The sequence below is a fragment of the Fimbriimonadia bacterium genome (genome assembly GCA_039961735.1).
In the GTDB taxonomy this organism is placed as follows: Bacteria; Armatimonadota; Fimbriimonadia; order Fimbriimonadales; family JABRVX01; genus JABRVX01.
Window position 1 is genome coordinate 1 of record JABRVX010000029.1, and the last position, 54,437, is coordinate 54,437.

The 54,437-nt window shown below is 62.1% G+C and carries 39 protein-coding genes and 1 tRNA gene; 18 read left to right on the top strand and 22 right to left on the bottom strand.

Annotation, left to right across the window (positions count from 1 at the left end; genetic code table 11):
* Positions 1-326 precede the first annotated feature (326 nt).
* The 10 genes from HRF45_08065 to HRF45_08110 form a co-directional block, all read right to left on the bottom strand.
* A complete protein-coding gene (locus HRF45_08065) occupies positions 327-3,083 on the bottom strand; it encodes a valine--tRNA ligase (GenBank protein ID MEP0766477.1) in 2,757 nt (918 codons plus the stop codon).
* 40 nt (positions 3,084-3,123) lie between these two features.
* A complete protein-coding gene (gene atpG, locus HRF45_08070) occupies positions 3,124-3,984 on the bottom strand; it encodes an ATP synthase F1 subunit gamma (GenBank protein MEP0766478.1) in 861 nt (286 codons plus the stop codon).
* A gap of 6 nt (positions 3,985-3,990) precedes the next feature.
* Positions 3,991-5,511 carry a F0F1 ATP synthase subunit alpha gene (locus tag HRF45_08075; GenBank protein MEP0766479.1) on the bottom strand — a complete coding sequence of 507 codons (1,521 nt, stop codon included), beginning with the start codon at positions 5,509-5,511 and terminating at the stop codon, positions 3,991-3,993.
* A gap of 136 nt (positions 5,512-5,647) precedes the next feature.
* Positions 5,648-6,157, bottom strand: a complete 510-nt coding sequence (locus HRF45_08080; GenBank protein MEP0766480.1) for a nitroreductase family protein — start codon at positions 6,155-6,157, stop codon at positions 5,648-5,650.
* A gap of 185 nt (positions 6,158-6,342) precedes the next feature.
* Positions 6,343-6,516: a hypothetical protein gene (locus HRF45_08085; protein ID MEP0766481.1), complete on the bottom strand. Its 174-nt coding sequence runs from the start codon at positions 6,514-6,516 to the stop codon at positions 6,343-6,345.
* Between the two features lie 6 nt (positions 6,517-6,522).
* Positions 6,523-7,428 (bottom strand): prepilin-type N-terminal cleavage/methylation domain-containing protein, encoded by a 906-nt coding sequence (locus HRF45_08090; GenBank protein ID MEP0766482.1) that lies wholly within the window; start codon positions 7,426-7,428, stop codon positions 6,523-6,525.
* A 100-nt stretch (positions 7,429-7,528) separates the two neighbouring features.
* Positions 7,529-8,125, bottom strand: a complete 597-nt coding sequence (locus HRF45_08095) for a UbiX family flavin prenyltransferase (protein ID MEP0766483.1) — start codon at positions 8,123-8,125, stop codon at positions 7,529-7,531.
* Positions 8,122-10,113 carry a thioredoxin domain-containing protein gene (locus HRF45_08100; protein ID MEP0766484.1) on the bottom strand — a complete coding sequence of 664 codons (1,992 nt, stop codon included), beginning with the start codon at positions 10,111-10,113 and terminating at the stop codon, positions 8,122-8,124. Before HRF45_08100 ends, HRF45_08095 begins: the two co-directional genes overlap by 4 nt.
* A 30-nt stretch (positions 10,114-10,143) precedes the next feature.
* Positions 10,144-11,184, bottom strand: a complete 1,041-nt coding sequence (locus tag HRF45_08105; protein ID MEP0766485.1) for a hypothetical protein — start codon at positions 11,182-11,184, stop codon at positions 10,144-10,146.
* 53 nt (positions 11,185-11,237) lie between these two features.
* Positions 11,238-11,312 (bottom strand) — tRNA-Gly (locus HRF45_08110).
* 269 nt (positions 11,313-11,581) lie between these two features.
* On the opposite strand from HRF45_08110, the gene rocD reads away from it, so the two are divergent.
* Positions 11,582-12,826 (top strand): ornithine--oxo-acid transaminase, encoded by a 1,245-nt coding sequence (gene rocD, locus HRF45_08115; protein ID MEP0766486.1) that lies wholly within the window; start codon positions 11,582-11,584, stop codon positions 12,824-12,826.
* 140 nt (positions 12,827-12,966) lie between these two features.
* Here rocD and HRF45_08120 read toward each other — a convergent pair whose 3' ends face one another.
* Positions 12,967-14,433, bottom strand: a complete 1,467-nt coding sequence (locus HRF45_08120) for a hypothetical protein (GenBank protein ID MEP0766487.1) — start codon at positions 14,431-14,433, stop codon at positions 12,967-12,969.
* Between the two features lie 344 nt (positions 14,434-14,777).
* Positions 14,778-16,583 (bottom strand): aspartate--tRNA ligase, encoded by a 1,806-nt coding sequence (gene aspS / locus HRF45_08125; GenBank protein MEP0766488.1) that lies wholly within the window; start codon positions 16,581-16,583, stop codon positions 14,778-14,780.
* 347 nt (positions 16,584-16,930) lie between these two features.
* Here aspS and HRF45_08130 point away from each other — a divergent pair, with 347 nt between their 5' ends.
* The 7 genes from HRF45_08130 to HRF45_08160 all read left to right on the top strand — a co-directional run bounded on the left by HRF45_08130 (position 16,931) and on the right by HRF45_08160 (position 28,599).
* The gene (locus tag HRF45_08130; GenBank protein MEP0766489.1) at positions 16,931-20,998 is read left to right on the top strand and encodes a hypothetical protein; all 4,068 of its coding nucleotides are present in this window, start codon (positions 16,931-16,933) and stop codon (positions 20,996-20,998) included.
* The gene (locus HRF45_08135) at positions 20,964-22,232 is read left to right on the top strand and encodes a hypothetical protein (protein MEP0766490.1); all 1,269 of its coding nucleotides are present in this window, start codon (positions 20,964-20,966) and stop codon (positions 22,230-22,232) included. The genes HRF45_08130 and HRF45_08135 overlap by 35 nt, the downstream gene beginning before the upstream one ends.
* 256 nt (positions 22,233-22,488) lie before the next feature.
* Complete coding sequence (gene gyrA / locus HRF45_08140; protein MEP0766491.1) at positions 22,489-24,954, top strand: DNA gyrase subunit A; 2,466 nt, start codon at positions 22,489-22,491, stop codon at positions 24,952-24,954.
* Complete coding sequence (locus tag HRF45_08145; protein MEP0766492.1) at positions 24,951-25,370, top strand: archease; 420 nt, start codon at positions 24,951-24,953, stop codon at positions 25,368-25,370. Before gyrA ends, HRF45_08145 begins: the two co-directional genes overlap by 4 nt.
* An 8-nt stretch (positions 25,371-25,378) precedes the next feature.
* Positions 25,379-25,825 carry an SRPBCC family protein gene (locus tag HRF45_08150; protein ID MEP0766493.1) on the top strand — a complete coding sequence of 149 codons (447 nt, stop codon included), beginning with the start codon at positions 25,379-25,381 and terminating at the stop codon, positions 25,823-25,825.
* Between the two features lie 303 nt (positions 25,826-26,128).
* Positions 26,129-28,045 (top strand): AAA family ATPase, encoded by a 1,917-nt coding sequence (locus HRF45_08155; GenBank protein MEP0766494.1) that lies wholly within the window; start codon positions 26,129-26,131, stop codon positions 28,043-28,045.
* Positions 28,046-28,080: 35 nt separating this feature from the next.
* The gene (locus HRF45_08160) at positions 28,081-28,599 is read left to right on the top strand and encodes a hypothetical protein (protein MEP0766495.1); all 519 of its coding nucleotides are present in this window, start codon (positions 28,081-28,083) and stop codon (positions 28,597-28,599) included.
* A gap of 19 nt (positions 28,600-28,618) precedes the next feature.
* On the opposite strand, the gene HRF45_08165 is transcribed toward HRF45_08160, so the two are convergent.
* Positions 28,619-30,496, bottom strand: coding sequence for a GNAT family N-acetyltransferase (locus tag HRF45_08165; protein ID MEP0766496.1), 1,878 nt, complete (start codon positions 30,494-30,496; stop codon positions 28,619-28,621).
* A gap of 2 nt (positions 30,497-30,498) precedes the next feature.
* The gene (locus HRF45_08170; GenBank protein ID MEP0766497.1) at positions 30,499-32,592 is read right to left on the bottom strand and encodes an acetate--CoA ligase family protein; all 2,094 of its coding nucleotides are present in this window, start codon (positions 32,590-32,592) and stop codon (positions 30,499-30,501) included.
* Positions 32,593-32,853: 261 nt separating this feature from the next.
* Between HRF45_08170 and HRF45_08175 the strand changes: the two genes are divergently transcribed.
* The 3 genes from HRF45_08175 to HRF45_08185 all read left to right on the top strand — a co-directional run bounded on the left by HRF45_08175 (position 32,854) and on the right by HRF45_08185 (position 37,719).
* The gene (locus tag HRF45_08175; protein ID MEP0766498.1) at positions 32,854-33,150 is read left to right on the top strand and encodes a hypothetical protein; all 297 of its coding nucleotides are present in this window, start codon (positions 32,854-32,856) and stop codon (positions 33,148-33,150) included.
* 504 nt (positions 33,151-33,654) lie between these two features.
* Complete coding sequence (gene ilvE / locus HRF45_08180; GenBank protein MEP0766499.1) at positions 33,655-34,572, top strand: branched-chain-amino-acid transaminase; 918 nt, start codon at positions 33,655-33,657, stop codon at positions 34,570-34,572.
* Positions 34,573-35,226: 654 nt separating this feature from the next.
* A complete protein-coding gene (locus HRF45_08185; GenBank protein ID MEP0766500.1) occupies positions 35,227-37,719 on the top strand; it encodes an ATP-dependent Clp protease ATP-binding subunit in 2,493 nt (830 codons plus the stop codon).
* 244 nt (positions 37,720-37,963) lie between these two features.
* Here HRF45_08185 and HRF45_08190 read toward each other — a convergent pair whose 3' ends face one another.
* Positions 37,964-39,565 (bottom strand): ATP-dependent zinc metalloprotease FtsH, encoded by a 1,602-nt coding sequence (locus HRF45_08190; GenBank protein ID MEP0766501.1) that lies wholly within the window; start codon positions 39,563-39,565, stop codon positions 37,964-37,966.
* 432 nt (positions 39,566-39,997) lie between these two features.
* Positions 39,998-41,332 carry a tRNA lysidine(34) synthetase TilS gene (gene tilS / locus HRF45_08195; GenBank protein ID MEP0766502.1) on the bottom strand — a complete coding sequence of 445 codons (1,335 nt, stop codon included), beginning with the start codon at positions 41,330-41,332 and terminating at the stop codon, positions 39,998-40,000.
* Between tilS and HRF45_08200 the strand changes: the two genes are divergently transcribed.
* Complete coding sequence (locus HRF45_08200; protein MEP0766503.1) at positions 41,231-42,796, top strand: DUF512 domain-containing protein; 1,566 nt, start codon at positions 41,231-41,233, stop codon at positions 42,794-42,796. The two genes, tilS and HRF45_08200, sit on opposite strands and share 102 nt — an antisense overlap.
* Here the strand turns inward: HRF45_08200 and HRF45_08205 are convergent.
* Together HRF45_08205 and HRF45_08210 are read right to left on the bottom strand one after the other, a co-directional pair.
* Positions 42,793-43,503, bottom strand: coding sequence for a phosphatidate cytidylyltransferase (locus HRF45_08205; GenBank protein ID MEP0766504.1), 711 nt, complete (start codon positions 43,501-43,503; stop codon positions 42,793-42,795). The two genes, HRF45_08200 and HRF45_08205, sit on opposite strands and share 4 nt — an antisense overlap.
* Positions 43,504-43,525: 22 nt before the next feature.
* A complete protein-coding gene (locus HRF45_08210; GenBank protein MEP0766505.1) occupies positions 43,526-44,161 on the bottom strand; it encodes a response regulator transcription factor in 636 nt (211 codons plus the stop codon).
* 400 nt (positions 44,162-44,561) lie between these two features.
* Between HRF45_08210 and HRF45_08215 the strand changes: the two genes are divergently transcribed.
* From HRF45_08215 to HRF45_08225, 3 genes are all read left to right on the top strand, one after another.
* Complete coding sequence (locus HRF45_08215; GenBank protein MEP0766506.1) at positions 44,562-44,909, top strand: RNA-binding protein; 348 nt, start codon at positions 44,562-44,564, stop codon at positions 44,907-44,909.
* 132 nt (positions 44,910-45,041) lie between these two features.
* Positions 45,042-46,460: a DUF1800 domain-containing protein gene (locus HRF45_08220; protein ID MEP0766507.1), complete on the top strand. Its 1,419-nt coding sequence runs from the start codon at positions 45,042-45,044 to the stop codon at positions 46,458-46,460.
* Between the two features lie 37 nt (positions 46,461-46,497).
* On the top strand, positions 46,498-47,724 hold the full coding sequence (locus tag HRF45_08225) for a DUF1501 domain-containing protein (GenBank protein MEP0766508.1): 1,227 nt from the start codon (positions 46,498-46,500) through the stop codon (positions 47,722-47,724).
* A 171-nt stretch (positions 47,725-47,895) separates the two neighbouring features.
* Here the strand turns inward: HRF45_08225 and HRF45_08230 are convergent, their stop codons facing one another.
* Genes HRF45_08230 through HRF45_08240 form a run of 3 tightly spaced genes read right to left on the bottom strand, consistent with a single transcriptional unit; the run spans position 47,896 to position 51,901 of the window.
* Positions 47,896-49,086: a muconate cycloisomerase gene (locus HRF45_08230; GenBank protein MEP0766509.1), complete on the bottom strand. Its 1,191-nt coding sequence runs from the start codon at positions 49,084-49,086 to the stop codon at positions 47,896-47,898.
* Positions 49,073-50,914 carry an acetylxylan esterase gene (locus HRF45_08235; GenBank protein MEP0766510.1) on the bottom strand — a complete coding sequence of 614 codons (1,842 nt, stop codon included), beginning with the start codon at positions 50,912-50,914 and terminating at the stop codon, positions 49,073-49,075. Before HRF45_08235 ends, HRF45_08230 begins: the two co-directional genes overlap by 14 nt.
* Positions 50,915-50,917: 3 nt before the next feature.
* Positions 50,918-51,901, bottom strand: a complete 984-nt coding sequence (locus tag HRF45_08240) for a D-glycerate dehydrogenase (GenBank protein MEP0766511.1) — start codon at positions 51,899-51,901, stop codon at positions 50,918-50,920.
* Between the two features lie 74 nt (positions 51,902-51,975).
* On the opposite strand from HRF45_08240, the gene trmD reads away from it, so the two are divergent.
* From trmD to lepB, 3 genes are read left to right on the top strand one after another with little or no spacing between them, the layout of a single operon-like run.
* Positions 51,976-52,725, top strand: a complete 750-nt coding sequence (gene trmD, locus HRF45_08245; GenBank protein ID MEP0766512.1) for a tRNA (guanosine(37)-N1)-methyltransferase TrmD — start codon at positions 51,976-51,978, stop codon at positions 52,723-52,725.
* Positions 52,712-53,062 (top strand): 50S ribosomal protein L19, encoded by a 351-nt coding sequence (gene rplS, locus HRF45_08250; protein MEP0766513.1) that lies wholly within the window; start codon positions 52,712-52,714, stop codon positions 53,060-53,062. Before trmD ends, rplS begins: the two co-directional genes overlap by 14 nt.
* A 3-nt stretch (positions 53,063-53,065) precedes the next feature.
* On the top strand, positions 53,066-53,986 hold the full coding sequence (gene lepB, locus HRF45_08255) for a signal peptidase I (protein ID MEP0766514.1): 921 nt from the start codon (positions 53,066-53,068) through the stop codon (positions 53,984-53,986).
* 182 nt (positions 53,987-54,168) lie between these two features.
* Here lepB and HRF45_08260 read toward each other — a convergent pair.
* Positions 54,169-54,437: PEP-CTERM sorting domain-containing protein (locus HRF45_08260; protein MEP0766515.1), on the bottom strand; the 269-nt coding region annotated here is incomplete at its 5' end.

Sequence of the window (54,437 nt, forward strand, 5' to 3'; positions counted from 1 at the left end):
GGACGGCGATGCCACGTTCGCGAGCCGATTCCGCCTGCTGACCCGGTGGCGTTGTGGGTGGGGGGTATCTGCGCACCGTGGACAGCCCTCCCGTCACGCTGAGCCTGTCGAAGCGCGGCCCAGGGCGTCCATTGTCGGGGCGTCCTCGTCATTATAAGTCACGCTGAGCTTGTCGAAGCGTGCAATCGTGCGCCGCGAGCGTTGTGGCAAGAGGTGATAGTGTGCGACGGGCGAGGCCACGCTTCGACAGGCTCAGGCTTACACAGGCTAAGCGTGACGGAAGGAGCCGCGTTGGCAGTAATTGGCCACGCCTCGTGGCGATGAGCTCAGGGGGAAGAGAACAGGCGGAGGCGCTCTTCCACCTTCTGCAGGTTAGCTGTAAGCTCGGCCGCGTCGTTCCTCGCCTTCTCCACCGCCTCGGGCTTCGCGCGCTCCAGGAACTGCGGGTTGTCCAACCGGGCCTGCACGGATGCCAGCTCCGTCTCCACCCGCTGTTTCTCGCGGGTCAGTCGCGCGATCTCCGCTTGCACGTCAATCACGCCCTCAATGGGTAGGTACAGGTCCACGGGGCCGACCGAGGCTTCCAGGCGCTTCACGGAGGCATCCGGCGGCGCGAGCTCGAGTCGCTCGAACCATGCCTGACCCGCGATCAATTCCCGTCCCTGCTGCAGCATGGCCTGGGCACGCTCGTCACAAGTTGATAAATAGAGGACTGGGCAGGCACGCATCGGTGTGAGGCCGACCTCGGCGCGAAGGCTTCTCGCAGCGCGCACGACATCAATGAGTGCGTCTATCTCCTCCTCGGCATCCGGATACCGTTTCCCTGCTTTCGGCCACTCGGCGATGCAGGCGCTCTCTCCGTGCCCCGGCAGTCGCTGATACACCTCCTCAGACAGGTGGGGCATGAAGGGGTGGAGCAAACGCATGTACACGTCCAGAACATACACTAACACGGATTGAACCACGCCGCGCTTGGCGGGATCACCCAGTCTCGGCTTGGCGGCCTCGATGTACCAGTCACACAGCTCTCCCCAAAAGAACTCCTGCAGCGGTCGCGTCGCCTCGGCCATGTTGTACACCTCGAGCGCACCGCTCGTCTGCTCCACCGTCGCAGATAGGCGTGATACGATCCACCGATCCACTAACTCCAGTTCGCTCTCGTCGGGCAGGCCGCGATAGCTAGCACGGAACTCCTCGTCCAGGTTCATCAGTACGAAGCGCGAGGCGTTCCACATCTTGTTGCAGAAGTTGCGGGCCTCCTCGATGCGCTTCTCGCCGAAGCGGATCTCTTGGTTCCAGCCGGTCTGTAGAAGCAGCGCATAGCGGAGCGAGTCGGCGCCGTACTGCTCCACTACCTCCAACGGGTCAATCCCGGTGCCTAGGGACTTAGACATGCGCTGACCTTGTTCGTTAAGCACCGTGGCATGGATGAGCACGTCGCGGAACGGGATCTCGTCTAGGTGGTACAGACCCGTTGTGATCATACGCGCTACCCACAGGTAGATGATGTCCTTCGCGGTAACTAACACGTCGGTTGGGTAGAAGCGCTTCAGGTCCGGTGTGTCGTCCGGCCAGCCGAGAACGGCATGTGGCCACAGTGCGCTGGAGAACCATGTATCGAGCACCCATGGGTCCTGCACTAGGTTGGTGCCACCGCATCGCGGGCATTCGGTGGGGGGGTCCATCTGGACGATGGGGCCACGGCGTCGGACGAGGCGCAGTCCGTCTTCACTCTCGGCGAAGTCCTCGGGGTGGCAGTCCTGGCAAAACCATGCCGGAATGCGGTGTCCCCACCATAGCTGACGAGAAACGGCCCAATCACGGATGCCGGCCATCCATCGCAAGTAGGTGTCGGCGTGACGCTCGGGCACGAAGCGAACACGCCCCTCTTCTACTACCTTCGCCGCAGGGGCTGCAAGAGCTTGCATGGCCACAAACCACTGCTCGTTCAGCATAGGCTCGAGCGCGGTGTGGCACCTCATGCATGCACCGAAGACAAGCTTGTAGTCCTCCACCTTTTCCAGCAGGCCGAGGGCTTCGAGGTCTTCGAGCACCGCCTTGCGTGCGACGTACCGATCCATACCATGGTAGCGCCGTAGAAACTCGTTTTCGCCGAATTCCTCCATCAATCCCGAGGTGTCCACAGTGGCATCCTCGGCCAGGATGCAAGGCATTGGCAGGCCGTGTCGCAGACCCACCTCGAAGTCGTTATGATCGTGCGCGGGCGTGATCTTGACGGCGCCGGTGCCGAACGCCGGGTCCGGGTGCTCATCGGCGATGAGTGGGATGGGGCGACCTACCAGACGAAGAAGCAGCTCTCTGCCAATGTGACGTGCATACCTGTCATCCTCGGGGTTGACCGCAACCGCCACATCGCCTAACATGGTTTCTGGTCGTGTGGTAGCGATGGTGATATGGCCGTCCCCGTCTGCGAAGGGGTATCGCACGTAGTACAGCTTGCCGTTCTGCTCGCGGTCCTCGACCTCTATGTCCGAGATAACGGTGTGGCAACTCGGGCACCAGTTGACCACGCGGTTGCCGAGATAGATGTGGCCGTTCTCCCACCAATCCACGAAGGTGCGGATCACGCCACTCGCATAGTGGGGGTCCATCGTGAAGGCGAGACGCCCCCACTCGAAAGAGAAACCCATGCGGCGGAACTGCGCGATGATCGTGTCGCCGTACCGGCGTTTCCACTCCCACACGCGTTCGATGAAGCGATCTCGGCCCAACTCGTGTCGGCTGGTGCCTTCGGCGCGAAGCGCCTTCTCCACCACCATCTGCGTGGCGATGCCCGCATGGTCGGTTCCAGGTAGGCAGAGCACATCGTAACCCTGCATGCGCTTCCAGCGGGTTAGCACGTCCTGAATGGTGTAACAGAGCGCGTGACCGATGTGCAATGAGCCGGTAACGTTCGGTGGCGGGATGGTGATGCAGTAGGGGACCTTTGTGGTGTTGGGGTCTCGGTCGCTCTCCGGCTTGAAGTATCCACGTTCTTCCCAGAACGCGTACCACCGGTCTTCGACTTGCTGCGGTTCGTATCGTGTGCTCAGCTCGTCCACTTCTGGACCAACCCCTTTCATGTTTCGGAAGGTTGGGCGGAGTATACCAGCGGCAGCGCCTTTACCCTGAGAGTGCTTCGGCGCCGGCGACGACCTCGAGCAGTTCCTTCGTAATGCCGGCCTGACGAACGGTATTTGCGTGGAGGGTCAACTCACGGATCATCGTGGCGGCGTTATCCGTGGCAGCGCTCATGGCGGTCATCCGGGAGCCGTGCTCGCTGGCATTCGCTTCGATGAAAGCTTGATAGACGAGCGTCCGGAGGTAGTGGGGCAGGAGCCTGCCGAGAAGCTCGGCAGCGGAGGGTTCGAAAATATAGTCGAGCGCAGGGCCGTTCTCGCCATCGCTCGGCGGCTCGATGGGCAGGAGCTGGGTCACGGTCGGCACTTGCTTCAGCGGGGAGATGAACTTGCTGTACACCACATAGATGGCATCCGTCTCGCCGGAGACGAACATCTCCGTGATGCGCGCTGTCACAGTTCCCGCGTCTACGAGTGTGGCACCCGTCGGCGGGAACGAGTAATGCTCGGCCACCTGATAGCCGCGCTTGGAGACGAACGCCTGGCCCTTTTTACCCACGGTGATGAGCCGCCACGCCTCGACCGGCCGCTCCCTCAGTAATCCCTCCGCGCATCGCAGGATGTTCGTGTTGAAGCTGCCGCACAGACCGCGATCCGAAGTGATGAGCAGCGCCCCGGCGCGTTGGATGGGACGAACGGCGAGCAGCGGATGATCTGGCAGGTCCCCCGCCGCTCCGAGCTGCCGCATCAGATCCAGCATCTTCTCTGAGAACGGGCGTGCTTGCAACACACGGTCTTGCGCTCTCTTCAGTCGCGCCGCCGCGACCAGCTTCATCGCGCGAGTGATCTGCTGGATGCTCTTGGCGGTTCGTATGCGCCCTCGGATCTGCTTCAGCGTTGCCATCTCAGTCTACTTGAACAGCTCCTTGAAGCGCTCCACGGCCTTTCGCAGTGTGTCTTCGGTCTCCGCGCTGAACTCGCCGGTGGCGCGGATGGTCTCCGGTACGTCGGGATAGTTCGCCTTCACGAACTCCAGCAGCTCCGACTCGAAGCGCGGCACATCGGCGGGGTCTATATCGTCCAGATAGCCAGCCGACCCGCTGAAGATGGAAATCACTTGGTCTTCCACGGGCATGCCGGAGAACTGGGGCTGGTTGAGCAATGCCTGCAGATGTTCACCCCGAATGAGCTGGTTCTGCGTGGCTTTGTCCAGGTCGGATGCGAACTGCGCGAACGCCTGCACCTCGCGATACTGTGCCATGTCCAATCGCAGACGACCGGCCACCGACTTCATCGCCTTGATCTGAGCGCTTCCGCCCACGCGGCTTACCGAGATGCCCACGTTGATGGCGGGGCGCACGCCAGCAAAGAACAGGTCGGGCTCCAGGTATATCTGGCCGTCCGTGATCGAGATGACGTTCGTCGGAATATACGCCGACACGTCGCCGGCTTGCGTCTCGATGATCGGGAGGGCGGTCAGGCTTCCTCCGCCCTTCTCGTCGTTCAGCTTTGCGGCACGCTCCAGCAGCCTGCTATGAAGGTAGAAAACGTCGCCGGGGTATGCCTCCCGTCCCGGAGGCCTGCGCAACAGCAAGGATACCGCTCGGTAGGCCTGTGCGTGCTTCGACAGATCATCGTACACCACCAGCGCATGCATGCCGTTGTCGCGGAAATACTCGCCGATGGTTGCGCCAGCGAACGGGGCCAGGTACTGCATCGCGTTCGAATCGTCTGCGGACGCGACGATGACCGTCGTGTAGTCCATGGCTCCGAATTGCTTCAGCGAGTCCACCACTCGCGCGATGGTGGACATGCGCTGACCGATGGCGACGTAGATGCAGTAGACCGGCTTGCTGGTCTCCTGCGTGTGCTTCTGGTTGATGATGGTGTCCACGCAGATGGCCGTTTTGCCCGTCTGGCGGTCCCCAATGACCAGCTCTCGCTGACCGCGGCCAATCGGGATCATCGAATCGATGGCCTTGATGCCGGTCTGCAACGGCTCTTTGACCGGCTGGCGCTCGACCACGCCAGGAGCCACGGTCTCGAGTTTGCGGAACTCGTCGGACTGAATTGGCCCGCCGCCGTCCACTGGCTGACCGAGGGCGTTGATGACTCGACCCAGCACGCCGCGTCCGACCGGGATCTCGATGATGCGCCCGGTGCGCTTTACCTCGTCGCCTTCTGAGATGGCACTGTCGGAGCCGAGCAAGATGGCGCCGATGTTGTCCTCTTCGAGGTTCAGCGCCAGGCCGAAGACGCCGCCTGGGAACTCCAGTAGCTCTCCCATCATGGCGTCCTTCAGGCCATACACGCGGGCGATGCCGTCGCCCACCTGTAGCACGACGCCCACGCTCTCGACGGTGGTGCCGCTGCGAAACTCGGTGAGTTCCTTCTCTAGGATGCTGGTGATCTCTTCCGGTCGAATGGGCATGTCGGTCTGTCCCCCTGCGCATGAAGCCGCCGGTGCCTCGCCCATAAGGACCCAGGCACACGGCAAACCGCGTCCGCCCCGAAGCGGCGCGGTCAGTCCGCTCTTTATACCTCAGAGCCTCCTGCGCGGTCGAAGCTCACCAGAGGTTCGTGTGGATGCGGCTTTCATCGAATCGCTCGGGATGTTCCGGTGTGTCTGCGGGTATGCCGATGGGCACGAAGGCGAAGGGCTCGACGTAGCTAGGCAACTGAAAAGCGCGGCGGAAGGAAAGCACGCGCTCTGGGTCCGGGTAGACCGCAGTCCACACCGCGCCCAAGCCCAACCCGTGCGCCATCAGCAGCAAGTTCTGCGTGGCGGCGGCGAGGTCTTGCGGCCACAGATCGCGATACTTGACGCCGGTGGTGTCGGAGCAGACGAGAACGCCGACGCTGGCCTGCTTGCTCATCTGGGCGTAGGGATGGATTAGGGCGACGGTGTCTAAGAGGCGTCGGTCTCGAACGACGATGAAATGCCAAGGTCTCTGGTTGCCGGCAGAGGGAGCGTACATTGCCGCGAGAAGCATCTCGCGCACAGATTCTTCGGGGATCTCGCCCGGGGCGAAGTTTCGGATGCTTCTGCGGTGCAGGATTGCCTCGCGCAGGTCCATGGTCTCTCCTTGTCGTGTACTCCGCCTACGGCGAGGCGGAGAAGTGTCGCTATCTCCCTTCTCGCGAAGAATCGCACAATCCTGCCGAGGTGGGCCCTTTGTTGATGCCTCCGCCGCAAGCGGTGGAGATATTCATGGCTCTCACGAAGCGCGAGGGGCGGGTGATTGCCCGCCCCTCGACGAGACTACATGCCTGGAGCCGAGCCGGGTGGAACCGCTCCGGGCGGGTCACCGTATCGCTCTGGAACCTGGCCCGGATCGGTGCCCTGGCCTCCCATGTAGCGAGCCACGACGAAGCCCGCAATAACGATCAGAACGACCAAGACGATGATCAGCCCGAGCTTGTTATCCTTGCCCATTGCCGACTACTCCGCCAGACACCCGTAGATCCAGGTCATCCACTTGATGTTTGCGGCATTCGCGTCGCGCCGGCTTTGGTCTCGATGCCAGCTGTCGCCGCAGGAAGCGGGCACGTCCGCGATGTTCATGGTAGGCTTCACCTGGTCCCATCGGTAGAACTTGGTGTGGCTGTCGAGGAACGTGATGTTGAGGCCGCCTCCGTTCTCATTGAAGCCGGAGAGTGACTCGCCTTGCTTGCCTGCGATGTGGCGGGTCGAAGCACAGATGCCGGCGCAGTTCACGCACATGTTATCCGTTTCATAGCCCTTGAACCTGTTGTGCCCGGAGATGGACACACACTCGTTGATGGTGGTTCGGTAGCTTCCCGGTACGGAGTCGGCGAACCAGACGTTCTTGGCCTTCGAGCGAACCAGGCGTTCGCGAACGATAATCGCATTGTCGCCGCTGTACCAACCCCCAATTCCGACGTTCAATCCGATGTTCAGCCATCCGTGGTTGTCGTCCTCGGAGTAGTTCCACCGCGTCGCGAACTTCGCTGGGTTGTTGAGCCGCGTGTCGCGGTTCTTATCACGGGATGGGCAAAGCAGCACCTGCTTCGACTTGACGTAAGGTTGGATGAGCCCGGTCCAGATGTAGCCGGCCGGGAAGCTGTCCGGATTGTTGATATGCACGCGACCATAGAACAGGGTGCCGTTCTGGTCGAGCGTATACATCGTGCCTGCCTTGCCGAGTTGATTGCTGTTGCTCGCGCACTGGGTCTTCATGGCGGCCTCGCGCGCCTGCGCGAAGACAGGGAAGAGAATTGCTGCAAGGATTGCGATGATTGCGATAACGACCAGCAGCTCGATAAGGGTGAAACCTTTTCGCTGCATCCGAGATAACCTCCCTATACGAGAATGAAGTGACGGCATAGAGTATATCAAGGATTCCAGGGATTTGCGAGTTAGCGCATCGAATTGGCGATGATCGCCTCGGAATGTACTCGATTAGGCGCATTCTGTGACAAAACGCTCATAGTCCCCATTCCATCGCATCCGGGTCCGGCCTGCCCAAACACTGCAGCGCCCGCCGCACCACACCGTCCACCAGCTCGTTCACAGTGGTCTGCCCGAAGTAGAAGCTCGGGCTGGCAGGCAGAACGATCGCTCCGGCCTCCGTGACCGCAACCAGGTTGCGCAGGTGAACCAGGCTGAGCGGACTCTCTCGAATTAACAGCACCAGTCGCCGACGCTCCTTCAGCGCCACGTCTGCAGCCCGCGTGATTAGATCGTCCGATACGCCGTGCGCGATCCGCCCGACAGTACCCATGGAGCACGGGGCAATCAGCATCCCTTCGTGTCGGAACGACCCGCTCGCAGGCGGAGTCAAGAAGTCGCGATGGCCCAGGAACCGTACGTTGGGCAGTGGAGGCAGTCCCAAGCCCTCGGCGCTCGGCCTCTCCGGGTCTACGGTTAATCCCAACTCCTGCTTCAGCACGATGGCAGCGGGTGGCGAGATGATGGCGTACACCTCGTCGAAAGCGGTGGCCACGCGTTGGAGCGCGCAGACGCCATAGATCGCCCCACTTGCGCCTGTGATCCCTAGGACGACCCGTCCCGATGCGCTCAATCCTTTGCCCCCTTAGTCACTTTCAAGTAGCGGTCCGTGGCCATCGCTATGCCCGCCCGCTCCATCTCGGCGCCGCTCAGACTCCCTCCGAAGGCGTATAGAATGCGCCGCGCGAGCTGCAGGTGCTTGCGATCGCCGACAATCTCGTGCAGTTCGAGCACCAGCATTGCAGCAGCCGCGTTGGGCGAGATCATCTCGCCGTCCTCGACAGGCTTTAGGCTGATCATCCCGTTCCGAACGAGCTTGCTATCCACCGACTGCCCAGCCGCAAGCCGCGCTCGGTTACGATCGTCTCTGCGTCGGTCCTCGCTCCGCCACCACAAACCCCACCATCCATGGCGGTCCTCGAATGCCGCCTCGATCCGCTCGGCCTGCTTGACAGCAAAGTGGAGATATGCCTCGTCGCGTGTGACTCGGTACAGGACGATGGCGGCCCGTGCGGGCCACACCTGATCCGCAAGCAGACCCTCTGGGGCTCCAGGACCGTGGGGCAACAGACCAAACCGGTCTCTTGGAAGCTCCATCAGTTGGTTCACCGTGCGTCGGGCCACCTCGATATACTGGGAGTCTGCCAGCACCTCGCCGGCCGACGCGAAGGCGTACGCAGCAGCACCGTTGAGGTTGGTGTATACCGAGCTGTCCTTTGGCGGCATCATCGTCTTTCGTGCCGGGGCATCCGCCATCTTGTCCACTGCGTCAGCCACTATCTCGCGGGCGTCCATCACGGATGTGCCCATCGCCTCCGCAACTTGCTCATAGGTTCGCGCAGCCCGCAGCGCGTGAAGAGAAGAGTTCCAGCCTAGCCCCTCCTTACCTTCGATGCCGAAGCGCAACGTCGCCGCGGTCAGTTCCGACGGCGTCAGGATGCCTTGAAGGTCTCTGACTGACCAGGCGTAGTAGCGCCCTGGTTCCTCGGGTTTGAAGGCACCGGCAATCCCCGTGATGAACGTGCCTTCGACCTGATCCCACATCTCGGACTGCAGCAGGTCGGCTGTGCGGCGAGCGACGGCGATGAACGACGGATTGTCCAGCAGAACACCTGCCCGAGCGTACAGTGATAGCATCTGAGCGTTGGCCTCGGTGAGCTTGGCGAAGTCGGGGAGTGTCATCTGGCGGTCGCGACTGCGAAGGTGGAAGCCACCGTGGACGGGATCGTGCAGTGCGCTATCTGCCAACCGCTCGAGTGCTGCCGTTAGAATGCGCTCGGCCTCGAGGTCACCACCTTCTGCACGGTGTAACAAGAACCCTAGCGCCGCACCATCCAGCCGCTTTCCCACCTCACCCGGTCGCAGGAAGCCGCCATTCGCTGAGTCGAAGAGCCTCACAATCGCATCGCGCGCCTCGATCACCGCTTGGACGCTTGGCGCAGCCGGGCGCTGCTCCGATGCCACGATGGCTTCCTCGACGCGAGCCCTCACCCTCACGACCGACCGAACGACTTCGCTGCGATTCAGCGACCACAGATCTATCGCGTTCTTCACGAAGAGCAGCATGCTTGGATCGCCGTCGGGTGGCAACGGCCCTGTTGCGGCATACACCTCGCCTTCCGGCGTGGCTGCCAGATAGAGCGGCAACCCCGCCACATCGGAGGCGGCCTTGGCTTGCCACGCCAGCGAGTCTGCCAAGTCGGGCCGCTGAGCCGCATCCACCTTGACGCACACGAAGTGGCTGTTCAGATACTGGGCTATCTCGGGCTCGCCGAAGCACGACTGACCGAGCACCTGCGCCTCGTTGCTCCAGAACACACCGACGTCTACGAACAGTGGTTTGTCTTCGCGCTCGGCACGGGCCAGCGCCTCGGCCCCCCACTCGCTCCAATCGACCAACTCGTAGCGACAGGCCCAGAGATAGCCGGAGGAGGAGTTCTTGAGCGCGTTGGCGCGCCCATGCACTTCGTACCGCTCGAGGTACTTCGCACCCATCGCGGCTAGGGCTATGACCAGCACTACGTTGGCGAGCACTCGGTGGTTCGGCTTCAGACGCTGCACTCTCTCGATACCCTCTAGAGGCAGACTACCCTACTGAGGCTCATCCGTCTCCGGAGCCTCACCCGCGCGGAGAAGATGCTGAGGGTTGGTCGGCGCATCGCTGGCGGGCCGCAGAAGCCGCCCCTCATCCTCGTTCACCCCGTTCGCAGCGCGGAGGAGGGTCGGGGACTCCTTGCGCCACTCTAGCCGCTTGCGGAGAGCCGGCAGCGCGTCGTCAATCGCCTTCCGCACCGGGTGGTCATGCGGCAAAGCCGCCGACGTGCTCAAATAGAACGACTCCGTGTGATGATCGCCTACGTACACCAGTGCCTTCACTGCCGCCACTGCGGTCTCGGGGGAGGCGAGCAACACTACGTTGTGCAACGCCTGGATCTCGCGGGCGGTGAACTTGCCCGCGTGAGAATCGGACAGCTTGGGCAAGAGCCTCTTCAGCGCCTCCTCCGCGGCCACTGACACAGAACCACCCGCCCGAAACTGCTGTGCGACCGCGCCGCACGCCAGCGGGTCGCCCGTCAGCCCGAGCGCTCTGACCAGCCGACTTCGGTACTGATCGTGAGTCGGGACGCCAGCGAGGCCGATGGAGAAGAAGATGAGGCACCACCAGCCCCTCATCAGGAAGTAGACCGTTGCTGCGATGGCTATCCACCGAAATACCCATTTCCGCCACAAGATGCCGTGGCTAAGGCGCCGAAGCCGGTTAGCCAGGCGCTTCACGGGGTCCGCCCCTCGGATCTGCGCAAGCACCGGAAGGAAGCGGTCTGCATGTTGCGGGCGGGTCTCCAACGCCTGGAGCAGCGGCTCGCGCGCTCGGGATCCATACACCAGCAGCCCGGCTTGCGCCATCGCGGTGACGCGCGCGTTGCGGCGGACCAAGTTGGAGATCAGAAAGGCCACGCGGCGCGGAACGTCCCGCGGCATCATCTGTCGGCGCTTGCCGCATTGGGAGCATCGCCAATAGCCGCCCGGCTGTGGCAACACAGTGTCGCAAGGATGACCGCATCCGCGACAGAAGGCGACCGCTTCGTCTTCCTTGCGAATCTGAACCTCTTCCGGGGACGGCTTGCGCTCCATGCTGAGAAGTGTACGTCAGGAAGGCCGGCCGGGTGGCGAAGTGGGCAACGAAATGGAGCGGGAGACGAGGCTCGAACTCGCGACCCTCTCGTTGGCAACGAGATGCTCTACCACTGAGCTACTCCCGCTCGGCAATTCGAAAGTATACCAAAGTCGTGCGCGAATGGCAAGCTACTGGGCAAGTTGCGCTCTCGTGGCTCCGACGTCCCGCCGGAGGGGGCCTGGGTGCCCGCCTTCGCGGGGACGACACGGTGCTGCGCGTCCCGTCGGACGGGGGCACCGCCGGGACGGCGAAACTGCCGTGCAACCGCTGGGCCGGGGGTTCACAGGAACGGACGCAGGCCGGTATGCTCGGACCAAGGAGCAACGACGTATGACACCCACCACCAAGACCGGCATGCTGGACCGGCTGCTGAAGGACGGCATTCCCGCCACCGTCGAGGCGCTCTCGCACGAGGAGACGCTCGCCCTCACCGACGAAGTGTGCGCCCACAACTACCACCCTATCCCTGTCGTCATCACCCGCGGCGAGGGTGCGGAGGTGTGGGACAAGGAGGGTAACCGTTACTACGACATGGTGGGATGCTACTCCGCGCTGGCGCACGGCCACCGTAACTACGCCGTGATGAAAGCAGCGTTGGAGCAGATGCAACGCGTCACTCTCACCTCACGCGCCGTGTACACCGCCGAGATGGCCGTTTTCCTCGCGGCGCTTTGCGAGTTCTGCGACGCCGAGATGGCCTTGCCAATGAACTCCGGCACCGAAGCCGTGGAGACCGCCATCAAGCTGGCTCGCAAGTGGGCGCACACGGTGAAGGGTGTACCACGTGGCAAGGCGGAGATCATCGCTGCCGAAGGCAACTTCCACGGGCGGAGCATCGCAATCGTCAGCTTCTCGACGGAGGACCAGTACCACGAGGGCTTCGAGCCGCTTACGCCGGGCTTCTCCATAGTGCCGTTCGGGGATGCTCCGGCCATTGAGCGAGCCATTACGCCAAACACCGCCGCCGTGCTTCTGGAGCCCATTCAAGCCGAAGGCGGCATCATCGTGCCGCCGCCAGGCTACCTCGCAGAAGTGAGACGCATCTGCACCGAGCGCAACGTGCTGCTCATCTGGGACGAGGTGCAGACCGGTTTCAGTCGCACAGGCCGGCGCTTCGCGTGGCAGTGGGAGGATGCCAAGCCCGACATGATGGCGCTCGGCAAGGCGCTGGGAGGTGGCCTTTACCCCGTCTCGGCGGTGGTAGGCCGGCGCGACGTGCTCGGCGTCTTCCAGCCAGGCGATCATGGCAGCACGTTCGGGGGCAACCCGCTCGCCTGCGCGGTGGGTCTCGCCGCGCTCATGGAGATGCTGCGGCACCGCCTCGATGAACGGGCGGAGGAACTGGGAGCCGTGTTGCGAGAGGGTCTGCAGCCGCTAGTCGGCGATCAGGTGAAGGAGGTCCGGGGCAAGGGGTTACTGGTCGGCGTGGAGTTCCACGCCTCGGCGGGCACGGCGCGTGACCGGATTCCGAAGCTCCTCGACCGGGGAATTCTGACAAAGGATACGCATCAGCAGACGCTCCGCTTCGCGCCGCCGCTCACCATCAGTCGCGAGCAATTGGACGACGCGATCCGGCGCATCCGGGAAGCTCTTGCCTAGACGGGCGGCGTTCTGCAACAGAATCGCCTGCGTAGTGCCCTACGGGCCACAACGGTTATAGGGTTTCACGAGCTGCCAGTGTCGGCCAGGGTGGTGCGGGCGGCCTTCGGCCGCCCGCACTCGTCATTCAAGCCAACCCGCTACCATGGATCGCCAGGTATTCCGAAGTTGACCAGCACGATGTTAAGATCGGCGAGGTCCACCAGGCCGCTGCCGTCGAGATCGGCGTCGTTCGGTGCGGGGTTCCCGAACTCGACGAGCACCTTATTCAGGTCGATCAGGTTCACGTGGTTGTCTTGCACCGCATCCCCGTTGATCAGTTGGAAGCTCATCGGCGTGGTCGTTCCCGCTTGCAGCGCATACACGCCGGGCAACGTCTGGCGAAGCCAGTGGGTGTGTTTGAGCGAGGCGATGAACAACCCGCTCAGCCGCGTGACTGCCACGAAGTGGCCGTTCGAATCCGGCCGAATGGGGATGACGAACTCGCGCGCTGGCGGCATCGAATCCTTAAGATGCAGCTCGAGCGGCTCGAACTGGGGGTCTGCCCGATAGTGCCCGAGGTGGATGTCGCCTTCGATCTGGCTGAACTGCAACCACGCACCGATCACGTCAGGCAAGATGCCCATCGCAGGATAGCTGCGGGTCCAGACAACCACGCCCTCCGACACGTCTGGCTCGGTATCGGCACCGATCGAGCCGCCAGCCTGGCTAATCAAGAACTCCTCCTCCGTAGAGAGGTCGTAGCCCATGATGACGGGAGCACCGTAGCGATAGTCCTCCCAAACGACGATGTTGCCCCAGATTGCGGGGTTCCTCTGATCGCCGGGGGCAATGCAGATCGGTTTGGGGGGTATATCCGGATCATCGATTCGGCGTGCGTAGATGTCCGTGTCCCAGCCGACCAGCGAGACAAACTCGTAAACGACCCAGTTACCGCTTATTGCCGGCGCGGCTTCCTCATCGAGGGTTCTCGTCAAGTTGGTCTCCGCGCTCAGCACTCGCAGGTCCTTGAAGAAGAGGTCCCACGCTCCGTCTGGTTGTGGCCGGTTATCCGACCAAACCACTTTGTATCCGAACACGTCGGGACTACGCTGAACGTCGGGCTCCATGCACACGGGATACGTCTGCATGGAGTCGAGGTCGCAAGCCCACACGTCTGGACCGAACCCGGCTAGCGAATCGAGCTCGTAGACCACGTTGGGCCCGAAGCAGCGAGGCCGCTTCTCGGGGTCAGGGGAAGCAGCCACGGGGAACTCCGGACTGCCCGGTGGCCATACGAGGCCCCAGATGTCGGGACCCGTGGCCCAACGGTAATCCTCCCAAACGCACAGAGGCGCTCCGCGCCACATTCCGATCTGCGGCCGGAGCTGATCGCGCAGGGCTTGACACACCGGAAACGGCCACGGGTTTCGCAGGTCGGTGCCCCAGATATCGAACCCGGGGTCGGTACCGGACCGGTCGTCGGCCCAAACCACCATGCCGTAGGAGACGGATGGCTGCCATTCCGTCTGGGGGCCGACGGAGATAGGAAACTCGACGACCTGCTGTGCTGCCGCCGCGCCCGCGCAGCTCAGCGCCAGCAGGACAAACAGTATTCGATCGAACATTCCAAGCCTCCTCTTTGGGTTAGCTCGATGACCGATCGGAAGAGCCGCCGTGAGGGCGACACAGACCGCCCCACACCCATGATATTATACAGCAGGAATCGGCGAGTGGCCAGATTTGCAGGGTGCGGGATCCGCGGGGGAGCAACGGATGAAACCAAACCGCGACCCCGTGGGGGGTCGAGGGGGAAATCGGCCTGGGGTGAGCGTCCCGCTCCGCGGCCTGCAGAGCGTGGCCTTATGACGCCCTCCCCATCCGGGTTTTCTCAGCAGTAGCATTCTATCAAAGTCCGACGCAATATGCAACCCGGCAGTCGTCCTAGGTGTGAAGTTCGAGCAGATTTCGGCTAATCTTTTTGACCGCCGTCGTCTTTCGGGGCTGTCTCGCGAAGCGCGAGGCCCAGCTCTTCCCACTGCTCGTCCTGGATGGGCGCAGGTGAGTCCATCAGCGGATCGTAGCCGGCAGCGATCTTGGGGAAGGCGATCACCTCGCGGATGTTCTCGTCGCCCATCAGGAACATCACCAGCCGGTCAATCCCCGGTGCGATTCCGCCGTGAGGCGGCGCGCCATACTCGAAGGCCTCCAACATATGCCCGAAGCGGTCCACCTGGGTGTGGGCGTCTATGCCGAGCAGGTCGAACACTTTCGCCTGGATGTCGCGGCGGTGAATACGGATGGACCCGCTAGCCCATTCCACGCCGTTGCACACCACGTCGTAGCACTGCGCGCGAATGCGCCCCGGGTCCGAGTCGAAGAGGGGTAAGTCCTCTTCGTGCGGCATGGTGAAGGGGTGATGCGAGGAATCCCACCGCTGCTCTTCTTCGTTCCATAGCACCAGCGGAAAGTCGGTAATAAAGCAGAAGTACAGCTTCGAAGGGTCGCGCAGGTCACACCGCGAGCCGATCTCCACCCTCAGGCGAGCCAGGGCCTCGTCTGCCACCGCCTTCGCGTCAGCTACGATGCACACCAGGTCTCCATTCTCGGCCTCACACCGCCGGGCGATCTCGGCGATGCGCTCCTCGCTCAGATGCTTGGCGGCGGCCCCTTTCGCGCCCTCGTCGGTGAGTGCTAAGTACGCCATGCCCTTCGCGCCGAAGGACTTGGCGAACTCCACTAGCTCCTCGATCTCCCGACGGCTGAGCGAGGCACCGCCGGGGTATCGCACCGCTCGGACCACGCCCCCCGAGTCCAACACGCTGCGGAACACCGCGAACTCCGAGTCCGCCACCAGGTCGTTCAGCGTCTTCAGTTCGAGGCCGAACCGCAGATCGGGCTTGTCGGTGCCGAAGCGTTCCATCGCCTCGTCGTAGGTGAGGCGCGGCCACGGAGAAAGCATCTCTTTGTTCGAGAGCTGTCGCACCACCGAAGACGTCAACTCCTCGGTGAGCGAAAGGATGTCTTCTTGCTCGACGAAGGACATCTCGAGGTCGAGCTGAGTGAACTCGGGCTGCCTGTCCGCGCGTTGCGCCTCGTCGCGGAAGCAACGGGCGATTTGGAAGTAGCGCTCCACACCACCCACCATAAGAAGCTGCTTGTACTGCTGTGGCGACTGCGGCAGCGCGTAGAACTTCCCGGGTGCCAACCGATAGGGCACCACGTAGTCGCGGGCGCCTTCGGGCGTGGCTTTGGTCATGATCGGCGTCTCGACTTCCAGAAAGCCGCGCTCATGGAGAAAATCGCGGATCAGCTTGACCACTTTGTGCCGTACTTCCAGTCGCTCGTACATGCTGGGGCGGCGCAAGTCTATGTAGCGGTGCTTGATGCGCAGCTCTTCGTTCACGGACTGCATCTGACGCTCGTCCGACACGGGGAAGGGTAGCACCTTGCACGTGTTGAGCACCTCGATCTCGCGGGCCTCCAACTCGATGTCGCCGGTAGGCATCGCCGGGTTCTCCGCGCCGGGCTGACGGAGATGAACGGGGCCGGTGACGGACAGTACGTATTCGCTCTTAACGTCGCGGAGGCCGAGGCGCTCCACGTCGTCGGCGCGCACCACGATCTGCGTGATCCCGGTACGGTCACGCAGGTTGATGAACACGAGGTCGCCGTGGTCGCGGATGCGATGCACCCAGCCGTTGAGGGTCACGTCCCTGCCCACGTGCTCCTTGCGTAGTTCCCCGCATCCGTGCGTTCTCTTCTTCCAGCGTGCCAATCCGTGCAACCTCCCCAGGCAGTTCTCGGAATCTACCCTAGCGCTACCGTGGTAAGCCCAGTGGGCGGCCGCCCCTACTTAGAGGCACCAGATGCGGCAGCCAACCGCACCCAAGACCACCCGGAGCAGCCGAACGTCGGGGCGCCACGATCTGATCGGATAAGCACCCCCAGCACTTCTACTATGTTGCGGGATATTGCGCTTCTCGCGGCTCCGGCGAGGTAACTTTTCGGGGGTGGAAGTGACTCCTATTCGATGGAGAACCTCCCCATGTCCGGTACCCTTACCGGTGTCTGTCCCAAAAGGCGGGATAGGATGAGAGAGGCTCCAGAAGGGAGCATGACGAGATGAAACGCTTGTTTGTGTTTCTAATTACCGGATGGGGAGGGTTAGGACTGATCCTCGCGCCCTTGATCTGTAGCGCGCAGATTCAGCAGGACCCCCAACCTACCCCTGATCCGCCTGGAACGATTCGGCAAGTCACCTGGCACTTCCAGCAAGATCCCCTCGACAACCTAGCGCGGTCGTTCGGCGTGTACGTCGATCCTTTGGTGCCGCCGGCCTGGCAGATGCTGGGGAAGCTCGAGCTGGTCTACGACAGGAACCTACAAGACGACTTCGACTTTCGGATCACCTCGGAGGGGTACAACAAAGTCCTGAACGTGGAGGGCGACAAGTTCGCCTTTCACGTCGAAAGGCCCTTCGTCGGAGAGGCATCCGTGCGCTTCAAGGAGACTGATGCCACGCCCGCGGGCAACTGGGCCCTCGACGTCGGCGGCGTAATGTTCGGCCCCGTCGCCGGCAGGGACCCGGCCAAGTTCCACGTTCGGTTTGGCGGCACCTATAGCATAGATACGGGCATCACGCGGGCCGACAAGGCGTTAGCCTGGCACACCGTGAAGTGGAAGGTGAGCCACGACTCGTCGCCTCTGCATATGAAGATGCACCGGTACATCGAGGTGTACTTTGACAACGTGCTGGTCGCTCGACACGGATACCCGTCGGGCATCCACTCGATGAAGTTTGTCCACTGGCAAGGGGACGACGACGCGATTACGCACCGGGTACTCCTTGACGACATCTCGTTTGTCGAGACGCTGGGGGAGACCAACAGGGTGGCGCCCCTGTCACCCAACGTGGATGGCTCGCTCGACCCGCTTGGTGTCAGCACGGACGACTTCGACGTCATGTCTGAGGCGAGCGCAGCGGTGCGACAATGTCTGGAGGCGGGCTACGCTGCATACGTGCAGATGGATGTCCCACCTGGGGCGGCAGCGCGCGTGTTGGGCGACCCGGAGGACCACTACGTGCATCTGTGGGTTAACGAGGCGGGCCAAGACACCCTGTCTGGAACGGCAAGAACCGTTGCCATCCCGCTCGATACGGTGCCCTTCTACGAGGTGCCATTTGGCGGTGGATGGTATCGTGCGGTGTTCGGTGCAAACGGAGCTCTAGGCGTCTCCAAGCCGCCGCTCTGCAACGACTACGAGGTAAGCCCCGGCCTCTACTGGATCACTGCCGCCATCGTCCAAGGCGATGATCCCTTCTCGCGCATGGACGCACGTACGACGCCTCTCCTCACGCACGGCGGGTTCCCCACGCGCCTGCTGGCGTTCGACGAGCGGCTCCTGCTCGTCCAGGGGCAGACGGTGACTGGGTTCGCGGAGGGCGAGGCGAAGCGGGTTCTCGTGGCCGCCCAGGCGCATGAGAAGTGGGGTACGTGGACCGGGGATCACACGACCAGGGTCGACCTGGCCGACAATAATATCGGGCAGACCGTCCTCTACCCCCGGCCCGAGTCCACCTACTACGCCCCAGGGCTGTACCGCGGAGTCGGGTCTTCCACCATGATGAACTTCGCCTACCGCCTGCCGGTCTCGGATACCGACCGTGGCAAGCTGCACAAGGTGGTGATCGAGTACCCGGTGGACGAGCCGCGCGACATGGTGTTCTCCGTGACCGAGATCCTGAAGTGGGGGCCCGACTTCGTGCACTCCCCGCGCGAGCCCATGTCCGCCTGCGTGTTCCTTGCGGGAAACACCATCACCTCGGAGCAGGAGCTCGGCTCGGTCGGAGGCCAGCCGCGGTCCATCATGCCTACCGCAGGGCCGCCGAGCTACGCCGAACGGACCTTCTACATCTATCCGGGCGGGTACCCCGACAGCCAAGGCGGTGGACAGCTCCTGGTGTCGGCGATGACGCGAACCGGCGGCATGCCCGCTGCCATCCGCGCGATCCGGGTGTACGTGCTCGAACAGGAGCTTCCCCCCGGGGCGCCCTTCTCCGTTGGCATTCCCACGGATGCGCTCGACCCTCTCCAGGTCGGCATGTACTTCGAGTCTCCGGGAGCCATGCGCAACGTGTTCGGCACGTGGGTCTCTGGCATCCCCGAGAAGGAGTACCAGAACGACTGGACGCGCGCTCCCACCTGCTGGAACCTACCCGCGAGGTACCACGCGCTGAAGAACTACATCGCCTACACACGGTACGTGAACTGGCACTTCCGCGACCAACTCGGCCAGGTGCCTGATTACCTGGACACGCTCAGCTTCGACGTGGTGTACTACGGCGAGGCGATGTTCCCCACGGACGTGTTCGACACGATGAACTTCGAGATGGTCCCGGGTCAGAAGGTGGCTCGGCCCAACGTGGTCCCGGCGCCTCCAGTGAAGTACATCGGCGAGTTCATCGAGACGAACTCGTGGCCCAATGACAACGCCCCAGGCTACTTCGCAGACTACTACACAACAATGCCGCCCTCACCCATCGCGGACTTCGACTTCGCCGGCTTCACCGCCGCGGTATGCCAAGGCAAGGGGCTGAAGTTCCTGCCCGTGATTGACTTCCGCGGCACGCCGGAACTGGACTACCTCTGCTTCCCCCGAAAGTTCACCGGCCACCCAGGCGACTCTTCCGTCAACGGCTGGAAGCCTGAGCACGTGGAGCAGAATGCCGATCACCCCAACCTCCTCCGCATGGTGTCCAACATCGGCATGGTGGCGACCGGCTTCTATATGACGACGGAGACCACTGCCGACATGAGCCACGGCGGCGCGCTGAACGGAGGCTACAACCCTCTGCATCCCACGGTGCGGTCGCGCATCGTGCAGCTCGCAGAGGACCTCCACGAGCGCCTTCGCCCCTTCATGGCGGGCACCAACTACCTGGGTGGGTTGTTCGATAACGTGGGAGTCGGTTCGGTGGCGATCCTGATGGACGAGAGGTCCTGCACCAACCAGATGATCACTCAGTTCAACGGGGCCATCTGGGATGCCGGACACCTCCAGAGTCAGTTCCCGATCGGCGACAACTACTGGCGGCAGAGCCAGTTCTCGTTCGACGACGCCACCTGGGAGCAGTTCGTCAATTACTGCCAACCACCGAAGCCGCCAGACGAGCCCGACCCACAGCAGTACCCGGGCAACAACAGGTTTGCTCGCCGGTACCGCTACCTAAACGACGCAGACGACTGGCAGCGCTGGCGCGACTTCCGCGCATCGGCAATCGCGTCGCTCTACAAGGACTTCCTGGACGAGGTGAGCGGCAGCGGCAACACGGCGCCCAAGCTCGCCCTGCTCTACCTGGCGCCAACGGCGCCCAACATCAACCTGAACTACGCCGAGTTCGCCCACTGGGAGAACCCCACGGCGATTCCCAACTACCTGCGCGACGCCGCGGTGCTACCGGCTGATATCCACGCCTGGCTCCACGAGGAGGGCGGTGAAGACCTGACGGAGCGCATCATCTACGTGCCCCCCACCTTCAGCATGATCCAGACCATGTACGGGTGGCCGCCTGGCAAGGGTGAGGTCAGCACGTACAACAGACTTCCAAGGGGCTGGAGTACGGGCTTCAACCCGGACGGTAACCCTCAGACGGGCCCCGACACGCTCTGGATCCGCCAGCGGTGGTACGACTACGACAGCAGCGCCAACGAGGCAACGGGTTGGGTCAAGTATCGCGACTACACGTTGGACAGCTACTTCCCAGCGTACTCCCCTGGTGTGAGTCCGCTCTTCGGCACGGGTGCGTGGGTGTACCACGACTTCGTCGAGCCGAGCGTGGAGTATGACCGCAACAACCCTAACAACATGCACGGGTGGGGACTCAACGACTCCTCGACCTACAGAGACTACCCCGTGTTCGGCGCAGTTTCCGAGCCTGCGGACGTGTTCGTCTCGTGGAGTCAGTACAGGAAGCCGGTCTTCGCACAGGACCCTGGACCCGCCTCGACCAAGGCATGGGGAGTCCCTTATTACTCCTTCTACGACTACTTCATCAACCGGATGCAGCAGAAGAACATCAGTCTGATGCTCATGGGCGGTTGGGACACGACTGCGATCTTCGGACATGAGAAGGACCTAAAGGATGCACTCTACTATGGCAAGTTCATCGAAGAGCCCCCTGGCCCGTAGGGCTTGCCGCAGGACGCGACCTCTCGGCGCGGCTTCGGCCGCCCCGAGAGGGGCGCTCGCGGCACTGCTCGCACTGATAGCACTCTCGCCTTGCATGGGCGTCGAGTACACCCACCGCTTGCTGTGGGGTGATATCTCCAGCGCAGGCTGGGGGCATCTCAGCAACAACGGCCATTACTTCTTGATCGGTAGGCCAGCATCAGGCGGCCCACGCCGCCTTATGCTAGATGGTAACCTGCTTCCTGAGGAGATTGGCGGCCTGACCGAGCTAACGCCCGGTGGAGTTGACGATGCGGGCAACTGGATGGTAGTGGGCAACCTGATCGAGTACCCAGGCTACGCACGTGTGATGTACAACGGAGTGATCCAGAACGAGAACTGGTTCGATGGTCCTTGGAGGTCGCTAATGGCGCACCTCAACCCGCAAGGGAAGATGATGTGGACGAATGGCAGCACCGTGCGTGCCACGGTGATGAAGCAGGGGGTGGACTATTCGGATCAGTGGACGGACGGGTGGTATGACAGAAGTTGGGACGTGACACCGGAGGGCAGGATTCTGTGGTGGGGCCGTGGATACGGAGAGGCCCAGCCCGAGCTGTGGTTCGACGGCGAGGCGCTCGCCCGCCGGTACGATCTGGGCGAGTGGGAGGTAACCCCTTCCGAGTGGGGCTCGATGCCCTGGCAGGCGAACGACTCGGGCGAAGTGGCGTGGGTGCTGCGTCGGTTAGTGGACGGTAGATACTACCGCTACCACGTCTTCAAGGGGGATTACGACCTGACTGCGGAGGTATTGGGACCGAACCGCGACGCCCTTGACAGCTTTGCACGGATCAACTCCTCTGGTCGCGTGCTCTGGGGAAACGGATATCGCTTCTGGCTCGATGAGACACCCATGTTCTTCGATCAGTCACTGCCTGACAACACCGCCTTCCCCCAACGGCTGAACGAACGCAACGACATCGTGTGGTACCGGCAGAGGTTCGTCGGCAGTCAGGGCAGCCGGTCGCTCTTCGTCAACGACTACGATCTCACTGCTGGGATCGGCTTGACCCAAGGCACCGCCTGGGGCGTCCAGGTGTGCGACCTGAACGACCGAGGCGACGTGCTCTGGACGGTGGCCGACCCCACCACGCTCAAGTGGTCTCTCTACCTCTCCTCCCCCGTCCCGGAGCCGGGTTCCCTCCTGCTCCTGCTCCCGAGCGCGGCGTTGCTGCTGAGACGGCAAAGGGGGTGAGGGGACGCGTATGAGCCACGACGCTTCCAACCCGTGCACGCGCGGCACCAGCGGCATGCGATGGGTTGGTGCAAATGCCTCCGCCGCTTGCGGTGGAGGCTTCCATGTAGGGCGCCGCCCCACACCGCGCTGAGTCCGCAGCGCGAGGGGTTTCGTTACGATCCTCTACCGCAGGCGGCGAATTCGGGCTTCCGGGCGGGCTTTCCGGGTACAATCCTAGTATTCCTCAGAAGCTAGCGACGGGTAGGGACTTTTCATGGCTGAAGCGGGACAGGGCATCGGCACGGTTCAGATCGAGGAGGAGCTGAAGCGCTCCTACCTCGATTATGCGATGTCGGTTATCATCGCCCGCGCGTTGCCCGACGCGCGAGACGGCCTGAAACCCGTCCAGCGCCGCATTCTATACGCGATGCGCGAGCTGAACCTGACACCCGACCGCCAGCACACCAAGAGCGCGAAGGTGACCGGAGAGGTCGCCGGCAACTATCACCCCCACGGCGGCGAGGTGATCTATCCCACGATCGCCCGGCTTGCGCAGCCTTTCAACATGCGCTATCCGCTGGTGGACGGTCAGGGCAACTTCGGGAGCGTGGACGGCGACCCGCCCGCCGCCATGCGATATACCGAGGTCCGCTTGACCCCCTACGCTATGGAGTGCCTGGAGGACATAGACCGCGAGACGGTGGACTGGCGCCCGAACTACCTTCAGGACCGCGAAGAGCCCGTCGTTCTCCCAGGCAAGTTCCCAAATCTGCTCTGCAACGGCGGTGCCGGCATCGCGGTGGGAATGGCGACGAACATCCCCCCGCACAACCTGACCGAGGTGATCAACGCGCTTCTGCATCGGATCCGCAAGCCCGACTGCAGTTTGGACGAGATCATGGAGCATCTACCCGGCCCGGACTTCCCGACGGCGGGGCTGATCCTTGGCGTGAAGGGCATCCGCCAAGCCTACGAAACCGGTCGTGGTTCCATCATCATGCAGGCCCGGCACCAGATCGAGCCGATGGAGCACGGTAAGGCTGCCATCGTGATAACCGAGCTGCCGTATCAGGTGAACAAACGCACGCTGCTGGAGAACATAGACTTGCTGGTGAAGTCGAAGAAACTCGACGGTATCACCGCACTAAACGATTACAGCAACCGCCTCGGCATGAGGGTGGTTATAGAGTTGAGGCGGGATGTCAATCCTAACACCATTCTCAACTTTCTGCTGAAGCACACCGCACTGCGCTCCTCCTTCGGCGTTAACATGCTCTCGCTCGTGGACGACGTGCCGCGCTGCCTACCGTTGTTGACCATTCTGGATCACACGATCGCGCATCGGCGCGAGGTGATTCGGCGCCGCACGGAGTACGAGCTATTCCGCGCACAGGACCGCGCACACCTATTGGAAGGGTTCCAGATCGCGATTCGATTCCTCGATGAGATCATCGCGCTGATCCGCGGGTCCGAGACCGCTGAGGCCGCGCGACGCGAGATGGTAGTCCGCTTCGGAATGAGCGTCGTGCAGGCAAACTATATTCTCAGCATCCAGCTTCGACAGTTGGCACGCCTGGAGCAGCAGCGCATTGACGATGAGTACCGTGCACTACTTCGTACCATCGGCTCACTACTACACATCCTGTCCGATCCCGAACGGCTAACACAGATCATGATTGACGAGTGGACTGCGCTGCGTGACAAGTACGGCGACGCCCGACGTACGAAGATCACCCCTCACGAGCCGGGCGAGGTACGTGACGAGGACTTGATACCGGAAGAAGAGACGATTGTCACCATCACCCGAGACAATTACATCAAGCGTGTGCCCATCGACTCCTACCGCACCCAACGGCGCGGTGGTAAAGGTGTCATCGCTCAGACGACGAAAGAGGAGGACACCCTCTCCCACCTTTTCCAGGTGAGCACCCACCACTACATCCTGTTCTTCACGGACCGCGGGCGGGTGTATCGGCTCAAAGCATACGAGATCCCGGAGAGCAGTCGTCAGGCGAAGGGCTCGCCGATTATCAACTATATCGCGATAGCTTCGGATGAGAAGGTGACGGCCACCCTGAGCGTTCGTGAGTTCCGCGCCGACGGCTATCTGGTGATGGTGAGTCGGCGAGGCGAGATCAAGCGCACCCAGCTCTCGCAGTTCCAGAATCTGCGAGCGAACGGGCTGATTGCATTCGACTTAGAGGAGAACGATGCGCTGGTGTGGGTGCACCACACGCACGGGTCCTCAGATCTCACTCTCATATCGCGGAATGGTATGTGCATCCGCTTCCCCGAGGAGGAGGTGCCTTCGAGAGGACGCGCAGCGGGAGGCGTGAGAGGCATGCGACTGGCTCCGGACGACGAAGTGGTAAGCAGCCTAATCGTGGACAACAATGCCACGTTGCTCGTGGTCTCCGAGAATGGCTACGGCAAGCGAACGGCTTTCGATGAGTACCGCGGTCAGCACCGTGGAGGCAAGGGCATCATCACGATGAAGTGCACGGACAAGACGGGGCGCGTTGTAGGGGCCGAGGCTGTCACCGACAAGGATGTGGTCTTGCTGATGTCTGAGCAGGCGAAGGCTATTCGCGTTCGGGTGCGAGAGATCCGTGTCATCGGTCGGAACACGCAGGGTGTCCGTGTGCATACTCTGCGAGAAGGGGATCGCCTCGCCAATCTCGCCAAGGTGATCGAGGAACCTCAGAACATCGAAGACGAGCAGGGCACCCTCAACCTGTGAAGCCGTTCCAGTTTCTCGAACACACTGCCGACAAAGGGGCGATAGCTTACGGCACCACTCTAGAAGAGCTCTTCGCGAACGGCGCGCTCTCGATGGTCTCGCTGATGTGCCGGCCGGATGCCGCGCCCGTGACCGAGGAGCGACGCATCGAACTCAGTGCGCCCGATCTCGAGACGCTGTTCGTCCGCTGGCTGAGCGAACTCGTATACCTGCTCGATACCGAGGGGCTGCTAGGAACTCGATTTCAGGTGGAGAGTGTCCGGGACGACGCGATGGCCGCAATTGTCGGCTTCGCACGAGTGGACCGCGAGTCGTTCGCGCAGGAAGGTGCGCTCGTCAAAGCTATTACCTACCATGGTCTCGAGATCGTGCAGAAGTCGGGGGTATGGAGTGTTACCTACTACGTTGACGTGTGAGGTGTGAGGTGCCGACCGTCGAGAACTCCGTGATCATCCGAGCTCCGCTGGACAGAGTATACGCCATCGCGAAGGACGTGGAGCGATTCCCCGAGTTCATGCCGGACGTGAAGGAGCTGTCCGTGCTGGAGCGTGACGGCAACCGTGTGGTCACACGTTGGGCAGGAGTTATTCAGCAGTTCAGAGTGACGGTTCGCTGGACCGAAGAGGATCTGTGGGACGATGTATCGCACACCTGCACCTTTCGGCAGCTCGAGGGCGACTACGACCGACTAGAAGGCACCTGGACGTTCACCGAGGTGCCAGAAGGAACATGCTTCCGATCCGAGGTCACCTATGAGTACAACGTGCCGCTGTTAGGCCCGCTAGTGGGAAGGGTGGTCAAGCACCTGGTCTCCACTAACATCCAGAACCTCCTGGATGCCGTCAAGCGCAGGGCGGAGAACCACGGGTGATGCGATGGCCGGCATGAAAGACCGTGGCCCTATGAGCATGCGATTCTCGCCTCTACCCGCTGCTGGTTGACCGCTAGTGTCGAGATTGCTTAGTTAGGCAATCGGTAGCCGAAGGGAAATCGCTTGGCAACTGAACAGCGTATCCCACTGGCGAAGGGGTATAGTGGGTCCCGAACGACAGAGCCGAGTGGCTGTTGTAGTCATATGAAAGGTTACGACCCTAGTCTCAGGGCGCTCGTCGAATATTATCTGCGCTGTCTCGAGATCGAAAGACGCCACGAGGCGGAGTTCGCCTCGAGCGCCATGGGCAGACTCGTCTACCGACTCACCGTTCCGAAGGACGACGCTTGGAACTGTGCGTTTGTCGGAGACACGGATGCGCTTGCGCGCTGTGCCCAAGCAGCCCTCAAGAAAAACGCTCCGGTCATGTTTGCGGTACTAGTGAGGGTCAAAGAGGGCAGACTTCAGCCGGTAGCAGGTGTCCTCGGCCGCATCGCGAGCAACGCGTTCGAGCCCGACCCGCAGAACCTTCATGTGACCTCGCCGCTCGATAGCGAGCTTCCGGAGGACCAACTGGTAGCACTTCGAGACCTGTTCGAGCGAGCAGTCCGAGCCGGACCCACTGCCTTCGTCAACACGGTGCTCTCGGCTGCCAGCGGTCTTGAAGTAGTCCATCTGGCGCCCGATGACGACCCGTACGCGTTAGAGATCGGTGCGGTAGCGTTCATGCCATGTCTTATGGTTATCGAGGCCGAAGCTCGATACGACCAAGGCCTGGTGAGGGAGTTGACGCAGATTGCCGAGGAACCGACTGCCTACGCCGGCTGTGCACTCGAGTACCTGTTCGCGCCTCGGCGCGGCGTGGGTACACCTACGCTCGACGACATCTTGAGATGTCTTGCCAGCCCGTTGTCACCTACCTTCGCGCAAGCGGAGGTGATGGCGCTCGCCTGCCATGATCCGCTCGTGACCGTAACTGGCCCACCGGGTACCGGGAAGACTCTTACCATCGTAGCTCTGGTCGCCGAGTCTCTCCTTCGGAACGAGTCGCTTCTTCTTGCCAGCAAAATCAACTTCGCAGTGGATGCCGCCGTAGCCCTTGCGGAACGAGTGCTTGGGCCGGTTCTTTTGCGGACGGGCAGTGAGACGGCACGAACCACACTGGCACTTCAACTTGCTAACCTGAGCAATACTACTACCTGGCCCCGTACCGGGATACTCGCGCAACTTCCAGAGGAACCTACTACGCCTCCGCTTACCAGCCTCGACAGGGATTTGCGCACCATGAGACGGCTCTCCTGTCGCTTGGCCACCTGCCATTTCCCTCTAAAGTGGTGGAACTTCCTATCTAAGGCTCGTGCCCGAAAGTTCTGCGAGGTGTGGCAGAAGCTGACAGCCGACTTGGAGGCGACGTGGACAACGGTCATCCCGTACATGAGAGCGCAGCGGACTACAAAACTCCGGCAGAGGCTCGACAGCCTGCTTTCGTCAGCACGGCCGCACCTGAGTCGACTGACTTCGGCGCTGTCGGCGGGAACGCGAGAGCGGCACCGGTGCTTCGAGACGTTAGTACGACTCGGGTTCCCCGTCGCAGTCACGAATCTGGCAGTGTCGTCGAATCTTCCGCTGCGCCGTGGTATGTTCGACGTGCTGATCGTGGATGAGGCCTCGGCATGCGACCCGGCATCGCTGATACCTCTCCTCTACCGCGCCAAGAGGGCCGTCATCGTAGGCGATCCGCATCAGCTGACACATATCTTTCAGCGAAACGTGGAGCAGGTGGTACCCGTGCCGCAGCTCCGCTCGGTGGAAGGAGCCGTTGTTGCCGCGTCGTTCTCGGCATCGAGTTTTCACCTAGCCTCTCAGATAGCTTCCGCGTCATCTCAGCGAACCCTTCTCGATCACTTTCGCTGTCCACCACCCATCATTCGTTTTGCGAGCAGCAGGTTCTACGCTGGCACTCTCAGGATTCGTACGCCGGAGCGTCCAGATGCAATCACCTCTCACTGCGTCGAGGGTTCGCATACTACCGTGCGCGGACGTAGCAAGACGAACCAGAACCAAGTGAGAGCAGTGTGCGAGCTACTCGTAGCACTGGCAGAGCAATGCCCCGGTGAGAGCCTCGGTGTAGTAACCCCGTGGCGTGCGTTCAAGGAGGATGTACGTCGAGAGCTCTCGGCGAATCCCCTCCTTCAGCGAGACTCGGAAGCGGCAGGCTGATCGCAGACACCGCCCATGGTTTTCAGGGTACGGAGGTGGACAATGTCGTCTTTGCGACAGTGCTAGGCGATGACGCGGACAGTGCCGCGCTGTCATGGCTCGAGAACCCGAATCTGTTCAACGTCGCCATCACTCGGGCACGAAAGAGGTTGATAGTGGTAGGGAGCCCTGTTGTCCTTGCCAGCACGAAGTCTCGACTCCTCCGCGCCCTGTTGACCACGTGCGACACGGAAGACGAGATCACGAACGCCGGAGGTACGCTACACCCCATCGGGTCCTGGCTTCAATCCCTAGGTCTTTCGGTGATACCCAACAAACAGTGCCGCGGCTTCCCAGTGACGATGCACGGTGTAGCTGGTAGTACGCAATGGTGCCTGCGGATGCTCGAGTGGGACGATCTGACCATGGACAGCGCAATCGAGATGCTGCGGGTAACGACGGACAGGTATGACTTGGAAGCTTTGGGGGTCAAGTATCTTATCGTGCCGCCAGTCGGGGCTCAGGATGTAGTAACACGTTGGCTGGCGGAGAACGCTCTCGTACCAGGTATCTGAAGGGTCCGCAGGCAACACGTCAGAAGTCTATGACGATGCTGTAGACCCCGTCGGAGAGCTTGCTTTGCACCTTCAAGCCACTCTTATTGAGGACGGCGATCATGGCTCGGTTCTCACGCAGGACCTCGGCAGTGAAGCCACGGATACCGTTACGCCGCGCGATCTCGGCGAGGTATTTCAGCATGAAGCTGCCGATACCCTTGCGCTGCCACTTGTCGCGTACCAGGAAGGCGACCTCCGCACGGTTGGTCTTCGGGTCGAGGTAGTAGCGCCCGACCGCGATGATCTCCTCGCCGTGTGCCTCGGGCAGCGTCGCCACGATTGCCACCTCGTTGCGGTGGTCTATGTACACGAAGTCCTGAACTTGCTTCTGAGGTAGCTTCTTCATCGTGCGCATGAACCGGTAATACACTGTCTGCTCCGACAGGTCGTAGAAGAGGTCGCGCACGTTAGGCTCGTCCGTGGGGTGGATGGGTCGGAAGTTGACCTGAGTGCCATCGGCGAGGAGCATGGATGTCCGCAGTTCCTCCGGCCCGACGATGATCCGTCCCTCGACGTCGCGCATGCCCGGGCGGATATACTTGCACTCGATGGCTTCCCGGAAGAGCTGGGCGCGAAAGTCGGGGTGTGCAATGCTGATCAGTGCCAGCGCTCGCTGCTGTACCGTCTTGCCATGGAGGTATGCAACGCCATACTCCGTCACCACATAATGCACGTCGCCGCGTGTCGTCACCACGCCCGCACCAGGGCTTAGCACTGAGACGATCCTGGAAACGGTACCATTCTTAGCGGTCGAAGGCAACGCGATGATCGCCCTACCGTCCTCCGCACGCGCGGCACCGCGGTTGAAGTCCACCTGGCCGCCGATGCCCGAATAGAACCGAGTGCCAAGCGAGTCCGCACACACCTGACCCGTCAGGTCCACTTGTAGCGCCGTGTTGATGGCCACCATCTTGTACTGCTGCGAAATCACATACGGATCGTTCACATATTCCGTGGGGCGCAAGCAGAAGGACGGGTTGTTGTCTATGAAGTCGTACACCTTCCGCGAGCCCACCACGAAACTTGCCACTACCTTTCCGCGGTCGGTAGTCTTGCGGGACCCGTTGATCACTCCCCGTCCCACCAGCTCGACGATGCGGTCGGAGAACATCTCCGTGTGCACACCGAGGTCTTTCTTGTCCTTCATGAACTCCAGAACTGCCTGGGGGATTCGACCGATGCCAAGCTCGATGGTCGCCCCGTCGTCTACCAACGATGCTACGTACTCACCGATGCGCGTCGTTACCTCGGTCAGCTCCACCGGCCGCACCTCCATCAGTGGCACGTCCACTGGTACGAGGTAGTCGATCTCCTCGGCGGAGAGGAAGGTGTCACCGAGGGTGCGCGGCATCTGCGGATTCACCTGTGCTATCACCATCGAGGCATTCTCGGCGGCCGCCTTCGTGATATCCACGGAGATGCCTAGGCTACAGCGTCCGCGCGAGTCGGGCGGGCTTACTTGTACGAGCGCTACGTCCAGCGGGTACTGACCCGTGCGAAACAAGCGGGGGATCTCGGAGAGGAAGATGGGAGTGTAGTCCCCCAGACCCTCCTGAATCACGTCGCGTACGTTCTCGGCGATGAAGAAGCTGTTCACTCGGAACTGCTCGGCCAATTCCTTCTCCGCATAGGGGGCCTCGCCCATAGTAAGTAGGTGAACGATCTCGGTATCCGCCAGCTCGTTCGCGCGAGCGACCAGCGCCCTCACCAACTCTAACGGCTGGCCGCAGGCAGATCCTATGAACACACGTTCACCGGGACGGATGTGGGAGACCGCCTGCTCGGCCGTGCGGATCTGGCTCTTGTACTTGACTTGCCACTCCGGATCGTAGCTGACCTGCTTCTCGTGGTTCATGATCATTCCCCTAACTTAAGAGTGATCCTGGCGTCCGCGGCGATGGGCTCCATTCCCACTGGACCGGTGATAAGCGGGTTGATGTCCATCTCCTCGATCTGCGGGAAGTCCGTGACGAGCTGACTGATTCGTTGGAGTGCGGCAGCAATCGCATTGATATCCACGCGAGCCTGGCCCCGCGCGCCTTGCAGCAGCGCTGCCGAGCGTGTGCTCATCAGCATCTGCACCGCTTCGTCCGCCGTGATGGGTGCAAGGTGGAAGGTTACATCCTTCATAACTTCGACGAAGATGCCGCCGAGTCCGAACATCAGCATCGGACCGAACTGCGGATCTCGGGTGACACCGATGATCACCTCGCGGCCGGGCTTGCACATCTCCTCGACATAGACACCGTCCAGTCTGGCATCCGGCATGCGCTTGCCGATTCGGAGCATCATCAGCTCGTAAGCATCCCGCACGTCGTCCGGGGTATTCAGACGCAGCTTGACACCACCTATGTCCGATTTGTGGATGATATCCGGTGAGTGGATCTTCATGGCGACGGGATAGCCGATCAGGGTAGCTACCTCTACGGCCTCTTCCACCGAGTATGCGACCCGTCCCTTTGGCACGTTGAAGTCATAGGCGCGCAAGATGTCTTTGGCGTCCGCCTCGCCTACCTGAGTGCGGTGCAGTCGGTTGTGACGCGTAATGATGCGCTCCACTCTGCGTCGGTTGACGGGGAAGCGCGCTAGCACCCTCGGGGGCCTGCGCCGCCATGCGGCGTAGTCAACCATGGCACGCAGTGCATCCACCGCTCGTTCGGGTGAAGTGAAATCCGGCAGGTTGTGCGCAACTAGCTCCGCCCGCCCGGGCATCACGTCCGCGCCTCCCATGAATACCGCAAGAACGGGCTTCTCGCCGCGAACGCAGCCAGCGATCGCACGAGCGGTGTCTGCCGCCCGAGTCATCGCTTGCGGGGTCAGGATAGTCACGATGGCGTCCACTGCGTCATCGTCCTGCGCGGCGTTCACGGCCATCGCGTAGCGCTCCGGGTCGGCATCGCCGAGAACGTCTATGGGATTACCGACGCTGGCCGCTGCAGGAAGCTTCTCTCGCAACGCCTCCGCGGCTTCTTCGAGCGGTCCGACCTGCATCCCCGCGCTCTCCGCAGCATCGGCGGCCATGATGCCGGGGCCTCCTGCGTTCGTCACGATGGCCACGCGGTTGCCCTTGGGCAGCGGCTGCATGGCAAAGGCGGTCGCGTAGTCCATCAACTGCTCGAAGGAGTCCGCGCGGATGACACCCGCCCGACGAAAAGCTGCCCCGTATGCAATGTCCGCTCCGGCCAGGCTGCCAGTGTGCGAAGAAGCAGCCTTCGCGCCGGCTTGCGTGGTACCCACTTTCAGGATCACGACGGGCTTCACCGAGGCGACGTTCTCGGCAACTCGGATGAATTGGTTGCCGTCCGTGATGCTCTCCAGGTAGAGCACGATGACCTTAGTATCCGGATCGTCGGCGAGAGCGGCCAGGAAATCAGTCTCGGTCAAATCGGCTTTGTTGCCCATGCTGATCAGCTTGGACAGACCCAGCAGCCTCCCGGCGGCCCAATCCAGGATGGCCGTACACAGCGCGCCGGATTGCGAGACGACGGAGATCCCCCCCGTGAGTGGCATCTGGGTAGCGAAGGAAGCGTTTAGCTTGTGGTGCGTGTTGATCAGGCCCAGGCAGTTCGGCCCCATCACCCGAACGCCGCGCGAGGTGCAGTAGGTGGCGATCTCGTGCTCCAGCTTGGCCCCATCGGCGCCCGTCTCGCGGAATCCGGCGGTGATGATAATAATTGCTTGTGCGCCCGCCTGCACCGACGCTTCGACGGCAGCCTTCACCGCAGGCGTCGGTACTGCGACCACGCTCAACTCGATGGGCTCGCCGTAGCTCTTGAGGTCCGGGTAACACCGGAACCCACAGACCTCGTCCGCGCTGGGGTTGACGGGTACGACCGGCCCTTCGAACTCACCCTTCCTCAGGTTGTCCACAATCGCGTAGCCGACCTTGCCGGGGGTACGCGATGCGCCGATCACTGCGACCGATTTCGGTGTGAGCAAAGCCTCTAACATCGCCTGCAGTCCTTTCCAGATGGCTGGGTGTCTACAGCGGGTCGGCGACTCCAGTCTTACATCCGAACTCACCGGTCCACTTCGGCCCTGCCCATTGCTAGGTCCGTCCGCTCACACCCATCGCCTCGGGTACGTTACCCTATGCAGTAGCCTCGACTGAGCTTGGCATAGGGCCCTTTGAGCAATTTGGCACAAGCGAAGTCGCACCCGGAACGGGGAGCGTTCGTACGGAACTGGAGAACATCGAGGGAGATAGTCGACGTGGAGATATCGCTTCGAGAACCGAATAGCGGGCAGCCGTACCCCATAGTGGAGGGAGGCGCACACGGGACCCTGCTGATCGTCAGCCGGTCCTTCGCCGACGTGTACCCGTTCTACAAACTAGCCGGCCAGACGGGTGCCGTAACCCTGAATGCCCTAAGGGATGCCGTCCAAAGGCTCGGCACAGAGCGCACCGTGGACTACAACGAGCCGACCGAAGGCAATGTCGGCCACGTGTGCGCCCTGCTTGCCGACTGGGCCGAGCGCAACCCCGCCGGCGTCTGGGAAGTGACCTAAGTAACCGCCCGGATGCACTCCGGGCCCACACTCCTCTGGTTGTTCACGTAGGTGCTGACCGGCCGGACTTCCATTGCCGCCGCCGGGAGGACTGGAGCAGCCCGAGCGGGCGTTCGGGCTTGGCGCTATCCTGGTATCGTAGTCCTCCGGCCTCAAAAGCACCGGCATGCGGTCGTGAATGAGCGCCATCGTCTCGTTCAGCTCGGTCGCCAAGAGCATTGCAGGTCTCCGGTGCCTCCCCGTTTGGATTGTTCCAGACACTCCGTAGAACTTCGATAGAGCATCAATCGGCGGGCTCATCGTGTATCTTGCGCACACGATCCGATCCTACACCCCTGCAATGCCGATGGTACAGGTTCTTTGCTGGTGCGGAACGGGCGTTTCTCTGGTAACATTGGAATGTCTTGAACGCCCCACGACGCCGGCGGAGATGCAGAGTCGCTCTCTGTCGAGGTCTGGTTCAGCACAACCGACGTACCTCAACGAGGAGGAGATATGGCGATAATGAGCGGTCGAGAGACACAAGCGGTGGTTGCCCCTGTAAGCACGGGTCCCCTGGTCTGGTTGAATGGAGAAGTTTGTCCCCTGGAGAAGGCGGTCACCAAAGTCGGTGACCATGCCCATCTGTATGGTGATGGCCTATTCGAGGGCATTCGCATTTACAGCCGAAACATCTTCAAGCTGGACGAGCACCTGAACCGGCTGTACCAAGGCATCAAGTCCCTGTCCATCGAGGGCATGATGCCAAAGGAGGAACTGCGGAAGATCGTGCTCGACACCTGTGCGCAAGCTGGGATATCGGATGGATACATCCGCCTGAACGTGACTCGCGGAACCGGTCTGGGGCTGGACCCGCGAAACATCAAGCAGGTGCCGAACGTGATGGTGATGATCAGCCACCTTCGGCTGTACACACCCGAGATGTACGAAACGGGCCTGACTGCCATTACCTGCTCCACGCGGGTATTCCCCCCGCAGTGTCTCGACCCGCGGATCAAGACGATCGGGCGCTATGTGGCGAACATACAGGCCAAGATCGAGGCGAACTCCCAGGGCGCTGGCGAGGGGATCATGCTCAACGTGGAGGGAACCGTCGCCGAGGGTACCGGTGACAACCTGTTCGTGGTGCGGGGTAACCGGCTTTCGACGCCCACCGCGAGTTGCGGCATCCTCCGCGGCATCACACGCGACACTGCGCTCTCCATCGGAGCCGAGATGGGGATGGACGTGGTAGAGGAGAGACTGTCTCTGTTCGACGTCTACAACGCGGACGAAGCCTTTCTTACCGGTACCGCAGCCGAGATCATCGGCATGGTGAAGCTGGACGGCAGGACCATCGGGGATGGGCATCCCGGCCCCGTCACCAAGCAAATCACGCAGCGGTTCCGAGAGCTGACCACGACCGTGGGAGAGAAGTTCTAGCCCAAATCCGAAACTGTGCCCTGTACGGGCTACGCTGCCGGTTGCCGCCGATGTGCTCGGCGGCAACCGTTTCTTGACGAGCACCCGTAGGAATGACTGCCTGGCCGGCAAGGTATCCGGAGGGTAGAGGATGATTGCTCACCAATCCGGCCCTCATTTCTGGGCGGCGTGACCAGAGCATCCGCAGGAGCCGCAGCATCTGTCGCCGATTCGGACCGAGGCATGGAATAGGCCTTCAGGGCATCCGTTGGCACCATCGGCCGGCGCGCTCGCCGGTGCCAATCAGGTGAGGCCCACCTACGAGTCTGCGGGGAATGCTTGGCAGGCATCGAGGCATCCAATCTGACTTGCGAAACGTAGCAGAAGTGGGCGATCCTAACCTATTGGATAGGCGATTAGGACAAGATCGCTCGGCACTGGTACAGGGAAGAAGGCCAGGATTCCCGGTAGGTAGCCAGTGGGACGTATGCGAACGGTCCTGGGCGTCGCTTCGTCCTACTTGATGCGGGGACTGGGCACGTCCCCCTGCTGGGTTGGCCTGACGAGGCCAATCAGGTAGATTCGAAGCGGCGAACCAGGGAAGGACAACTCGGGAAATCGCGGACCGGACCTACTCCGACAAAGAGGTTCGGGAAGGGTCCAAGGGGGTACATCATGTGGCAGCGCTTCACTGAGAGAGCGCGCAAAGTAGTTTTCTTTGCACAAGAGGAGGCTCAGCGCTTCGGCGAGGGATACGTTAGTACCGAGCATCTCCTACTTGGTCTTGTTCGAGAGGCGGACAGCGTGGCTGCTCGCGTTCTGGACCGGATGGGCATTAGTCTCAGCAGGCTTCGCACCGAGATCGAGCGCCAGCTTCCGCGAGGCGAGTCTCGGTCCGCTCAGGAGATGCAGCTCACTCCGAGGGCCAAGCGCGTGATCGACCTGGCCTACGACGAGGCACGGCAGCTCAACAACAACTACATCGGCACCGAGCACCTGTTGCTGGGACTGATCCGCGAAGGCGAGGGCCTGGCCGCACGTGTGCTGTCCAAGCTGAACGTGGATTTGGAGAAGACGCGCCGTGAGGTCATGTCGCTTCAGGAGAACGAATCCACCAACGTACCTGCATCCCATTCGCCGCGCAGGCGCAACACGCAGACACTGGACGAGTTCGGTAGGGACTTGACCGAATACGCACGTCAGGGCAAGCTGGACCCCGTGATCGGCCGCCACACCGAGATCGAGCGGGTCATGCAGATCCTTGCCCGCCGCACGAAGAACAATCCCTGCCTCATCGGCGAACCGGGCGTCGGCAAGACAGCTATCGCCGAGGGTCTGGCTCAGCGCATCGTCTCGAACGACGTGCCCGATCAACTCAAGGACCGCCGCATCGTTGCTCTGGACCTGGCCGGGTTGGTAGCAGGCACCAAGTATCGCGGCGAGTTCGAGGAGCGCATGAAGCGCGTGATGGAAGAGGTGCGACGCGCTCAGGGCGAAGTCATCCTGTTCATAGACGAGCTTCACACGCTGGTAGGTGCAGGTGCTGCGGAAGGTGCAATCGATGCCAGCAACATCATGAAACCCGCCCTCGCGCGTGGCGAACTACAGTGCATCGGAGCCACCACCGCAGACGAATACCGCAAGTACATCGAGCGAGACGCCGCGCTCGAGCGGCGCTTCCAGCCCGTGCAGGTGCGCGAACCTTCCTACGAAGAGGCCGTGGACATCCTCAAGGGGCTCCGGGACCGTTACGAGTCGCACCACAAGGTAGACATCCGAGACGACGCAATCGAGGCAGCCGTGGGGCTCTCGAATCGTTACATCACCGACCGCACACTGCCCGACAAGGCGATAGACCTGATTGACGAGGCGGCTTCGCGCGTACGGCTGCAGCTCACCCTGCCGCCGCTCGAACTGCGACAAGAAAAGGGCAGATTGGACGCCCTGCAGCGCGAGATCGAGGCACTCAGTCGCAAGAACGAGTTCGACGAGCGACTTGTCAAGCTCCAGGCCGAGCAGGAAGAGCTGAAGGCGAAGCTCGACGAGCGCATGACCTCGTGGAAGGAGCACATCTCGGAGAACCCGATTGTGGGTGAAGACGAGATCGCGCACATCGTGCAGAGCTGGACCGGAATCCCCGTGTCCCGATTGGTGGAGGCCGAGAGCCAGAAGCTGCTGCGCATGGAAGAGGAACTGCACCGACGCATCATCGGACAGGACGACGCCGTGGGCGCAGTGAGCCGAGCCGTGCGGCGCGCGCGCAGCGGCATGAAGGATGTCAAGCGCCCGATGGGCACTTTCATCTTCCTCGGACCGACTGGTGTCGGCAAGACCGAGATGGCTCGCGCGCTGGCCGAGTACCTGTTCGACAATGAGAACAGCCTTATCCGAATCGACATGTCCGAGTACATGGAGCGATTCGCCGTCAGTAGGCTGGTCGGTGCGCCTCCTGGATACGTGGGCTACGATGAAGGCGGTCAGTTAACCGAGGCAGTGCGCCGCAACCCGTATAGCGTGGTGCTGTTGGACGAGATCGAGAAGGCGCACCCCGAGGTGTTCAACATCCTTCTGCAGGTGATGGAGGACGGGCGCCTGACCGACTCGCAGGGCCGAATCGTGGACTTCCGGAACACGGTAGTCATCATGACCTCGAACGTGGGCGTGAAGCCCATCGGGGCGGATGCGGGCATGGGCTTCCGCGATACGCGCGAGGACCCCGCCGACCCGAAGGCATACGAGCGCATGAAAACCAAGATGATGGAGGAGATGAAGAAGCTCTTCCGTCCGGAGTTCCTAAACCGCGTGGACGAGGTGATCGTGTTCCATGCACTGACACAAGAAGAAATCCTGCAGATCGTGGACCTGATGCTGGAGCGCGTGAACCAGCAGGCACACGCGCGGAACCTCAGCTTTGCCGCGACCGATTCGGTGAAGCAGTTCCTGGCAAAGGAAGGGTACGACCCGAACATGGGCGCACGCCCGCTCCGACGCTCGGTGCAGAAATACGTGGAGGACCCGCTGTCCGAGGAGATCCTGCTCGGCAGGTTCTCAGCAGGCGACACGATTCTGGCCGACATGGATGAGGACGGGCGCATCTTCTTCCGGAAGGACGATCGCACCGAGTCCGGTGGCGGCCCAGAGAAGAAGGAACCGGTCACTGTCGAGTAGTAATTGCCCCTCCCTCTCCCCGTTCTGTGCAGCGGGGAGAGGGTCGGGGTGAGGGCTCGATCTGCGCTGCGCACGGATTTCGGGGTCGGCTCTCGAGGGAGGCTTTTGTACTGCGATCTCCGCGAACCCTTTGCGGTCTCCGCGTGACACTCCGGGTGGTACCATACCGCCGGCCCGCCACTGCGATCTGCGGCGGCAAGTAGTCGATGTCATCGCCGGGGTTCCGAAACTTTGCGGAGGCTCGCTAGGCTGGGCCGGGCTCTAAACCGGGACGGCCCTGCTTGATTCGCACGCTCGCATCCTCGGGCTCCGAATCCTGCTTCGTGACCGGACTTTCGGTACCTGCCAATCGCTCCTCGACGCGAGTGCCCTCGGGCGTAACGGCGCCCTTCAAGATTGCTAGGAACTCTTCGCGCCCGATCGTCTCCTTTTCCAGCAGTGCCTTCACCAGTTCATCGAGTTTGTCACGATTCGCGGTCAGGATCTCCGTGGCCCTGCGGTGACAGCTGTCCACGATCTCGCGCACTTCCTGGTCTATGGCCCGCGCGACGTCCTCGCTGAAGTTGCGATCCTCCATGATGTCTCGGCCCAGGAATGGGTTGCCGTGTCGGCGTCCGAAGGTGAGCGTGCCGAGTTTCTCGCTCATGCCGTACTCGCACACCATGGCGCGTGCCAACTCCGTCACTCGCTGCAGGTCTTCTCGCGCCCCGGTCGTGGTCTCGTTGAACACCAGATCTTCGGCGATGCGCCCGCCCAGCAGACCAGTGATCATGTCCAGCAGCTCGCTGCGCGAGCGATTGTGGCGGTCGCGATCCGGGAGCATCCACGTGGAACCGAGGCTCATGCCCCGTGGCAAGATCGTGATCTTATACACGCGGTCCCCATGTTCCATCATCTCCCCGACGATGGCGTGGCCCGCCTCGTGGTAGGCGACCACCTCGCGCTCCTTCGGGTCCATCACGCGGCTGGAGCGCTCGGGACCGGCGATCACTCGGTCCAGCGCTTCTTCCACGTTTTGCATCCGGATCTCGGTCTGGTCCTTGCGGGCTGCCAGCAGCGCAGCTTCGTTCAGGACGTTCGCGAGGTCCGCGCCGGTCATGCCGGACGTTCGCTTGGCGAGCACGGACAGGTCCACATCTTCCGCGAGAGGCTTGCCCTTCGCGTGCACTTTCAGGATGGCCTCGCGCCCGAGTTGGTCCGGCGCGTCCACTACCACCTGGCGGTCGAAGCGTCCGGGACGAAGCAGTGCCGGGTCCAGCACGTCGGGGCGGTTGGTCGCAGCTAGCAGGATCACTCCGATGTTCGGGTCGAAGCCGTCCATCTCTACCAAGAGCTGGTTCAGGGTCTGCTCTCGCTCGTCGTGTCCACCACCGAGGCCCGCGCCACGTTGGCGTCCCACGGCATCGATCTCGTCCACGAAGATGAGGCTGGGTCGGTGCGCCTTGGCCGTCTCGAACAGGTCCCGGACTCGCGCGGCGCCGACACCCACGAACATCTCGACGAAGTCGGAGCCGGAGATGTGGAAGAACGGGACGCCCGCTTCGCCAGCTACCGCACGTGCGAGGAGAGTCTTTCCGCAACCTGGAGGGCCGAGCAGCAGCACGCCCTTAGGGATTTTCGCACCGACGGCTACGTACTTCTTCTGATTGCGCAAGAAATCGACGATCTCGCTGAGTTCCTGCTTGGCCTCTTCCACGCCCGCAACGTCGGCGAAGGTGGTCTTGGGAACGTTCTCCCCCAATCGCCGCGCTCGACTTCGACCGAACGAAAGGGCCTGGTTCCCCGACTGCTGAGCCGGTCGGAAGATGAAGAACCAGAAGGCGAGGGCCAAGCCGATCGGCAGCATGAGTGAGGTGAGCAGGGGTAACCACGCTTCGGATAGCGCCGAACCCACGGCCTTCACCTGGGGCGACTTGTCCAGCGCCGCATTCAGCTCGTCGGAGTAAGGGTACCGCACGCGGGCTCGTATCTTGGTGCCGTCCTTCAGCGTACCGGTGAAGGTATCGTTCGATATCTCGCCGCTCTTTACGCTCGCGTTGTTGAGATACTCAATGAGGTTGGCCTGAGAGATCTCGGTTACGTGGTTTCCAAAGGCCCCAATTCCGCCCTTACCGGAAATGAAGACGTAGAAGAGCACGATGCCAACGGCAGCCAATATGAAAAAGGTTCTAGCGCTCCGACTCAAAAACACCTCCGCCAGGCGAGACGTACACCCAGTTTCTCGTACGTACTGCGAGGCACTACGGTTACGCCGACCATCCGCTTGCGTGCGCGGGCATTATACCGCCGGGTCCTTCGGTACGCCAGAAACTAGCAGGCTTACCGTCGTTCGCGACGTAGAGACGGCCCGCTCTGCAGCCCTGCAGCCGAAGGCCCACACGGGTCCCAGCTCATCGTGGACTACCGGGATGTGAGGGCGCATCCGCTCCGGCACACCGGCTTCCCACAGGAGGTCTTTGATGGGCCTCGCGGCCTTTCCGCCCACGGGGCGGTACTTAGCAGGAGCGTACGGCTCGACGTACAAGTCACCCTTCAAGGATTGTCGGTCGAGACATGCCTGAGACCTGCACGGGCACGGTTTGGACTCCCCCTCACGCAGCACGAGGTCGAAGTCCAAGACGGGAATTCGTACGGGCCGGTCCGGGATCAGCGTCAGTCGGTAACTGGTTGCTTGCCATTTCACCCATGCTCGGAGTGTCTCTGGCGTCGTCGCGATCCCAACGTTGCTGGTGGGTACGTTGAAGCCGGACTCGACCCCACGGGCCAGCGCCTCACGGACCGCGTCCACAAACTTGAACCCCGCTTCGTGACTGGGCTGCAGATACTCGATGGCATGAAGGATCAAGCGCCTCTGCACCGCGATAGGCTGAGCCTTAATCCCTTCGGCGTTCAGCGCCACCTCCAACGGTCGAATGCCTAGGCTCTCCACCCACGAAGGCTGAGGGGCCTTCAGCGAGCGGAACACGTCGTCCGTCAGGGTGGCAAGCAACTCGTCCTCCGCGGCGATGATCTCGGATAGGCGGGCGATTGAGCGGAAGGAGTACTCTTTATAGCTCTCGGTAACCGCCGTGGTCAGACGATGCCGCAGCCCGGCTCTTTCTCGACCTAGCTCGAAGTTGGTGCGATCCACGACCGTTCGCAGGCCGTTGCTCTCGCAGTAACGGGCAGTCTGAGCGCGCGTGACAGCGAGCAGAGGCCGAAGCAGCGTTCCACGGATGGGGGCTATGCCTCGCAGCCCTCGCAGGCCGGCGCCTCGCATCAAGTGCATGATCACGGTCTCTGCGTGGTCGTCCAGAGTGTGCCCCGTGGTGATGTAGTCGGCCTGGGCCTCTTGCCGTACCGCCTCCAGGAACTCGTAGCGCGCGACGCGCCCTGCTTCCTCTATGTTCAGCTTTCGCTCTCTGGCAAGCTCGATAACATCTATCCTCCGTACGTGAAACGGCACGCCGAGCCTCCGAGCGACTCCGGCACAGTGCTCTGCGTCTGCGTCGGCTTCTTCCCCGCGCATCGCGTGGTGAAGGTGCGCGGCAATGAGTCGCACGCCGAGCTCTGCGGACAGGCTAGACAAGACGTGGAGCAGTGCCGTGGAGTCCGCCCCACCCGAGAACCCCACTACAACGCGACCGGGACCGAGCCCGTGGATGCGCCAGAATGCTTTGACAGCCTCCACTATTTCGGGCATGGCAATAGAGTACTCCCATATGGCCCGGTATACTCCCGCTTCGTGTCAGAACGGGCTGTGGTTCAGGGCGGGGGGCTGGAGATCGCCGAGGTCGCGCGGGGCAGTGCGGCGGAGCGGGCGGGACTGCGTGCTGGAGACGTGCTAGAGGCGGCTAACGGCACGCCACTGCAGGACGTGATACAGCTCCGATTCGAGACCGCAGAGCCCGAGTTCGTGCTTCGGGTGCGCCGTGGCGAGACCACGTTCAATGTCACGGTTTGCAGGGAGTTCGGGGAGGACCTGGGGATCGAGTTCCGGTTCGAGCTGGGCGACAAAATCCACACGTGTAACAACAAGTGCGTCTTCTGCTTCATCCATCAGATGCCTAAGCGGATGCGCCGCTCGCTGTACCTAATGGACGACGATTACCGCCTGTCCTTCCTTCACGGCAACTACGTGACGCTCACGAACCTGAAAGAAGACGAGTTCGAGCGTATCTGTCGCGAAGGATTATCTCCGATGTACGTCTCGGTGCACGCCACGGACCCTGTCCTGCGAGGAGGCATGCTGGGACGCAAGGAGCCTGCACCGGTGCTCGACCAACTCGCGACTCTTGCCGAGAACGGGATTGACAGCCACGCGCAAGTGGTGCTGTGCCCGGGTTGGAACGACGGCGCGGCTCTGGACCGAACCGTGCACGAGCTGGCAACACTCCACCCTCGCGTATCCGGACGTAGCGCCGGCGTGCTGTCGGTAGCTTTGGTGCCGGTCGGGCTCACGAAGCATCGCGAGCGGCTGACAAAGCTGACCCCAGTGGATGCAGAGTACGCAGCGGAGTTGTTGAAGCAGGCAGAGGGCCTACGCGCCGAGATGCTGTCCCGAATCGGCACGGCTTTCGTGTTCCCTTCCGACGAGTGGTTCTTCTATGCAGGCAAGCCCTACCCGCCGCGCAAGTGGTACGAGGACTTTCCGCAGTACGAAGACGGCATCGGCACCTGTCGCAAGTTCATAGACGAAGCGCGGGCGGCGCTGAGACGGGCTCGCCCTCCAGAGAGGCCGATCTCGGCATCCATCCTAACCTCCCCCCTGCCTGCGAGCGTGATTCGAGATTTCGCCGAGGCTGCGTCGCGGATCGAAGGCATCTCGCTGAACGTGTGCGTGGTGGAGAACCACTTTTTCGGCCCGCTCATCAACGTGGCGGGGCTGATGACGGGAGCAGATATGATCGAGCGAATGGCCCAGCCCGACGTGCGGGACACTGTGTTCGTGCCGTCGGTGTGCGTGAACGCGGAAGGCCTGCTCCTCGACGACATCCCGGCTGCGGAACTTTCGCGTCGCTCGGACAAGCAGGTAACTGTGGTTGAGCCGAGCCCGACTGTGCTGCTCGCCCATATCGGCGCGCTCACGAGGGGCTAGGTTCTCAATAGAGGCAAGACCAGTGCGACGAAGGGGGCGGGGAGCAGAAGGCTGTCTATCCGGTCCAGGATGCCGCCGTGACCAGGAAACAGCGTTCCCGAGTCCTTCACTCTGGCCCGACGCTTGATCGCCGACTCTAACAGGTCGCCCGCCTGCCCCAGCACTCCGACCGCCAGCCCAATGGTGAGGCCGCATGCCACGCCCAGATGGGCAAGATGGGCGAGGCCGAGCGCGACCGCAACGCTTGCCACCAAGTTGGCGACGGCGCCTTCCCAGGTCTTGCCGGGAGAAACCCGCGGCGCCAGCTTGTGCTTGCCCAGACTGCGTCCGACGAAGTAGGCCGCCGTGTCTCCGGCCCACGTAGTGATCAGCAGCGTGAGGACCAGGCGGGCACCCGGCTCCAGGCCCAACGCGGGCGACCAGTCGCCTGGCGGCGCAATCCGCAGGTAGGCGAATGCAGCAAGCGGGACACCGAGGTAAAGGATGGTGAGGGTTGCTCGAGAAACTGCGCCGCCCTGCAACAGCCGGAAGGCTTCGAGGAACCCCGATACGAACACGACTGCCAGGAGGATGATGAAGGGAAGCCCGCCGGGAACAGCCACCACCAGGATTGCCAGCGGTGCAGCAACGGCCGCGGTCAGTACCCGCGCTCGAAGGGCGCCTGCAGATGGCGTGGAGCGCAGGCTCGGCCGGTCCTCGTCACTCATCGGCTGGCAGGATACCAGAGCCCTAGTTGGGCCAGCACTTCATGGCGATCTGCACGCGGTTGTTCAGGCCCAGCTTCTTCAGAATGCGGCTCACTAGGTTCTTGACGCTCTGCTCGCTGAGTTCCAGCTTTAAAGCGATCTCGCGGTTGGAGAGCCCTTGCGCAACGAGGGCCGCGATGTCTTTCTCTCGGTGGCTTAGCCCTGAATTCCCTCGGCGCGACCGCGTCGTTATCGGCTGCGTGCCATCCAACAACCCCCACGTCTTGCCGGAAGCGACAACTCCGAGCGCCTTGAGTAGATTCTCAGTGCTGTCGGACCGTTGCAAGATTCCTCGCACCCTCGGGGGGATGGTGCTGGGGGTCAGCCGGATCGGATCATCGGCCAGAAGGACGACACTGCACGTGGGTGCCTGGGATGCGATCGCCTCGAATTGGCCGCGCGTCATCTCGTCGGCTATCGTGGCGCACAGCAGCAGGATGTCGGGTTGTGCGTCTTTGCACATCTCGACCACGTCGCAGCTCGAACCGGTACTACCCACCACGGTGATATGCGGATACCCAGATAGCAAGCTCACCATGCCGTCTCGGCAGAGGGTCAGGGAGTCCGCGATTGCGACACGCATTCTCACCGCAGCGGGGCCGTGCACATGGTTCTGCATGGTTATCTCCCCCAGGTGGCTCCGCCCCCAGCCCAGACGCCGTCTTCTTCGGCCGGCGCCTTGTCTCCGCAGCGACGGGCCGCGGGCGCGCACCTGCTGCGTCTTCTACAAGACCGAGAGTATTATAGCGTTATCATTTCGGCTTCGGCAACACCGGATGCGTAAGAAAATGGTTTCACTTGGCGCTTCTTCCGTCTAGTTCTGTCTGAACAGAGTGCGGGTTGTAGGGTTATTTGCCCTAGCTAAATATTCACAAGCCCGCATTTTCACGTGCTCTGCAGGACAGCGAGGGAGGAGATCGGAGGGGTTGCCGCCGAAGATTAGAGCCGATGGGGGAAAACCGGGACTTCCGCCCGCGCGGCCGTAGTCGCGGCCGCTATTCCGGAAGGTTGGATGTCGGATGTTCGCTTTGAACTTCTACTCGGATATCTATGGAGATGTCCTGCGGAATGACCGCAAGACCGCGACCATTCGCCTCGGCGACAAGTCGAAAAAGTACACCGAGGGTCAGCTCGTTTGGGTGACCATCGGTCGGCGATTCGGGCGGCGCCAAAAGCTGTACACTGCGATCATAGATCGGGTGGAGGTGAAGCCGCTGGAGGAGCTGTCGCCCAGGGACATCGAGCGCGAGAATCCTGAGTTCCGAACCCACGACGATGTGATCGGGCTGCTATCGCGCATCTACGACGACGTGATTACACCGCATCACTTGGTGACGGTGGTGCACTTCTCCCGCGTGCACGAGTAGGCTGTCAGAAACTCGGCAACGCACTGTTCAGGACGCTCTGCGGCCGAGTGAACTTGTGGCACCGATTGTCGTCAAAGCGGTATTGGTTAGCCTCGCTAACTCCTTCCGGCGAGGCTCGCGAGGCAGAAATAGATGGCACTGCAGACGACACGGGATAAGGTCTCCCACTTGTTGCGAAGGGCGAGCTTCGGCGCAAGCGTGAGCGAGGTCGAGGAACTCGAGAAGCTCGGCGTGGAGGGCGCGGTGGACCGCCTCCTCGACTTCGAGAAGCTGGAAGAAGGGTTCGATCTCCCAATCGAGCCGCTCGCTAGGGAGGGCAGGCTCGCCCCACCCGTCGTGGCCCTCTGGTGGACCGCTAGAATGCTCCTGACCCGAAGGCCGCTCCAGGAGAAGATGGTGCTGTTTTGGCACGACCACTTCGCGTGCAGCGGCGAGAAGGTGACGTCGGGCAATATGCTGTATGCTCAGAACCAACTCTTTCGCCGGCTCGCGCTCTCCGACTTCCGGACGATCCTGACAGAAGTGTCTAAGGACCCGGCCATGATTTTGTACTTAGACACCCAGACCAACGTGCGGGGACGTCCGAACGAGAACTACGCCCGCGAGATCATGGAGCTATTCACGCTCGGCGAGGGTAACTACACGGAGGCCGACATACAGGAAGCGGCCCGTGCCTTCACCGGATGGAGCATCCAACGACCGCAATCAAACGTCGGTGAGGGAGATGCACTTCCGATGGCTACTTTCGTCAAGCGGCCCCGGCTGCACGATGGAGGCACGAAGAAGGTGCTGGGTCAAGAGGGCGCGTTCGACGGCGAAGATATCTGCCGTATTCTCGTGGAGCATCCCGCCAGCCGCAGGTACATCTGCAAGAAGCTGTGGGAGTTCTTTGCCTATCCCGACCCAGAGGAATCCGTGATTCGCGTGCTATCCGAGAGGTTTTTTCAGAGCGGATACAGCGTAAAAGCCGCAATCCGTTATATATTGACTAGTAAGGAGTTCTACTCCGACAAGGCGGAGCGGGCTCTATACAAGTCCCCAGTGGACTTTGTGGTGGGCACCGCACGTGCGCTCGGCATCGGAGAAATGCTTGCCCGGGCTCTTCGTCAGAACCGGACCGCGGGCCTCCGAGGGCTTGTTGTCGGGAGGAGTCTGGAACAAGCGATGGCGCGAATGGGGCAGCAGCTGCTTTACCCGCCCAGCGTGGCCGGCTGGGACGGCGGTGCAGCCTGGATCAACTCCGCCACGATGGTGGAGCGGATAAAGCTCGCAGACATGCTGTTCGCACCGTCAACGGGAACTCGGGTGGGACGTGGGGTCCCAGCCCAAGCGCTGTTCGGCGAAGGGCCGCACGAAAGCGTAGAGCGAGCAGTAGACAAGGCGCTGCAAGTGCTAGACGCACGGCTGCCCCGCGAGAAGAGACAGATACTGGTAGAAACGGTGAACAAAGCAGGTGGCACGTCCGCACTGAGCGACACGGCGAAGAGCCAAGGAATCGCGCGCGGCGTGGCACGCCTCGTGTTTGCGAGTCCGGAGTACCAGTTCTGCTAGGTTGGTTTGTCCGACGAAAGGCTGGAGGCAGATAGGAATGTCGAAGCACCTAACGCGACGAGAGTTTCTAAAGAAGAGCGCCACGGTTATCGCAGTGGGTGCGGTGGCTCCCCCGTGGCTCGCCAAAATAGTGCGCGCCGACACGCTCCGCGTCGCACAAGGCGGGAAGATGCCTTCTGATCGGACTCTGGTAGTCTGCCAGTTGACGGGCGGCAACGATGGTCTCAATACCGTGATACCCTACACCCAGAAGCGCTACTACGAGATGCGTCCGGTGTTGGCGGTGAAAGACGGCGCGGGCATACCTATCTCCGAGGACCTAGCGCTGCATCCAGCACTAACAGGTCTGAAGAAGGTTTGGGATCGAAAGCATCTCGCGATCCTGAATGGGGTCGGCTATCCGAATCCGAACCGTTCGCACTTCCGTTCGATGGAGATATGGCAGACCGCCAGTACGGACACCGATGAGCGGTATGGATGGCTCGGAAGGTACCTCGACGATGTGGGGAGCCCGAAGAACCCCGTATTGGCTCTCGCGTTGGGTGTGCAGAAGGAGCAGGCACTCAACGCTCGCAACGTCTCGGTACCCACCTTCGCATCGCTGGCAGACATCCAGGCGATGATCGGTGACACGGATGCCGAGGCGGCTCTGCGTGCAATCCAAGGCATGGATGCGTCGGAAGGTTCTGCGATGCGCGATGTACAGGCCGCCACCAAATCTGCACTGAACGCGATGGCCGAACTAAATCGCAACCTGTCCAAGTACGAACCGGTGGGATCGTACGGACAAGATGCCTTCGGGAGGGGATTCCGGCAGATCGCACACCTTATCGCCGTGTCGCCCGGTACGAGAGTGATCTACTTCTCGGTAGGAGGCTTCGATACGCACTCTGCTCAGGCCGCCCAGCACGAGAAACTGTTGCGACAGTTCGGCGACGCACTCGATGCGTTCCTGCTGGAGATTGTGCACATGGGTAAGGCGGACAAGGTGGCGGTGTTAGTGTTTTCCGAGTTCGGGCGGCGAGTGCAGGAAAACGCATCGGCTGGAACGGACCACGGTGCAGCAGGTCCTATGTTCGTGGCAGGCGGCGCCGTAAAGGCCGGATTGCACGGCACCTACCCCTCTCTGGACGATCTGGACCGCGGCGACCTGAAGCACTCGGTGGACTTCCGACGGGTGTACGCGAGCGTACTCTCGCAGTGGCTCGCCGCCGACGCAGGCTCACTCCTAGGCAAGGACTACCAACCGCTCGAGCTATTCTGAAAGCGCTGCATATCCCATCGGTCTGGTAGTGTCAGTAATCCGAGTCGTCGCAGAGTGGGATGATGTCCCCGCTCAGGTGTAGGTGTGATGCCTTCTTCTCTCGCGCGTGATGACTCGTCTACACGCTCAGATCATGCTCCTCGGGCCGGGTGGCGAGCATGTCCTGACTCCCTATCCGCCGTAGCGAGAAGAGGGTGACGATGTGTCGACCGCCGTCGTCCGGTCGAGATTGGCGGACACCGCACTCTCCGAAGGTGCGCGCAGTGCCGACTTCAGCGATGCCAGCAAGCTAGGATCGGGCACCAGCCCCAGCCCCGGTCCCTCCGGCACTACCACATGCGAGTCCTCGTATCGCACCCGCTCGGCGCACACATCGTCCGCATACAGCCGCGGGCCGCTGCAATCGGAGATATACTCCAGGTTCGGTGCCACGGCACCTAACTGTGCTTGAGCTGCAGTGCCCAGCGATAGCTCCTGCGTGGTACCTATCAAGCATGGTAGCTCGGCCGCTTGTGCGACGCGCATCATGCCCAGCGCAGCCTCGAAGCCGCCGATGAATACTAGCGCTACATTCAGAATGTCAATGCTGCGGTGGCGAATCATCTCCATCACGTGCACGCGCGAATACGCGTGCTCGCTAACGGGCAAAGGACACGCTCGCCGGAACTCCGCGAAGCCCTCGTAGTCGTGTCTCAGCGCTGGGCTTTCCACGAGCAACGGGCCGTACTGCAGCAACCTCCGTGTTACTGCAAGCGCTTCCTTCCATGGTAGTATGTTGCTGAAGTCCAGCGACTTCAGCGTAACCTTGTTGCCATGCTCGTTGCGAAACTGTGCACAGAAACGTTCGTCTAGGTCCGGGCGCCGACCCACGTAGAGTCGGAAAGCGTTGTAGCCCTCCGCGATGCGCTGCCGCACCGTCTGCAGACTCTCCTCGACTTGCTCTTCCGTGGTGATGCGGAAGATGGGGTAACAAACGGGAAAGCGATCCCGGCACCTGCCACCCAGCAAGGTGCTCACCGGCACTCCCAACGACCGCGCCACCACGTCGTGCAGCGCCATGTCCACTCCGCATCGAATCACGGCGCCCATGTCGTACACATACACCTGCTCGGGGAAAGCTTGCAGCATGCGGGCGTTCAAAAGAGATATCCGGTGTGGGTCCTCACCTACCAGGAGATCGTTCAGCGTGCGCTGCAGGTCCGCAAGGTCGGGCACGTACAGAGGTAGGTGGCCTAGGTCCGACATCTCGCCCCACCCAACGGCACCATCCGCCGTCCGCAGCTCGACGATCACATGATAACTGAGCAGGCCAGTATGCCGTCGTGTGGCGACGGGATGCAGAAGCAACTCACTGATCTTCATGCAGCGCCTTCCTCATTAGCGGTATGTCGGCTACCTCTAGCATCCTCGCAGGTTTCGCATAGCCGGGAAAGTCCTCACGCTCGAACAAGTCGAGGTAGCTGCGGAGGGTCTGCTGCCCGTACGCACGATTTATGCGTGGATCCAGTAGAGCTGCGAGGTATGCCACCTGTCCACCTGCCGGCCCGAACCCCCACACCTCTATGTTTTCTATGTCGATGTCGCGCCGGGATTCCAGATAGTCTATCGCACGACTGATATCCCACGCCCACATGATCACATCGGGTCGCCCTAGGTAGGTTGCCAAGCGCATGTCGAGACCTGGCAGGCTTCCGAACCCCCTGCCGTCCAATCGCATCTCTGCGAACTCCTCACGCCTCTCCGTCGGCACCGCGTCCGTGTCGCTCAGGCCCTTCTCGGAAAAGATGATTCGCACAGGCTGCATGCCGACGGGTCTGCGCAGCAGGGTGAAGGGGATGCGAAGACCGGGCTCGGCCAGAAACGACCCACGGAACAGTTCGCCTTCGGCCGTTGCCTCACGCGTCACTTCGGCCTGCAGGGGGATGCGCTCGGGAGACGGATACAGACGCACCAGGCGATTACGCAGTGTAGCTTTCAGGTTCCCCGGACCAGTCTCTTCGGCAGCCTTTGCCAGCCGCTGTGCTTTCTCTTTGGCAAGGTCTCGCAGCGATTTCGCATCGGCGGGTGCTTTGCCGCCTGGAAAGCAGAACGATTGCGGGCTATTCGGGTCCTCCACATTGATTGGTGGGTCTCCGTCCTTTGCGGGCAGTTCCCGCGGTTCGGGTGCTGGGCCGCCGTCACCGATGCCCTGCAGGTGCTTGCGGAAGAAGCCATACATGCTCTCGCGCATCGGCTTGCTGTAGTCGTGCCCGCCCGGAGCGACGAACATACGGCAATCCTCGGCCTTGCCTGCAGCCTCGTAGAACGCGGAGAGCTTCTCGTGCGAGCGAACGAGCCCAGGTTTCGGGAACTCCGGGTCCTCCTCCGCTCCTATCAGCAGCACCGGACGTGGGACGGCAAGCGCCATCACGTCGCTGCGGTCGCCAATGCCGAACACCCCTGGCACGTGATTGCAATAGCACCCATTGTGGTAGTTGTCTTCGTAGCTCACCGCATAGCACACCGGCACATAGCAGGAGATTCTGTCGTCCACGGCCGCCGCATACATCGTAGCCATGCCACCGCCCGATGCGCCGGTCACGCCGATGCGTGTGCCGTCCACCTCGGGCCGCGTCAGCAGGTAGTCAATCCCTCGCACCACGTCCCATACCATCAGCCCGAGAGGAGGTAGTGATGCCAGGTGTAGATTCCAGTCGGAGTGGTTGCCAGGGAAGTTGCGTTCGTCGTCGTTCGGACCATAGAACCCGGGCATGTCTATGCACAACACGACGAAACCGTACAGTGCCAAGCCGACGCACCGTGCCTGCACCACAGGCTGCAGCTTCTTCTGTGGCCAGTGCCCGACGGGGCATACCACTGCGGGGAATGGTCCGCCACCGTTGATAGGGATATACAGGTAAGCGGTCGCGTAGAACTTGGGCAGCGGCTCGAACACCACCTTCTCTATCACGTACCCATCGCGCTCCAGCCTGCCTGTCACTGTCGCGTCGAGCGGAGTCTTTTCTGGCAACGGGCGAAGCCCTAGTGCACCTAACAACTCGTCCTTCCATCGAGCGCGCGACGTATCGGTCAGCTCGGACGGTGCACGGCCCTTGATGAGCTGGCGAATCTGTGCGTCGAGGTAGTTGGGCACCATGTTTCTGTCCACTTGCTGATTCAGTGTCATTGCCAGTATTAGCGATAGCAGCATCTGCTACGCCCTCCGAACTTCTGGGTTGACTGGGTGGGGAAGCATCTCACCCACGAGGCCTGCTACCAGATTCTGGGCGGCGATGCGAGCCATGCCCGTTCGCGTCTGCACACTCGCCGATCCGATGTGCGGCGTCAGCACCACGTTCTCCAGACCCAGTAAGGGGTCGTCCATCGGCAGCGGCTCCGTCACGTAGACGTCCAGGCCTGCCGCCGCGATCTCGCCCGCAGCGAGCGCGCGAGCGAGCGCAGCCTGATCCACCACTCCACCGCGTGCCGTGTTCACGAAGACCGCCGTCCGCTTCATCTTTCGGAACTCCTCGGCCCCGAATAGGTTTCGCGTCTCGTGGGAGAGGGGCAAGTGCACCGACACGAAGTCGCTCTCGGCGAGCAGATCGTCCAGGCTCACCCGCAGTGCACCCAACTCTCGTTCCGCCTGCTCGTTCGCCGATCGGTCGGTATACAGAATGCGCATTCCGAAGCCGAGGCCCCGCCGAGCTACCGCCGTCCCGATGCGCCCCATCCCTACGATGCCCAGCGTCGCGCCGTGCACGTCCTGTCCTACCATGTACATCAGGCTCCAAGACTTCCACCTGCCCCCGCGCACGACCCGCTCGCTTTCGCCGATGCGTCGCGCCGCCGCCATCAGCAGAGCCCAAGCCAGGTCGGCGGTGGTTTCGGTCAGCACGCCTGGGGTGTTGCCCACGGCCACGCCGCGCGCGGTGCAAGCGGGTACGTCTATGTTGTCGAACCCCACGGCACAGTTGGACACCACGCGCAGCTTCGGCGCGGCGTCTAGCAGCTCGGGGTCAATCCGATCGGTGAGGAAGACCAGCAGCCCCTCCGCCTCGCGCGCCTCGCTGAGCAGGGTCTCGCGCGGCACAGGCACGTCGGCGGGCTCCCACTGGCGAAGATTGGCGTGAGCGCGGATGAGGTCGAGGGCTTCTTCGGGCATCCATCGGGTGACGTAGGCGTTTGGCTTGCTCATGGCGGTGGAATCCGGTTTCCGTGCGCACCCGTCGCTTTCCTGCCCACGACCTCGGCTGCCACAATGCCTTTAGCATGCGAATTGACGTGATCACGCTCTTTCCCGACCTCATCCGATCGGCCACACGGTACAGTATGGTGAAGCGTGCACAAGAGGATGGAATCGTGCAAATTTCCGTTACGGACCCGCGGGACTTCACTCCCGATCGGCACCGCACTGTGGACGATTCGCCCTTCGGAGGCGGCCCAGGCATGGTGATGAAGGTGGAGCCCATCGAGAAGGCGCTCGCCGCCTGCCGAGAAGCCTCCGGTTTGAATGGCAGGGTCCTCCTGACCGAGCCACAGGGCAAGCCGATGACCCAGGCGGACGCGCGGCGTTGGGCGAACGAGCCGTCGCTCATCATCGTTTGCGGCCACTACGGCGGCGTGGACCAGCGCGTGGCGGACCACCTCGCCGACGAAAGCGTGTCTATCGGTGACTACGTGCTGACCGGCGGCGAGATACCGGCTCTCGTCATCATAGATGCGGTCACGCGCTTGCTCCCCGGCGTACTGGGAAACGAGGAATCGCCCGAAAAGGACAGCTTCGAAGAGGGGCTTCTGGGTTACCCGCAATACACCCGGCCGGAGGGCCACCACGGTTGGCGCGTGCCCGAGGTATTATTGTCCGGCCACCATGGGGCCATCCAGCGGTGGCGGCGCGCCCAGCAACTCCTGAGAACCAGGCGGCTCCGGCCGGACTTGTTTGCGCGTGCGCCGATAACAGCGGAGGACGTCCGGCTGATGGCCGAGACGGTGCAAGGAGACGAGAATGAGCCAGGCTGAGCTACTGGCGGCCGTGAGCGCCGCAAACATGAAAACCGACTTGCCGGAAATCCGCCCCGGCGACACGTTGGCCGTCAGCGTGCGCGTCATCGAAGGCGGCAAGGAGCGTATCCAGGTTTTCGAGGGCACCGTAATCGCCCTCAAACACGGCGGCGTCGCGGAGACGGTCACCGTAAGGAAGATCAGCCACGGCATAGGCGTCGAGAGAACCTTCCCGCTTCACTCCCCGCGCGTGGCCAAGTTCGAGGTGAAGCGGCGCGGCAAGGTGCGCAGGGCAAAGCTCTATTACCTGCGCAAGAAGGTTGGCAAGGCCGCTCGCATCAAGGAACTGCGCTAACCCATGCCGGAAGGACCCTCCGGGCTTACCGTCTTCATCGAAAGCATCGCCCGCGCCCAACTCACGACGGTGATGATCGTGATGGTAATCGCGACGGTGGTCCGGGCAGGTGCGATCCTCGGTCGTGAGCGGACCTATGGGCTGAACGCAAAGGTGCTGCACATCCTGGCGGACCTCGCAGATGCCATCATCTATGCCGGCATTCTCGTCTTCATGGTCATCCGACCCTTCGTGCTGCAGACGTTCTGGATCCCGAGCGAGTCGATGGAGCAGACACTGCTGAAGGGCGACTACCTGGTGGTGAACAAGGCCGTATACCGCACCAGGGACCCGAAGGCGGGCGAGATCGTGGTGTTCCGCGCTCCCGACGAGGCACTCACACCGGGGCAACCCATCGGGAAAACCGACTTTATCAAGCGCTGCATAGGAACCCCAGGGATGTTGGTGGAGATCCGCGACGAAGGAGGCGGTTCCTATCGGCTATACCGGGAGGGCAAGCCCGTCGAAGAGAAATATCTCGGTTCGCCAATCCCCGCGGCGTTCAAAGTGGTCAAGTTAGACCCATCGAAGCTGTTGCCCTCTGAGCGGGCTTGGCTGCGAGACGTCTGGCGAAAGGACTTGCCTGATTACGTCTCGCTGCAGCGCGAGATTCAGATCGACCCCTTCACGCAGGAGAATGTGGAAGTCACCACCGTCTTGATGCACAGACTCTTCGGCGAGGGCCGCGAGCTGGGCGAGAAGTTGTGGTCACTGCCCGCCGAGCCGCTGCCGCCCGACCACTACCTGATGATGGGCGACAACCGGTCGTATAGCAGCGATGGTAGGGTCTGGGGCCTGGTCCAACGCTGGCGCATCATCGGTCGGGCGGACTACGTGTTCCTCCCCCTCTCCCGCTGGCAAGTGGTCCCGAACAACCCGTATTAGAGTCCTAACCGAACACGCAGGGCGTTGAAACAGAGAACGACCCCCGGCTGCCGACCGAGTCGCTGCGACTGCCGACGTCGAACGCGCCCCCGCTTGCCACCTACCTCGAGAGCCACAACGTCGGGCGATGGCCTTCGGGACTGCGCGAGCCTGCTCGCGCTTTCATCCGAGAGGGTGGAAGCTCACGCATCCCGCTCGCTGCCCCTGCGTGACCTCCTGCGCCGAGCGACGGCCATGAGCAGCAGCGCGGCGGCTACCAGTGCCGCACCCCCCGGCTCCGGGATGGGGGAGGAGAGGTAGAGAGACCACTTGAGCGTGGTGGGGTCGGCCACCGTCCAGAGCACGTCGCCTCGGTCGTTCAGGTCGCACACCTGGACGCCGCTGTAGTTCGTCACTCCCACCCCGGCGATCAGGTTCACGTCGTTGACGAAGAGGTCGTTCCAGCAGCGCG

Coding starts and splice junctions, on each gene's coding strand:
- HRF45_08065 (MEP0766477.1), bottom strand. CDS start 3,083: ATGAAAGGGGTTGGTCCAGAAGTGGACGAGCTGAGCACACGATACGAA.
- atpG (MEP0766478.1), bottom strand. CDS start 3,984: ATGGCAACGCTGAAGCAGATCCGAGGGCGCATACGAACCGCCAAGAGC.
- HRF45_08075 (MEP0766479.1), bottom strand. CDS start 5,511: ATGCCCATTCGACCGGAAGAGATCACCAGCATCCTAGAGAAGGAACTC.
- HRF45_08080 (MEP0766480.1), bottom strand. CDS start 6,157: ATGGACCTGCGCGAGGCAATCCTGCACCGCAGAAGCATCCGAAACTTC.
- HRF45_08085 (MEP0766481.1), bottom strand. CDS start 6,516: ATGGGCAAGGATAACAAGCTCGGGCTGATCATCGTCTTGGTCGTTCTG.
- HRF45_08090 (MEP0766482.1), bottom strand. CDS start 7,428: ATGCCGTCACTTCATTCTCGTATAGGGAGGTTATCTCGGATGCAGCGA.
- HRF45_08105 (MEP0766485.1), bottom strand. CDS start 11,184: ATGGAGCGCAAGCCGTCCCCGGAAGAGGTTCAGATTCGCAAGGAAGAC.
- rocD (MEP0766486.1), top strand. CDS start 11,582: ATGCTGGACCGGCTGCTGAAGGACGGCATTCCCGCCACCGTCGAGGCG.
- HRF45_08120 (MEP0766487.1), bottom strand. CDS start 14,433: ATGTTCGATCGAATACTGTTTGTCCTGCTGGCGCTGAGCTGCGCGGGC.
- HRF45_08130 (MEP0766489.1), top strand. CDS start 16,931: ATGAAACGCTTGTTTGTGTTTCTAATTACCGGATGGGGAGGGTTAGGA.
- HRF45_08135 (MEP0766490.1), top strand. CDS start 20,964: ATGGCAAGTTCATCGAAGAGCCCCCTGGCCCGTAGGGCTTGCCGCAGG.
- gyrA (MEP0766491.1), top strand. CDS start 22,489: ATGGCTGAAGCGGGACAGGGCATCGGCACGGTTCAGATCGAGGAGGAG.
- HRF45_08155 (MEP0766494.1), top strand. CDS start 26,129: ATGGGCAGACTCGTCTACCGACTCACCGTTCCGAAGGACGACGCTTGG.
- HRF45_08165 (MEP0766496.1), bottom strand. CDS start 30,496: ATGAACCACGAGAAGCAGGTCAGCTACGATCCGGAGTGGCAAGTCAAG.
- HRF45_08170 (MEP0766497.1), bottom strand. CDS start 32,592: ATGTTAGAGGCTTTGCTCACACCGAAATCGGTCGCAGTGATCGGCGCA.
- ilvE (MEP0766499.1), top strand. CDS start 33,655: ATGAGCGGTCGAGAGACACAAGCGGTGGTTGCCCCTGTAAGCACGGGT.
- HRF45_08185 (MEP0766500.1), top strand. CDS start 35,227: ATGTGGCAGCGCTTCACTGAGAGAGCGCGCAAAGTAGTTTTCTTTGCA.
- HRF45_08190 (MEP0766501.1), bottom strand. CDS start 39,565: ATGCTGCCGATCGGCTTGGCCCTCGCCTTCTGGTTCTTCATCTTCCGA.
- HRF45_08205 (MEP0766504.1), bottom strand. CDS start 43,503: ATGAGTGACGAGGACCGGCCGAGCCTGCGCTCCACGCCATCTGCAGGC.
- HRF45_08210 (MEP0766505.1), bottom strand. CDS start 44,161: ATGCAGAACCATGTGCACGGCCCCGCTGCGGTGAGAATGCGTGTCGCA.
- HRF45_08215 (MEP0766506.1), top strand. CDS start 44,562: ATGTTCGCTTTGAACTTCTACTCGGATATCTATGGAGATGTCCTGCGG.
- HRF45_08220 (MEP0766507.1), top strand. CDS start 45,042: ATGGCACTGCAGACGACACGGGATAAGGTCTCCCACTTGTTGCGAAGG.
- HRF45_08225 (MEP0766508.1), top strand. CDS start 46,498: ATGTCGAAGCACCTAACGCGACGAGAGTTTCTAAAGAAGAGCGCCACG.
- HRF45_08230 (MEP0766509.1), bottom strand. CDS start 49,086: ATGAAGATCAGTGAGTTGCTTCTGCATCCCGTCGCCACACGACGGCAT.
- HRF45_08235 (MEP0766510.1), bottom strand. CDS start 50,914: ATGCTGCTATCGCTAATACTGGCAATGACACTGAATCAGCAAGTGGAC.
- HRF45_08240 (MEP0766511.1), bottom strand. CDS start 51,901: ATGAGCAAGCCAAACGCCTACGTCACCCGATGGATGCCCGAAGAAGCC.
- trmD (MEP0766512.1), top strand. CDS start 51,976: ATGCGAATTGACGTGATCACGCTCTTTCCCGACCTCATCCGATCGGCC.
- rplS (MEP0766513.1), top strand. CDS start 52,712: ATGAGCCAGGCTGAGCTACTGGCGGCCGTGAGCGCCGCAAACATGAAA.
- lepB (MEP0766514.1), top strand. CDS start 53,066: ATGCCGGAAGGACCCTCCGGGCTTACCGTCTTCATCGAAAGCATCGCC.